Source organism: Limimaricola soesokkakensis (assembly GCF_900172345.1).
GTDB lineage: Bacteria > Pseudomonadota > Alphaproteobacteria > Rhodobacterales > Rhodobacteraceae > Limimaricola > Limimaricola soesokkakensis.
In genome coordinates, this window is sequence record NZ_FWFY01000012.1 from 1 (window position 1) to 57,671 (window position 57,671).

The following is a 57,671-nucleotide window of genomic DNA, read 5'->3' on the forward strand; positions in this document are numbered from 1 at the left end:
ACGCCTTCAAGGCCAACAACACCTTCGACAACCAGCACGTCGTGGTGAAGCTGAACAGCAGCGGCATCGCGGATCTGTCGCACCGGTTCGACTACGACGACAGCCCGGCCAACAACAAGGCCGACGGTACCTTCCCGGGCGACGACGTGTCCCCGATCGGCTTCGTCGCCGCGGTGGTCGATCCGGCCAACGGCAACGCGCCGATCAGCCCGATTACCAAGCCGATCTACCTCACCAACCAGGGGGGGCCGGTGAGCGGTGATCCCAGCTCCGGTCAGGAAGGCTACTTCCAAATCGTGAACTCCGGTGCCAACGGTTACTTCAAGATCCAGATCGAGGACGAGAACGGCACTGGCGGCATCACGCCGGGTGGGAAATGGGCATATCACACCGCGCCGGACGCGGCCGGGCGGCAGGCCAATTTCCAAGGCAATGGCTACTACCTGTTCGGCTCGAACACCTCGACCGCGATCGACAACAACGTCAATGGCGCTGACCGTCTCGAATACACGATCTACGTGCCCGAAACCGACCTCGGCACCTATAAGATCAATTTCGCGGTCTCGCGCGACGGCCTCGCGGCGGGGGATCAGCAGAACGATCTGTGGCTCAACTTCAAGCCGGCCGGTCAGGCGGGGAATGGCGACATTCTCTCCTACATGCCCGCAAACGCCCGCCCGGAGCCGCATCTTGATGGTTTCGTCAAGATCTATGGCGGCTCCAACAACGGCAACTGGTCCCAAGCCTTCAGGATCGATGGGCAGCCGAACTACAACGCCTCGGTGACGATCACCGAGGCCGGGCTCTACACGGTGCAGGTCGAGGGGCGCAGCCAAGGCTACCACGTCGACTACTTCGAGCTCTACAAAGGCAGCGATCCGGCGAGCAGTGCGGTGAACTCGGCCTTCGTCGCAGGGAACCCCGGCAATGGCGGCGGTAACGGTGGTAGCGATGGCGGCGGCAGCACTGGCGGTGACGTTTTCGGGACAATCGTCACGGCGATCGCCGCCTCCTCCGACGACTGGGAGCAGTTCGGCGGCGGCGGCAGCAAGGATCTCGAATTCGGCCTGAACGGCAGCCAGCCGCAGGCCGTGGGCATGCGCTTCGACGGGATCGACATCCCGCAGACGGCGATCATCACCGATGCCTACCTGCAGTTCACCGCATTCGGGACATCCTCGGGCGCCGCAAATTTCACCATCGGCATACAGGGCAGCGAAAGCGCCGCCACCTTCTCCTCCAGCGCGCCACCGCAATCGCGCGTCATCGTCGACGAATTCGCCTGGTCGAATGTCGAGCAGTGGACCGCCGGGGGAACCTACCGGACGCCCGACATCAGCGAGTTGATCGAAACGGTGATCGGCGCCGACGGGGCCTCGAACGCGGCCCTGGCCTTCATCGTCGCGGGCAGCGGCAGCCGGGTGGCGAGCAGCTTCAACAATGGCGACGCGCCCGAGCTGGTCCTCGTGCTCGACGACGGAAGCACGCTCACGATGTGAGCCCGCGCATGCATCCCCGGCCGAGGTATCGGCCGGGGGCGAAGCCCCCGGAAACGCCTTGTCCGTAGATCAGCGACTGTCCACGGAATTGAGACGGAATTGCCGTCGCCGAATTGGTGGCGGCCGTCCTGTTTTCCGCTCTTTTGGACCGAAGAATATGTTTCCAATGCCAGAGTCCTGATTTCCGGTAAAAGACTGGCTGTCCGAGCCTTCATGGCGCTTGATATGCTGATTTCCCCGGCCTCTAATGACAGAGCGGAGCTTGAATAAGGGCACTGAGCATGAAGATTGCGATTATTGGTACCGGTTACGTCGGCCTCGTCACCGGTGTCTGTTTCTCTGATTTCGGCCATGAGATGGTTTGCGTCGACAAGATCCCTTCGAAGATCGAGATGCTCAGGCGGGGCGAGGTGCCGATCTTCGAGCCCGGGCTCGATCGGTTGCTGGAGCGCAACGTCCGCGCCGGACGGTTGAGTTTCACCGAAGATCTCGCCCAAGCCCTCGACGGGGCGGACGCCGTCTTCATCGCGGTCGGGACACCGACGCGGCGTGGCGACGGCCATGCCGATCTCAGCTTCGTCATGGCCGCGGCGGAGGAAATCGCCCGCGCGGCCCGGGGCCCGATCGTCATCGTGACAAAATCAACCGTTCCGGTGGGGACCAACCGGCGGGTGCGGGAGGTCGTCGCCGCGGCCAATCCCGATCTGGATTTCGACGTGGCGTCGAATCCGGAATTTCTGCGCGAAGGCGCCGCGATCGACGATTTCATGAAGCCCGATCGCGTCATCGTCGGTGTCGAAACCGAACGCGCCGCACGGGTGATGCAGGAAATCTATCGGCCTCTCTACCTGCGGGATTTTCCGATCGTGATGACGGATCTGGAATCCGCGGAGATGATAAAATACGCGGCGAACGCATTTCTCGCGGCGAAAATCACGTTCATCAACGAAATCGCCGCCCTGTGTGAAAAGGTCGGGGCGGATGTGAAGCAGGTTTCCAAGGGCATGGGTCTCGATGGCCGTATCGGCAAGACCTTCCTGCATGCCGGACCCGGATATGGCGGCTCCTGCTTTCCCAAGGATACGCAGGCCCTCGCCAGAATCGGACAGGACCATGCGAGCCCGATCCAGCTGGTGGAAACGGTCATCAAGGTCAACGAGGAGGTCAAGCGGCGTATGGTCGACAAGCTGCTCGACCTTTGCGACGGATCGTTCAACCGCAAGACCATCGCGGTGTTAGGTGTCACGTTCAAGCCCAACACCGACGACATGCGCGACGCGCCCTCGCTCACCATCGTACCGGCGATGATCGGCGGTGGCGCGATGGTGCGGATCGTGGATCCGCAAGGGCGCCGGGAAGGGGAAAGCATGCTGCCCGGCGTGGAGTGGATGACCGATCCCTACGCCGCCGCGGACGGCGCTGATCTGGTTGTCGTGTTGACGGAGTGGAACGAGTTCCGGGCGTTGGATCTGCGGGAGCTGGCGGGGCGGATGGCCTGTCCGCGGATGGCGGATCTGCGCAACGTCTACAGCCCGGGCGACGTCCGCGCGGCGGGCTTCGTGGCCTATGAGGGGGTGGGACGCCGCGGCTGAGACGTCGCACCGCCCCCCGCATGGCCCTTGCGCGGCTCCGGGACGGATACGAAAGACCCCGGCCGCGGGGGCGGCCGGGGTTGCGCGCGCCGGGGGACGGCCGGCGCGGCGGGGATGGCCCCCGGGCGGTCGTGCCGCCCGGGGGGTCGTGCGGGCCGGGGCCCGCGAGGCGGGCCCGGCCGATCAGGCGGCCAGCAGGTCGTTGGGCAGGAAGTCGAAGGAGTCGATGCGCAGCGGCTCGCCGCCGTCATCCTCGCCCGACAGGCTCAGCCGGTCGCCCTTCTGCAGCCGGACATCCTCGATCACGTGCCGGGTCAGCGTGTTGTTGTTGGCCAGCCGGTCGCCCAGATCGGCGTCCCAGATCCAGGCGTCGAGCGCCTCGCCGTTGAGCTCCACCGCCAGCCGGCTCGCGCCGTCATTCTCGTCGAAGTAGTTCACGACGATGTCGTAGAGCCCGGCCTCGCCCTCGAAGTCGGTCTCGGCGGAATGCTCGCCCCGGCCGTCGCGGCGGATCGCGGTGCCGCCGGAGGCGTTCTTCAGGCTCTCGGCCACGAAGCCCGAGAGGTCGAAATCCTCGGCCTCGAGATGCAGCGCCGTCGCCGGCGCGGCGGGCGCGGCCTTCTCGGGCGCCGCGGGGGCCGCGGGCGCCTTGGCGGCGGCGTCGCTGCCGCCGGTGCTCTGCGCGAATTCGAGCGTGTCGATGCGCAGCGGCTCCTTGCCGTCGCGGGTGCCCAGCAGCGTCACCGTGTCGCCCTTGGCGAGCTCGAGCCCCTCGATCACCTTGGAGGTCCGGGTGTCGTTGTTGGCCTTGAACGAGCCGAGATCCTGGTCCCAGTCCCATTCGGCGACGGTGCGGCCGTTGACCTGCACCGCGAGCCGGCTGACGCCGTCATTCTCGTCGAAATAGTTGACGGTCAGGTCGTAGCGGCCGCTGGCGCCGTCGAAGTCCATCTCGGCGCGCTGCATCGCGTCCGAACGGGCCCGGACCACGCCGTTGCCGGAGGCCGCGTTCAGCGTGTCGGCGCTGAGACCGCCGCTGAGCTGCAGCGTCTCGGCCTCGACCACGCGGCCCGGCGCCACCTTGGCGGTCGACCCCGTCGCCGGCGCCGCCTCGGCGGCCGGCGCGCTCTGGGCCGGGGCCCGCGCCGCCGGGGCGCCGCCCGTGTCGCCGGCCTTGTCGCCACCGGTGCCCGGCTTCGTGTCGAAGCCGTCGATCAGGCCGTTGATGTAATCCTCGATGTTGGCGTAGCCGTCCTTGTCGGCGTCGGCTTGCGCGTCGGCGCGGTTCGGGTCCGAGCCGATCAGGCTCTCGTAGCTGTCGGGGATGCCGTCATCGTCGCTGTCGCGCGGGCCGCGGCGCAGGCCGCCGTCGAGATAGCCGCCGACCTCGTCGGGGCTGTCGATGATCTTGCCCTTGCCGTTGCGGACGTAGTCGATGATCCGCGCGTCGATCGCGTTCAGCCCCTGGGCCCGCGCGCCGGCGGTCGAGAGCACGTGCTCGAGCAGCTCGTCGGTGCCCATCACCTCGGTGGTGCGCGGCGTGAACACGTAGTCGTTCTTGACCTTCGAGGTCGCCGAGCCGGCGACCTCGGCCTCGTTGCCCGACAGGTAGTAGGCGGTGGAGGCCTGCGGCGATTCCAGACGGATCGCCTCGCGGCCGGCGCTGTCGGGGCCGGCCTGGTAGATGTTCGAGACCACGTTGGCGGTCGACCCCTCGTTCAGCCGCAGCCCGTTCGGCCCGTAATTGTGCACGACGTTGTTGACGAACTCGATCTGCTTGGCGTCGTCCTTGATCGTCGCGTTGCGGTGCTCGTTGCTGGCCAGCAGGTTGCCGACGACGCTGACATTCGAGCTGCCGTCGCCGATCAGCAGCCCCATGCTGTGATCGCCCTTGGGGTGGATCGAGCTCTGCAGCGCCTCGGCCATGATGTTGTTGGAGAAGGTCACGTTCTTCGGCGCGCCCCAGGTCGAGGCCAGCTCGTCCACCGACCAGGAGATCGAGTTGCTGTCGATCACCACGTTCTCGACGGTCGAGCCGCGCTTGCCCACCGCGATGCCGTCGCGGTCGTCGGGCTTGCTGCCGTCGGCGGCATCGCCCGGCCGCACGTTCAGGCCGCGGATGATCACCTCGCTCTCGACGACGCGCAACCGGCCGCCGGTCACGGTGATGCCGCCCGGCGCGGTCTGGCCGGCCACGGTGACGTCGCCGTTGATCTGGATCTGGTCCTTCAGGTCGATCTGGCCGCCGACCTCGAACACGACGATGCGCTTCTGGTCGAGATCCTCGAGCGCCCAGCGGAGCGACCCGACACCGGAATCGTCGAGATTGGTCACCTTCACCACTTCGCCGCCACGGCCGCCCTTAGTCTGGGCTCCAAAGCCCTGAGCTCCTTCGAAAGCCAACATGTGCTACGTTCTTCCCTATTCCCTGGATCGCCCGACCATTCCCCGATCGCCGGATCCGATTTGGCATTTGCGGACCGATCCCCGGCCCCATTCCGACGTGATGCATATCCAGCCCGATCTGCTTGCGCAGTCCCTCAGGGCGTGACGCCACGTCGCTAAGTGGAAATCCGCCATTGATCGGCGGAGCCTTACCGAAACTCGCGAAATCCGCCGCGAATGGCGGGAACGAGGGGCAGGCTAGACCGCGAAACTTTCCCGACCCGTTAACGGGCTGGAGGCCGCCACACGACAAATCGTCGCACCCGCCCCGCTCCCGCCTCGCAGCCCGCGAAACCTTCGTTTCCAGCCGAACCGGCTCCTTCGCGATCGATCACAGCGCAAGGATCGACCGATTCCCCGGCGAAAACCCGGCAATTTCACGCCGGTCCCACCGCCCGACCCCCAATCCGCGCCGCAATCACGTTTTTCCTGTCATCAGCGCAAAGCCTGCGGCATGCTCATTAGGCCGGCGAATGCCTTCGGCCTCTGTGCCGATCCTGATCATCGCGAAAACCGACGCTCTTTCAGAAAGCCGTTCAATTCGAATCAGGATTCGCGGGTTAATTCACGCGGAGATCACATGCGCCTTATCGCCCCCGTTCCGGGCCCGGCATCTATTTCGACTTTGCAGAGTTTTTGCAGGCCCGGTTGCGCCCAAGCGCCCCGTGTTGGAAATGCCGGATCGATAGGGCATTGTTTTCAAGCAATTGCCGCGGACAGAAGTAGCTCCCGACCGGGCAGGCAAAATATGCACGTAATATGTCTTATGTATTAAACGGCAGTTTCAAAGGCACTCTGCACGATCGAGTTTTCCGCCGATAGGGCCACCACACTTCCTCTGCCTCAAGCCTCATCGGCCGACGCACGGCCGATCATCGAGGACCTCCTGGCCCGCTTCATCTACCTCGAAAGGTTCGAAAACCTGTCCTGAGATCGGCCGTGACCCTTTCGGTCCTCCTGAAACCACCCTGCCTCGGCCGCGCGGCGGCCGAAGAGCGCGGCGCCCTCGAGGGTCCAGTGGTCGCGGTCATACATCGTCTTGCGACCCTCGGGCGAGACCAGAGCACAGCTTTCGGCCGCGTCGTCGCAGATCAGTTGCCGCCGCGACAGAAAACCCAGACCAAGCTCCTCGGCCATCCGGTCGAGCGCCCGCTCGGCCGTGCGCCCCTCGGCGGATTCGCGGTCATGGGCGATGCCGTTCAGCCCGGCGAGTTGCGCCCGGGTGCCCACGCTCCTGAGATGCCAGTCGAACAGCGGCAACACGCTGGGCGAATCGAACTCGGCGGTGTCGCCAATGACCACGACCTCCTTGCCGTGGCGCTGGAACAGCGCCGCCAGTCGCGGCAGCGCCGTGCGGAATTCAGGCGTGTAGCGCGGCGCGAGGGCGATCACATGCGCCGCCGCGAAATTCGGCGCGCGCAGCAGCATCTCGATATGCGCCTCCGGCACCTTGGCGCCGATCGCGAAGCGCGCGAACTCGATCCCGTCGAACCGCTCCGCGTTGAGCCACAGCGCGTTGAACATGTCCTTGCTGTGCGAATTGCCGATGATCAGCACCTTGCGGCTTTCGGACTGGCGGAACCACAGCGCCTCGCGCTCGTGGCGCGACGGCGTGGCGGCGTTCCAGCGGTCGATCTTCTCATCGGGGTCGAGCGCGTCGAGGATCGACCAGCTTTGCGCTTGCAGTACCTCGTTGTCGAAGGAGGCGTCGCCATAAAGCCAGGCGAGCCTCGCGCTCTGCCGGCCGAGACCGTCATCCGAGCCAAGTGACACGGCGCCGAACTGCAGCACCATCGCCGTCGCACCGGTGATCGCGGCCGCGAAGGCCCGGGTCGGGAGAGAGAAGCGAAAGGGCCGTTCGACGAGGTGATAGCTCAGCACCGACAGCGCCAGCGTCAGCCCCAGCCAAGCGGCCATGTCGACCGCCGTGGCCCCGTCGATATTCGCGAGCCGGCCGAAGGCGAAGATCGGGAAATGCCACAGGTAGATCGCGTAGGAGAGCTTGCCGAGATAGACCAGAGGCGGCGTCGAGAGTAGCGCCGTCACCGGCTCGCCGGGCCGCGCGAACCAGATCAGCGTGCAGGAGGCGAGGATCACCGGCAGGGTCGGCAGGCCGGGATGGCCCGAACCTTCGAGCTCGAACCCCGCGAAACAGGCCAGTAGCACCAGAAGCGCGGCCAAAGGCGCCAGCCGGGCCAGCGGGCCGCGCCGCAACAGGCCGGCACGGTACCGCGACAGCCAGGCGAGGCCTGATCCCGCCAGAAGCTCCCAGGCCCGGCTAGCGGGCGAGAAGAACGAAAAGGACGGCATTGCCCATGTCGAGAGTTGCGCCACCGCCAGACCCGAGACGAGAAGCACCGCGATGCCGACCCCCACCGCCCGGCCCCCGCCAAGCCGGGCCAGCAGCGTCAGCACCAGCGGGAAGAGCAGGTAGAACTGCTCCTCGATGGCGAGGCTCCAGCCATGCAGGAAGGGCTGCTGATCGGCGGCGGCGGCGCCATAGGCGCCCAGCGTCTCGAACCAGAAAAAGTTGCTGACGAATCCGAGCGTCGCCAGCAGGGACCATGCGAAACGCTGCATCTCGCTCGGCAGCAGGATCGCCCAGGCCGCGGGCAGGCTCGCCATCATGACCAGCAGCATCGGCGGCAGGATCCGCCGCGCCCGCCGCGCATAGAACCGCGCGAGATGGATGCGGCCCCCCTCCGCAAGCTCCTGCAGCAGGATGCCGGTGATCAGGAACCCCGACAGCACGAAGAACAGGTCGACCCCGAGAAACCCGCCGGGAAAGACGATGCCGTCGCCCTGGGCGATGCCGAGGTGATAGACGAGAACGGCCGAAACCGCGATGGCGCGCATCCCGTCGATCTCGGGACGATACGATACCTGACTGGTCAAGATGATGGCTCCGAGGACGCGGCGGTGTCCCCTATCCCGACCCCACCCGTATGCGACCTCGTCGGAATCGCTGACGCATCTCGCTGTGGAATGATCAGGATGTTCACTACCAAAAGGAAATTAACAATATAGTATTTTCAACCATGAGTAGCATTGGCAGTTTCTCGTGGAAACCATGCCACCGTGGCCTCGGCCCGCCCGGGAGACGGGTCGTCGAAGGGAATGACCGAACCCGCCACCACGACTTGGCTTAGCCCGACGGGATTGGTCCGACGCGACCATCGACTGCCCGTAACCGGCGAAGATCTCGGGCTTTTCGCGCTGCATCTGAACATATCCGACACCCCAGCAGGCACCGAATAGCGGGTCGGTCTTGTGACATCGGTGCCAAAGGACATAGGGACGGGACGCAGGCAGGATGCGTGGCGCGTCCTGCGACAAGGTGATTTTGAATGGTTGATCTGGTTCTGAACGGCCGCTTTCTGATGCGGCCGCCCACGGGTGTCGATCGCGTTGCGAGCGAGTTGGTGGCGGCGCTGCTCGAACATGGGCTGCCCTCGCGCTTTGGCGGGTTTTCCGCGATCCGGCCGCGCGGCGACACGGTCCGGCCCGAGGAGCGGCCGAAGGCGATCCTCGACGCGGCGACGCCGAGCGCCTCGAAGCTCGGCGGGCATGGCTGGGAGCAGCTCGCCCTCGCCCGCGCGCGGCCCCGGGACTGGCTCCTGAGCCTGTGCAACACCGGCCCGGTGCTGCGGTCGCGACAGGTGGTGATGATGCATGACGCGCAGGCGTTCCGGCAGCCCGAATCCTACTCCCGGGCCTTCGTGCGCTGGTACGGTACGATGCAGCCGATGCTGGGGCGGCGCGCGGCGATGGTGCTCACCGTCTCCGAGCATGCGCGCGCCGATCTCGAACGCTTCGGCGTGGTGCCGAAGGGCAAGGCGCGGGTGGTGCCGAACGGCGCCGATCACGTGCTGCGCCTCGCGCCGGATACCGAAACGTTGAAGCGGCACGGGCTGGAGCCGGGGCGCTTCCTGCTGGCCTTGGGCAGCCTCGCGCCGCACAAGAACCTCGCGATGCTGGTCCGCGCGGCACGGGCCCGTAGCGACCGCTCGATCCCGCTGGTGATCGCGGGCGGCGGCGATGCCGGGGTCTTCGCCGATGGCGGCATCACCCCCTCCGAGGATGTGCGGATGCTGGGCCGGGTCAGCGATGCCGAACTGCGCGCGCTTTACGACAACGCCACGGCGCTGGCCTTCCCCTCGATCACCGAGGGCTTCGGCCTGCCCCCGGCGGAGGCGATGTTCTGCGGCTGCCCGGTGATCGCCTCGACCGGCGGCGCGGTGCCCGAGGTCTGCGGCGACGCGGCGCTGTCGCTTGACCCGAATGACGCCGATGGCTGGCGCGCGGCGATGGAACGGGTCTGCGCCGCCCCGGAGCTACGGTCCCGCCTCGCGCAGGCGGGCCGCGCCCGGGTGCAGCGCTTCACCTGGAAGGCGGCGGCCGCGACGCTGGCCGGTCACCTCGAGGATCTGCCCGCGGGCTGATCTCAGGCGATTGGCCCGAACCCCGCCGGCGCGGCGTGGTGCCAGCGGTCTCGGCTGCCATGCAGCCGCGCCTCGGCGCCGCTCTGCCTCTTGAGCTGCACATGGGCACGGATCGGCGGGGTCAGCGCCGCGAGGCTGAAGCCGCCCGTCCCCGCCGTCGGGTCCGCCGCCGCATCCTCGTTCCACGCCCCGGCCTCCTGCCGGACCCAGAACAGCCCGGCCTCGGTGTCGACGGCGAGGCAGGCCCTCTGGCTATCGGCCAGCGCGTTGCCGATGGCGGCATTGCCGTCGCTGTGGAACACCAGCCCCCCGGCCTTGCCGTGGCGATCCGCGGTCAGGCTGCCGCTTGCGATGCCGGTCTCCGCATCGGCGATGCCGACGAGATTGACGCCCGAGACCAGCTCGACCTCGAAATACACCCGGCCTGAGAGCGCATCGGCCCCGACCGCGTTGCGCATCCCGTCCATCCCCGGCGCCGCCGAGACGCCGCGCCCCTGATCGGCATAGAGCAATTGCTCGACACCGCCGAAATGCGTCCAGTCCGGACCGCTGTCGTCCCAGCCCGTGACGCTGGCCACCCCGCCCGCCACCACCGGATCGCTCGGGGCGGTCTCGGCCACGGCGCTTTCGCCCGCCGCATTGGCGGCCCAGACCTGACAGGTGACCACCTGCGGGGCCACCCCGGCGGCGATGGTATGGCTTGGCCCGGTCTCCCCCGTCTGGACGTTGCCGGAATGCCGCCATTGGTAGCGGAAGCCGTCCGGCGCGTTGCTCCAGGCCCCGACATCGACGCCGATCGTCTCGCCCTCGGCCGGGCTGGTGTTGCTCAGCGTCGGGGGCGTGGTGTTCGCCGGAACGCCCGCCGCCGTCACCTCGATCGCGAAGGGCGCGAGCGTCGCGGTCGCGCCCAGAGCATCGGTCACCCGGATCGCGATGCCGCCGTGGTGGCCGGCGGAAGTGGCGCTGCCGGAGATCGCCCCCGTGCCGAGGTCGAGCGATAGCCCCGGCGGCAGGCTGCCCGAGGCGAGATCGAAGCCGTAAGGCACACTGCCCCCTGACACCAAGGGCGTGAAGCCATAGGGCTGACCGACCTCGACCGTCACCACCGGATCGCCCGCGATCTCGAGCGCGTTGGCGGCGTTGCGCGCAAGCAGCATCGCCGCCCGCTTTACGGTATAGGTCACGCTGCCCCCCGCGACGCAGGACAGGCCGAGCGAGACCTGCCTGACGCCATGCGCGCCCTCCTGCGCATAGCCGCGCGACCGGGCAATGAGCGGCCAGGGCGGCACCGTCAGGAACGGCGTGATCGAGTTCATGCCGAGCAGGGTCGATCCCGCCACGCCCGACATCAGCCCGCCGAAGCCGGTCGAGGCCGGATCGACCTCCACATCGAAGATCGCGTCAAAGATGTCGCCCACCACGCCGCCGACATCGGCGTTGTAGCGCAGGGTGAGCTGCGCGCGGTCAGGCGCGTCCTGACAGGAGATGACGAGATCGCCCGCGCCGTTGCGGGCAACGCTCCATGACGCGGTGCCGATCCGGGTGACGACCCAGCCATCCGGCTGGATGCCCGACACGCCCGCGACCGCACTCGGCGCATCGCCCGGAAACTCTCCCGCGGCGCCAAGCAGGTTCGGAGCCTCGACCAGCCGCGAGCCGGTGATGAGCGGCAGCACCACCTCGCGCACCCTGCCCGCGAGATAGGCGGCGCCATGCTCGATATTGGGATGGGTCTCGTCGTTCTTCATCGACACCGGGTCGAAGCCGGAGACATCGACCACATGCACGTCCACGTCTTCCGCCGCGACCTCCGCCAGCGTGGCATTGATCGCGTCGTACTTGTCCTGCTTGGCGGTATAGGGATTGGCCGGGTCGCCGTAGCCCGATGGCAGCGCCGGCACGCAGACCACCACCGCGCCCGCGTCGCGGTAGATCCCGATCAGCTCGGCCATCTTGGATTTCGACTGGGCATATGGGGCCGCCGGATCGGTCGGGTCCCAGTTCGCGCCGACCGGGCCGATCACCACGATGGTCTCGTCGCGCTCGATCAGGTCGACAACCGCCTGCGCGCCGTCGAGCATGGTCTGGATCGTGTGGCCACCGGTGGCCTGCTGGTAGGTGTCGGGCAGCCATGTCACGTCGCCCAAGGCCCAGAGCATCGCGTCGCGGAAGCCGGGATTGGCCATGGTGCTGTCGCCGTCGACGATGAGACGCGGCCCCGCCCGGTGAGCAGCGAAAGTCGTGGCACCCGGCGAACCGCCCGCACCGCCCGGGGCCGCGACGAGCGCGATGGCAAGCCCCGTGTCGGCCCAACCGGCGGCATTGCTTGCGCGCAGCAGCAGGTCGTGCTGTCCCGCCATCTCGGTTCGTCCCGTCAGGACACCCGCGCTCGAGAGCGCGAGCCCGGCGGGCAGAGGCTCCGAACCGGGCGCCAGCGAGAACATGAGATCGGTCCCGGTGAAACCGGTCGAGAGATCGACCGAGACCGCCTCGCCCACGCGCAGCTCCAGCGTCACGGCCCCACCCGCGACCGGCGCGGTCGAGGCGGCGGGCGCAAGGCTCGGCTGCGCCACGATCGAGCCGTGTTGCAGCAGCCGGCGCCCCGGGCCCTGTTCGATCCAGACATTGTAGACCCCCGCCCGCCCCTCACCGAGCGGCGCGAGATCCTCGGGCGAGAGCGCGACCCTCTCGTCGCCGCTGCGCTGCACGAGCGGCGGCGCGGCGGTGTCGAAGCCCATCGTCACGGTGACGCGCGCGTCCGCGGGTCGGTCCGGCACCTCGAAGGTGATCGCTTCGCCCGCGAAGAGCCGCAGCCCCAGATAGCCCGCTCCGCCGCCCGCCCGCACCACGACCTTCTGTTCCATCGCCGCTCTCCCCAATCGATGTCGGGGAAGAATGGTTCAGCTGCGCTAAATCGCGGTGTCGGCACCGTACGCGCAACGGCGGCGCGGCTCAGCTGGGGATGTCGAGCGGTCGCGAGGTGACGGTCACGATCAGCGTGTCGCCCGGCAGAAGCGGGGTTTGCGCGTCGATCTCGGTGATCTCGTCCCGGCCCGGGCGCGGACTCAGCAGCCGGTAGCCCAGATCGACCGTCGTGGCATCGAGCAACGCCCCCGCCCCGCCCCCGCTCAAGAGCGCGAGCTGTTCGAGGGCGCGCGCATGGCGCAGCCGCAGCCCGTCGATCTCGATCCGTCCCGACTGCAGATCGGCGAGGTTGGTCCGCTCCCGGTCGGCGAGGAACTGCGCGCGCGCGCGGCGCGCGTCGGAAATGGCGCGGGTCGCGGCGATCTGCGCAGATTCCAGTTCCAGCGCCCGGGCCTGCGCATCCGAGGCGCGCTCCTCGGCGCTGCTGAGGCTCGCGGTGGTCCGAAGGCCCCGCTCCTGCAGCTCGCGCGCGTTGCGCAACGCTTCGGCGGTGTTGGCAACGATCTCTTCCTGCAGAACGATGCGCTCGTCAAAGAGCTGCTTCTGCGCTTCGATCGTGCGGATCTCTTCCTCCCAGGAGGTCATTAGCATTTCGGCCCGCTCGCGCTCGGTTCGCAGCAGCGCGCGCTCGGTCTCCACCAGCGCCTGCAACGGCACCGCACCGGGCGACGGGACCTGCCCGCGCACCGCCTCGGGCGTCAGCGTCTCGAGTGGCGCCTCCTCCAGCGCCGCCTCGAGCCGCGCCAGCCGCGCCGCGGCGCCGGCGATGTCGAGGTTCAGCGTCTCGAGCAGGCTTTTGGCATCGGCCCGCGTCCGGGCGAGGTCGAGCTGGCTCAACCCCAGCGTCTCGCTGCCGCCAGAGGTGGCGAGGGCGACGGCCACGGTCATGCCGGGAAGGTAGTCGTAGCGTCCGGGGGCCGCCACGTCGCCGGTCACCACCACCGGGGCGTAATCCGCGACCACGACGTTGACCCGCGCATCGACGTAGAGCCCGGCCTCGCCCACCCGGGCGGCGATCTCGGCCTCGACCTCGTCGAGGGTGAGGCCGATCACGTCGATGCCGCCGATCTCCGCCAGCCGCACCTGCCCGTCCGTGTCGACGGTAAGCTGGACCGGCGCCTCCATCCCCGCATGCGCGATCTCGATCCGGTCGCCCGCGATCAGCCGGTAAGGGACCGCTTGGAGCGGGGCTCCGGCCAGCGAGACGGCCAGCATGATGGCAGCAAGGCGAGCGGGCCCGGGGAGGGTAAGGCGGATCATGGCAAAACTCGTTCTCTTGCAGGCCCCCGGAACCGGCGGCTGCGATACCTCGTAAACAACAAGGCGCCTCAGGGATGGCACCGGTCGCCGCCGCCAACCCGTCGGGCCGGCGGAACGGCAGAGCGGACGCCACCCGGGCCACGCTCGCTGTGATTGCTACGCTGCAGCATGGCACACGGTCAAGATGTATAGACGGTTTATGTGGGCGCGAGTTCGGGCCCCATCGGCGAGATCGCGGGACCGGCATCGCGCACCCGGATCCGCAGCGTACCGATATCACCGCCGGGATCGCCATTAGGGTCGATCACGATATGCACCGGTGCGCCGGGCCGGGCATCGAACGGGCCGAAGACCAGCCGCTCCGCGCCCTGCTCCACCACCCGGCGCTCATGCGGATGCCCCTCGACCTGCAGCGCCACGCCGACGCCGCTGCGGCTGATACGGTGCATGCCGATCTCGACCTCGACCATCAGCGCACCCGCCTCGGCAGGGTTGTAGCGATGCACCAGCGAGACCGGACCACCGAGGGTGAAGTCCTCGGGCTTCAGCACGAAGCGCGGCAGATCGGCGTTGCACAGATAGGGCCGCCATGGCGTGCCGGGGGCCTGCTGGCCCGGGCAAGTCGACAGGTCGTACATCCGGCCATCGCGGATCACGTAGCGATCGAACCCGGCCGTGTCGCGATCCATGGCCCGCCCCCCTGCGATCGGCCGCTCGAACTCGTGGTAGCTGTCGGCACGCAGATCATGGGGCCCGAGCACGAGATCCGCATAGGGATCGACCGTGCCGCCCGGCGCGCGCAGTACCAGCACCCGTTCCGGGTCCAGCACAGGCCGCCCCGCGACCGGCTCCAGCGCGCCGGTCAGCAGTTCGATGCCGTCATCGAGCATCTGCACCTCGCGGGGCTCGCCCCACAGCACCGCCAATTCGCTACCGAAGCGGCAGCCATAGGTATAGGGGTCGGGCCGGAACGGCTCGACCTCGCGACCCTGCGCCTCTTCATGCGCCAGCATCAGCGCCCTGCCGACCGGGGTCAGGCCGAAATCCTCGCCCAGCATCGCGGCATAGCCGTCGCCGCGGGTTTCGAGGGAATACCAGACGGCCCGGCGCACCCCGGCCATCGCCATCATGCAGTAGTTGCGCCAGAACAGGTCCGGCGCGGCGTCGAGATCGGTCGTGCCGAACTCCGTCGCCTCGATCTCGAGCCCCGCCATCTCCGGGTGGCGCCGCAGGACGGCCAACTCGCCGGGGATATGCTCAGCCGGCGTCGTATAGGGATGCACCGCCACCGCATCCATATGCGTCGCGCCGCCGGCATCGAGCACCTCCCAAACATAGCCTGCCGCGATCGAATGGGTCGAGCCGCCGAGGATCCGCACGCCTTCGAGCTCCGGCTGCGAAGCCAGCGCGGCGAGATGCCTCGCATGCAGGCGCGCCCGTTCCAGCGGCGCCATCTCGCGCGCCGGACCGGTCTGGAACGAGGCAGAATTGAACTCGTTGCCGACCTGGATCGTGTCGATCTGGGGAAAGCGCTCCTTCAACTGAGAGGCGAATCGCGCGAAGGCCGCGATCCCCTCCTCGCCCATCAGCGTGTTGCCGGATTCATAGATCGGGTTGCGGGGATAGACGGTGATCGATCCGACCCGGCCCGCCTCGATCAGCATGGCGATGCCGCCCTGGTTCGGGCGGTCGAAATCGTAGATCCCGGGCTGCGATTCGATCCGCCCCCAGACCACGCCGTCGCGCAGCGAATCGAGGCCGAGCGCATCAAGGCGCCCCTCAACCTGATGGTGTGGACCGGCCTGGAATCCGGAATTGGCCGAAACGATAGGCGCCGTATCCGCGCTCGCAGCCTGCGCCAGCAGACAGGCCAGAACCGGCCATACGGCTTGGCGCGCCTTCTCCGAGATAGATCTCATCTCACTGTCCTTGAACGGTTTTCTAAGGATCGTTCGGCGCCTGCCTTCTGCCGTCGCGCGGTGTCCCCAGACAATAGGCGGCGCCTGAAGTTCAGGAACCCTCCAAGGATAGTCCACGGACACATCCGCGTGATCATCGACCAAGTCGCTGAGATACATAAGGGATTTGTTAGCGAATGAGTCTCTACTTGTGTTCGCGGCGCACGAGATTGTGGCAGAAGTCAGGCAATACTTGATTGTTTTTGGGCGATCACCCTATAATACAACCGCTAGTAATTGTTCTAGTTAGCGGTCTGCACTTTAACGGGTGCTCCCTGAGCACGGTCCTGAACCACCTCGCGGCGGCTTCCGTCAAGAAGAGACATTTTTAGAGTAACGACGAATGGCCATCCAACCCAACATCGTCCAGGGCAACGGCGGCGATATCAATGCATCGGGAATCGGCGTCGCGCCGGCCCGGATCTACGCGACCAACAATTCCGAAACCATCCGCTCGACCGGCAGCGACGACCAGATCTACGCCAAGGGTGGCGACGACATCATCTATAGCGGCCACAACCAGGACGTGATCAATGCCGGCGACGGCAACGACTTCGTCGACGCAGGGGCGAGCCGCGATTTCGTGTTCGGCGGCGCCGGCAACGACACGCTCTATGGCAACGAGGGCAACGACGCCGTGGTCGGCGGTGATGACGACGACATCATCTATGGCGGCGACGGCAATGACGGGCTCTGGGGCGACAACAGCAACGGTTCGCTCGACGGCACGGTCGGCGCCGATACCTTCCGCTTCGACAAGGCCGATGGCAGCGACAACGTGTTCGACTTCGCCGTCGGCATCGACGCGGTGGAGCTCACCCAGGGCGGCACCTACAGCCTGACGCAGACGGCGGCTGGTCACACCAAGCTGATCTACGGCGAGACCACGGTGTTGTTCCACAACGCGCTTCTGACCACGGACGATATCGACTTCATCTGATCCCGTCCCGCATTCGGACCACGGCAAAGCGCCACCGGAAGGTGGCGCTTTCGCCGCGCCATGGGGCGCGATCCGAGACGAGACGATCCCGGCGTGCCGGGATCCGCATCCCCGTATCGCGGCCTGCCCAGGAAACGGACAAATCGTGATGGATCGGCGCCGCGGGGGCGTTTAGGGGCTGGGGCTCACGACCTTATACGTGTACGCCGACAGAGCAAATCATCTTATCGGCGAGCGCATGCTGCACCCGACCACTACGCCCATCGCCCTGCTGATGTTCGCCGCCATCCTCTGGCTCGGCCCGGTGCGCGGGCTATGGGTGTTCTTCGCCTCGATGACCTTCCGCAGCGCCGCCGCCCTGTCGCTCCCGGGTCTCGGCGACCTGTCCCTGACCGATTTTTGCGTCGTCGCGCTCTGGGCCGCCTGCCTCGGCCGCCCGGTGGGCTTCGCGCGGCTGTTCGGCACGATGCGCCCCACCCGCCCCGGCTTTCCGCTGATGCTGCTGATGGTGCTGGCGACGATCGGCGCGGTGTTCTTGCCACGGGTGTTCAGCGGCCAGACCGAGTTCTTCACCCTCGGCCAGATCGAGGGACGGCTGAGCTTCCTGCTGGCGCCGCTGCGCCCGACCGGCAGCAATATCGGCCAACTCGTCCGCTTCGCGCTGTCGGTCTCGTCCTACGTGCTTCTGGCCGCGGCCTTCGCCTATTGGGGCCGCCCCGACCAGGCGCTGCGCGCGATGACCATCTCCACCATGGTGCATGCGGCGGTGTCCTTCGTCGATCTGGGCAGCCATGCCGCCGGGATGCCATGGATGCTCGAGAGCTTTCGCACCATGAACTACGCAATGCTCGACGATCAGCGCCTGATGGATATCCGGCGGCTGATCGGCGGCTTTCCCGAGCCTTCGGCCTATGCCTTCTATACGGTCGGGCTCTACGGCTTCTGGCTGAAGCTTTGGTTCGATGATCGCGGCGGGCGCTGGACGCTCGCGACACTGATCGTCGTGGCGCTGCTGCTGCTGCGCTCGATGTCCACTTCGGGAATCGTCGCCTTCGTGAGCTTCACCGGGCTGTTCCTGCTGTGGCACATCCGCTCGGCGGCACGGGTGCAGGGCGTGGCGAGCCTCTATCTCGGGCTCAGCATGGCGATCCCGCTGGCGATCGGCGGCGTGGTGCTGATCTACAACTTCGTGCCGAGCGTGCCGATCGTGCTCGACACGCTGATCTTCAACAAGATGGACAGCGAGTCCGGCGTCGAGCGGATGAGCTGGAACATGCAGGCGCTGCGCAACTTCGCCGACAGCCACGGGCTTGGCATCGGGATCGGCAGCGTCAGGGCGTCGAGCTGGATCATGACCAATCTCGGCAGCTTCGGCCTTCCCGGCAGCCTGCTGCAGCTTTGGTTCCTGCTGGCGCTGGCGACGTTGGGCCGCGGATTGCGGGGGCTGGACAGCGCCGTCACTCGGACCGGCGCCGCGATGGTCAGCGGCTGCATGGCGATAGTGCTGCAGGCGATGATCGCCCGCCCCTACCCCAATCTCGACACGCCCTTCTACGCGATGGCGGGGGTGGCCGCCGGGCTCTATGCCCACGCGCGGCTGCGCAACCGCCGTGCCGCCCCGATCGCGACGACTGCCCGTCCCGAGCCGGCCGGTGACGCAGGGCCCCTCTTTGCCAAGGAATAGGATTTTCCAAGTGCAGCTGGTTCGACGCCCCCAAGACCGCGCCACACTCAGGGACGGGATCAAGCGCATCGCCGCCCGCACCGCCGCGCATGCCCCGCAGGCGCGCTACGACAGCTGCCTGCTGATGCTGTCGCATATGCGGGCCACGACCACGGCATTGTCGAACGTGCTGTGCAGCCATCCGCGGATCACCGGTTACGGCGAAACCCACGTGCCGCATGGCCGAGCCGAAAGCCTCGGGCAGGTCGTGGTGAACCTCGCGCTGCGTCGGGCCCTCTCGCTCAGGGCCGACCTGCTCTATGACAAGGTGCTGCACGATCACCTCGACGCCGCCGCCGATGCGCCGTTCTTCGGGGCGCGCGCGCTGTTCATGCTGCGCGCCCCGGCCCCGGCGATCCGTTCGATCGAGGCCTTGGCGCGACGCACCGACATGCATCAATACCGCAGCGCCGAGGCCGCCGCTCTTTATTACGCCGAGCGGGTCGAGACCCTGTGCGGCCACTGGGACCGGTTTCCCGCCACGCGCAGGTTCGGCGTGACCTCCGAGGCGCTGCTGCGCGATCCCGATGCGACCGTCGCCCGGCTGGGCGCCTGGCTCCGGCTCGAACCGCCGCTCACCAACAGCTATGTCAGTCACCGCGCGACGCAGAAGGGCGGCGGCGGCGATCCGACCCGAAGCGCCAGCCATACGCAAATCGAGCCAAGCGATCGCCCGGTCGAATCGGGTCCGGTGGCGGGGGTGTCGGCGGAGCTGGCCTCGCGTTGCGAGGCGGCGCATGGCGCGCTCGCCGAACGGTTCATGGCGAATTCGGGGCCGCAGCCGGAACCCGGCCCGCATCCGGATTTAAGCAATCCTCAATCTTAACCCGCCATAAACCGTGGGGACCCGTCCTCGGTCCAGTACCGGCGCCAGTTGTCGGACCGCTAGGCCGGGCCGTGATCCGCAATATGTCCCGGTGCCCCGCCGCATCGGGAGCGGTACGCACCTGATTGTAACGATTGTCGTTACTGCAACCCAAGGGTGATGTTTGCCATGCGGGCGAGCCTCCTCTTCCCGCCATGGGAAATCTTCGTCGCCGAGGGACCAGCGCCTCGCAGCCCCTTCGGCATCCAGCAACCGCGGCACCATGCGGTCCGCGCGGACCGATCAAACGTGACTCGCGTTTCTCAATCCCGCCATCGCGGCTGCGCAGTTCGGTCGCCGGGATGCCTTGTTTGGCGGGTCTTTTGGCGTGGTCGGGCAGAAGCCGGGCAAGTCGCGTCCGAATGAACGAGGCGTGACGACAAGAAGAATGAGTACGAGGGTCAGATGTCTCAGTTCAGTTCGCCGATTTTGCCGCCGCCGCTCGCCCCGAATTCCTCTTTCAGTGATCCGAATACCGGGGCGCAGTACTATTTCGACCGCCCGTACCTGTCGAAGATGTCGATCGACGCCGAATCCGTCTGGGTGGACTACACCGGCGCGGGCATCACCGTCGGCGTGCTGGATTCGGTCATCAACTATGCCCATGGCGATATCGACGACAACTACGACGCCAGCCGCGACATCGATCTCGGCACCGGCGGCACCACTCCGGTCTGGGACCGCAGCGCCTATCCGGACGCGCATGGCACCATGGTCGCGGGCGTCATCGCCGCCGAACGCGGCAACGGCCTCGGCACCGTCGGCGTCGCCCATGGCGCCAAGGTGGCGAGCTTCGCGCTCGACTACAACGCCGACAACGTCGTCGCGCAGGTCGAGGCCGGGGTCACCCATGGCCGGACCGTCGACGTGCTCAACAACAGCTGGAGCTACAGCCGCGCTTTTCAGGACAACCTGCTGCCCGGCACCAATGGCCACGAGGCGCTGGTCACGGCCGTGCGCGATGGTCGCGACGGGCTCGGAACCGTCGTCGTGTTCTCCGCCGGCAACGCGGCCTATTCGCAGTCCTCGAATTACCACGGCTACCAGAACTCGCCCTTCACCATCGCCGTGGGCGCCACCGACAAGGATGGCAACGCCGCCGCCTTCAGCTCGTTCGGCGCCAATCTCCTGATCACCGCCGCCGGCGTCGATATCATGACCAGCGAGCCCTATAGCGGCGGCGTGCGGATGATGTCCGGCACCTCGTTCTCGGCGCCGATCGTCTCGGCAGCCGCGGCCGTGATCCTCGAGGCCAACGACCAACTCGGCTATCGGGACGTGATGGAGATCCTCGCCCTCTCCGCCCGGGCCGAGGATCTCGGCACCTCCTCCTCGGTGAGCTATGGCTGGGTCACCAACGCCGCAACGAATTTCAACGGCGGCGGCATGCATTTCTCCGACAGCTTCGGCTTCGGCTACCTGAACCTCCACGACGCGGTGCGGCTGGCCGAAACCTGGCAAAGCCAGCAGCGCTTCGACAACCTGCTGACCGAAGCGGTCGAGACGCGCTACAGCGACCTCGTGCTGACGGCCGGGCAGAACGACCACATCCGGGCGGTGATCGAGTTCACCGAGGACGTAACGATGGAGAGCGCGCAGCTCGAGCTGAAGCTGCCATGGAGCCACACCAACGATCTCAAGATCTTTCTCACCAGCCCGGACGGCACGATCAGCCAGCTGGTCTATGATTTCGAGGCCAAGGGCGGCGGCGGCAGCCTGTTCAACTTCCCCTTCACCACCAACGCGGTCTTCGGCGAAAGCTCCAAGGGCAGCTGGACCATCGACATCCACAACCGCAACCCCGACCTGCTCCATTACAATGGCAGCGGCCCGATGAGCGGTGCGCTGATCGGCGCCAAGCTGACCGTCAGGGGCAACGCGCCGGAAACCGACGACGTCTATTTCTACAATGACGAGTTCGCCTCGGGCTTCTACGACGCGATCGAGCAACTGACACGGGCCCGGCTCACCGATGAGGATGGCGGCACCGACACGATCAACGCCGCGATGGTCACCCATGCGATCGCGATCGATCTCTCGGGACAGGCCGAGAGCCGGATCGGCGACTCCAAGCTGGACCTGCAGGCGAACGTGATCGAGAACGCGTTTGGCGGCGACGCGAACGACCTGCTGATCGGCTCGGCGGCGGACAACCACCTCGCCGGGGGGCGCGGCGACGACACGCTGCAAGCCAGCGGCGGCCGCGACCGCATCGATGGCGGCGCCGGGACGGACCGTCTGGTTTTCAACCTCGCCTCGACGGCGCTGCTTTCGGCCGAGAGCCGCGAAGGCGGCGTCGATCTCTCATTCAAGCTCGGCGGTGCCACCGCGAGCAGCCTGGTCAGCAATGTCGAGGCTTTCGTCTTCAGCGATGCGAGCTTCGATCTCGATGGCATCCTGAACCGCGGCGCGACCCCGGCCGAGCCGCCCGCGCCCGCCCCGGTCACGCCGCCCCCCGCCGAGGAGGAGGCTTCGCCACCCCCGCCCGTAGTGTCGGAGCCGACCCCGTCCCCGACGCCGGAGCCCCAGCCCGAGCCCGAGCCGGAACCGGCGCCGACACCAGAGCCGGAACCGGCACCTGAGCCGGAGCCGACGCTGCCCGAGGCGCCTGCCGCCCCCGCGCCGCGATACGATTATCAGGCGCTCGGGACCGAGGGAGAGGATCGGCTGGTCGCGCGTGGCCTGCACAACCTGCTGGATGGCAAGGGCGGCAACGACCTGCTGATCTCCAACAAGGGCGATGACGATCTGCACGGCGATCTGGGCGACGACCGGTTGTTTTGCGGCGCGGGCGACGACGAGGCCTATGGCGGCGCCGGTGCCGACATGGTGATCGGCGCCGATGGCAACGATCTGCTCGATGGCGGCGCGGGGCAGGATCTGGTGAATGGCGGCGCCGGCAACGACCGCCTGTTCGGCGGCGACGGCCGGGACAAGCTCTTTGCCGGGGATGGCGACGACATGCTGTTTGGGGGCGCCGGCAACGACGTGCTGTTCGGTCAGGACGGGACGAACAGCATGGATGGCGGCACCGGCAGCGATACGTTCTTCTGCGGCGCCGGGGTCGACACGATCATCTTCGCCGCCCGGTCCGACGATCTCGACCGGGTCTACAATTTCGGCGAGGACGACCGGGTCGTCGTGCAAGGCGGCACCGCCGGGTCGGACAGCCTGCGTTTCGAGGAAAAGGGTGGCGGCGTCTCGCTTTTCGTCGAGAACGGCGGGACCCTGACCGAAATCGCCCATTTCTCCCGGGTCGAGCTCGCGGCGCTCGAAGGGCAGACGACGCTCGAATTCGCCTGACCCGTTCGGCGCAAGGATCGGCGCGGCGCTAGGGCCGTGCCGATCCAGATCAACGCGGACGCGCCGCGAAGTCGAGAATGCGCTCGGGCGCGGCGCGCCCATGCAGCAGGTCGCCAAGCGCCATCCAGTTGCCACTGGCCCTGGCGCGACGATCGACCCAAGGCTCGGGACGCAGCATCTTCAGATGGTTGGCCAGCATGTTGCGCGCGATCAGCCGCAGGCCGAACCCCGCCGGGATCGAGCCCTTGCGCATCAGGTAGGCGACATTCGCGACCTGGCTGTAGCCCAGCAGGTGCCCGTTGGTGTCGCGCCCCGATTTCACGCCGCAATGCACGCCGCGAAGCGCATCCGTGCGGATCATCTCGCCCGGAACGCGGCTGGCGAAATCGACATCCTCCTGCCAGCCATAGAGCGGCAAGCGCTCGTCGAAACGCAGCGCGCCGATCCGGGCAGAGCGGTAGGCCATGTTGCAGCCATAGAGCCCGACGAGGTCGCGCTCCAGCGCGCGCGGCGTCGCGTCCCGGCCGATCCGCTCGGCCTCGTCCGCCTCGATCATCGCGGCGGCCGAGACGAGATCGACACCGGCGCCGTGGATTCCATCGGCCAGCAACGCGCCGGTCAGGCCCGAGATGTCGGGAAACGCCATGAAGGCCCGCTCGATGCCGATCAGCGCATCGCGCGCGGGCAGGTAATCGTCGTCGATGAAGAACACCACGTCGCAGCGATCCAGCACCGCGTCGAGCCCGCGATTGCGCTGCCGCGGTAGGCCCTTTTCCGAGAACAGCACCTGCGCCGCGGGCTGCGCCGCCGCGAGGATCGCTTGGTCCGGCAGGTCACCCGGTTTCGTCACCACGCAGAGGATCTCGCTCGCCCGCTTGGTCTGGCGCGTCAGCCATGGCAGCAGCTGCGCCAGCGCCTCGGGCCGGCCGACCGAGCAGATGACGACCGCGATCCGCAGGCCGTCATTCGCGTCGTCGGTCATGGTATCGGCGAAAAGTGTCATTCAGCAGCCGGTCCGATTGAGCACCGCGCCCACGGTCTGGATCAGGATCTTCAGATCCAGCGGCATCGACAGCCGCTCCAGATACCGCGCGTCGAGTGCCACGCGTTCGTCATAGGCGATGTCGTTGCGGCCCGACACCTGCCACAGCCCGGTCACGCCCGGCCGCAGCGAGAGATAGACCCAGCTCTGATGCCCGTAGCGCGACAGCTCGGCCTCGGTCACCGGGCGCGGCCCGATCAGGCTCATCTCGCCCTTGAGCACGTTCCAGATCTGCGGCAGCTCGTCGAGCGAGGTCTTGCGCAGCAGCGCCCCCAGCCGGGTGACCCTCGGGTCGTCGCGCAGCTTGTGGTCGCGCTCCCATTCCGCGCGCGCCTCGGGATCGGAGGCGAGCAGCGCGGCAAGCCGCGCCTCGGCATCCGGCACCATGGTCCGGATCTTCCAGCATTTGAAGGTCACGCCGTTGCGGCCGACCCGCTCGTGGCCGAAGAAGCCGGGCCCGCCCTCGCGGCGGACCAGAAGATAGAGGGTGCCGATCACCGGCAGCAATGGGACCAGAAGGATCGCCACAAGAACCAGATCCAGCAACCGCTTGGCAAAGCGGTTGTAGCCCATCGGAGCGTCGAAGGCCGCTTCCTGCAGCGCCAGTGCCTCGATCGAGGTGCTCGAAGATTATGTCATCGCGACATCCTTGAAACCGTTTAAAATCGTCATCACTCGAAAATGCGCGCCCGCCGGAGGGGACGCCCGTCGCCACGCGGTGATCGGCGGCGCCGACCCCAAGGAACAACCTCTGGATGAGTCGTCCATGCCTTGGTTCTGCCTTACACCGGTCCTGTTAACAAATCTGCCGAGATACCCAGCAGACCTGTTCAGAGCGCGACTCATGCATATTTATGTTTTGCAACAGTCGGTTGTCTTTCCCTCTGGCATCCATCCGATTTGTCCACTTGCTGGACTATTTTGCAGCGCACCACTACTACGCGTTTTCAGACATTAAAAGCACAATCTAAAGGCGATCTTTCGCCATATTCGCTCTGGTTGTGAGACAGGGTCGCTCCGCCAACGCGAAAACGGCCCGCCCCGGATGGGACGAGCCGTTGCGCTTCGACGACATGCAAAGGGTCAGTGGTAGGCGTAGCTGCTACTATAGCCGTCGAGATCTTGGGCGGTGTCGACCATGGTCAGCACCGTTCCCAGCGGCGCCACGCCGATGTTCTTGAGCATCACCAGCCCCTGCGCCACGACCCGGCGCGGCGTGCGTTTCCAGCGCACCAGATAGACCACGTGATCGACCGCCAGGGCGATGCTCAGGCTGTCGGACATCGCCAGAACCGGCGGCGCGTCGACGATCACCATGTCGTAGCGCTGCTTCAGCGCCTCGATCAGCTCGCCGATGCAACTGGCCTCGATGCCGTCCGAGAGCAATGTGTCGTGCTCGCCGACCCCGGAGATGTCGAATCGCAGGCTGTCCGACCGGGCGATGGCCGCATCGAGCGAGGCCTCGCCCATCAGGTGATCCGACAGGCTGGCCTGCGACACCGCCCCCACCTCGTCATGCAGCACGGGCCGCCGGGTATCGAGGTCGATCAGCACCGTCGAGACGCCGGAGCGGGCATAGGACTGCGCCAGCGCCAGCGCGGTGGTGGTCTTGCCCTCGTCCGGCACCGAGGAGAGCAGCATGACGCTGCGCGGCCCGGCGGTGGCGGCGATACGCGTCGCGATCACGGTGCGCAGCTGCCGCACCCGTTCGCCAAGGAAGGAATACGAGCCCTTGTCGAGATGCGCGAGCACGTGACGCGGCTGGCGGATCCGGTCGGCGGGCAGCATCGACAGCACCTTGAGGCCGGTCGCCCGCTCCAATTCGACAGCGCGGCGGAAGCCCGCGCTCATCAGCTCCATCAGGAGCGCCGAGATCAGGCTGAAGGTCAGGCCCAGCGTGCCGCCGAAAGCGGTCATCAGAACGGGGCGCGGCGCCGAGGGTCCGGTCGGGATCAACGCCGGGTTCAGAAGCTTGGCCTCGGCGCGCTGGATCTCGGCCTGCGCCCGGATCTCGCCCAGACGTGTCAGCAGATCCTCGAACCCGGTGCGCGCCGCCTCGGCCTCGCGTTCGAGCTGACGCAGCTGAAGCGACGAGGTCGACATGTCCGAGAGCCGCTGTTCCAGCGCCTCGACATCGCGGCCGAGCGAGGCCTCGCGCCCCAGCAGCACCTCGATCTCGTTGCGGTAGGATTGGGCGATATTGGCCACCTCGGCCGCGATCGCCGCCTCGATCCGGCCGATATCCGAGGCGATGTCACGCCGGTCGGGATGGTTCTCGCCCAGCGTCGCCGAGAGCCGCGCATCCTCGCGCAGCATCTCGTCGCGCTGCTGGCGCAGCGACACGAGGTAGTCGGAGGACTGGGTTTCGGCAGCGATGGTCGGGCCGCGTTCGGCGATCAGCGTATCTATCTGCTGCAGCCGCGCCTCTTGATTGGCGCGCTCCGAGCGCGCCATGGCCAGCTGCTGGTTCAACTCGGCGAGCTGCTGCTGGACCACCTCGACCGAGGCGCCGGCGGTGTCGAGCAGCTCTCTCTTGTAGGTCTCGGCCGCGGCCTCGGCGGCCACCACCTCGCCGCGCCGGCGCTCGACCTGCTGCGACAGCCATTGCGTGGCGTTCTCGGCCACCCTTTGGCGGTCGAGCAGCTGCTCGGCGATGTAGGTCTCGGCCAGACCGTTAACGACCAGTGCCGAAAGCTCGGGATCGCCGGTCTGCAACGCGATCTGGATCACGTAGGAATCGCCGACCCGGTTGATGAACATGCCCGATTGCAGCGCCGTGACGATCCGGCTGAGGCGCCGCCGTTCTTCCGAGATCAGCGGCGCGTCATCGCCCTGCGCCGCGGGCGTCGCGGGCGCGACCAGCCCCCGCACCGCCTGCTTGGCGCCGCCGATGATCCGCGCCACGGGGCCGGGCTCGGCATTGGCCGGATCGATCCCGGCGAAGCGGGCGACGCCGATCTGCTCCACCACCCGTTCGAGCAGCGCCGACGAGCGCAGGCTGGCCACCTCGCTCTCGAGGATCGCGGTGTTGAGCTGCAGGTCCGAGACCACCTCCTCGCGCGCCGAGACCACCTGCTGTTGGCGCGGGTCGAGCATCACCGTCGCCTGGGCGGTATAGCGCACCGGCTTGGTGATCGTCATCGCGAAGAACAGCGCCGCCGCAGCGAGGGTCCAGAACAGCACGAACCACTTGCGGCGCCACAACGCGCCGATCAGCTCACGCAGATCGACGCTCTCCTCATGGGTGTGTACCGCATCCTCCTGCCGACGCGCGGAGGACAGGAACGTCCCGTGATTGAATGCGCTGTTATCGGTCGCCATGCCTGACCCTCTTCGATCAAATACCGCTTACAAATTAGTCTCATCGCAAAAGCCCGACCTGCCCCCGCCGAACCTCGTTGCACTCGGGCGGGGGAGACGGATAGAGCATGGACACCTCCCCGAACTGGATGTCCACATGTCAGTGAAGTTTATTTCGTATTCGCCGCATGGTTGCGGCACCCGGCCTCGCTCATGAGCCGCGAAAGCCACTCGAACAGGCGCGGTGATGGCGGCGGCGGCGGCGGCGCCGTCATCTCGATGCTGGGGCTGACCTCGCAGCAGATCGCCTCTTTCGTGATCACCCTGCTGGCGGCGGGCTTTCTCAGCGCGGCGGATTACGGGGTCTACACGCTGGCGATCGTCTTCGTCGAGTTCGTGGTGATGCTGACCTATACCGGCTATTTCCACTTCGTCGTGACCTCCGACTCCGAGGAGGAGGCGCTGCTCTCGACTATGTTCTGGATCATGACCGGCATCGGCGCCGTGGGCGGCCTGCTCCTAGTGATCTTCGCGGGTCCGCTCGCGGCGCTGTTCGACGCGCCCGAACTGGCGCCGGTGCTGCGGCTGTTCGGGGTGATGCAGCCCTTCGCCTCGGCGATCGGCTGGGCCTCGGCCGCGCTCACCCGTGCCGGGTCGATGCGGCGCTACTTCCTGATCCTGATCGCCACCAATCTCGGCGGCCTCGCGGGCGGCTGCATGGTGCTGGTGTTGTGGCAGTCGCTCTATGCGCTGGTCGCCTACCGCGCGATTCGCATCGTTCTGGGCGTGGCGATGTTCGGCATGGCGGTGCCAAGGCTACCGCGCTGGCGCTTCGACACGGCGCTGGCGCGCGAGGCCACCAGCTATGCCGGCGGCCTCTATGGCTCGCGGCTTTTGGGCTTCTTCTCGACCTTCGGCGCGGACCTGATCCTCGCCTTCCTGTTTAGCACTGCTGAGGCGGGGCTCTACCGCTTTGCCAACCGCCTCGCCATGGCTTCCGTCGACATCGTCGCGCAGCCGCTGCGCAGCTTCGCGCTCAAGCGGTTCGGCGAGGCGGCGCGTGGCGGCCGGCCCTTGAGCGCGGAAGTGGCAGGGTTTCTGGGCGCGAACGTCTTCCTGATGGGTGGCGTGGCGATCACCATCGCGGTGCTGGGCGAAAGCCTCGTCGGCACGCTGTTCCGCCCCGAATACCTCGCAGCGCTCGCGGCGCTGCAGGCGCTGGCGGTGCGCGCGGCGGGGTTGGCCGGGAACCATCTGATCGAGCCGGTCTTCGCGGCTCGGCACGCGAACCGGATCGGCATGTATTACAACATGGTCTGGACCGCGATCATGCTGGCGGCGATCCTCGCCTTCTCGGGCCAGGGGCTGGTGGCGCTGGCCAGCGCGCAGGCGGCGGTGGCGGTGCTGTCCTCGGTCTCGGCGCTTTGGGTGATCGGCCGGCATGGCAAGGTGGCGCTGCGCCCGGCGCTGCGCAACGCCGCGATCGCGCTGGTACTGCTGGCGGTCTACGCGGTGGCGCTGGAAACCGGCTGGGCGGCGATCTCGATGCTGCTGAACGACGACACGCTGCGGCTGGCCGGTGGCATGGCGCTGGCGCTGGGGCTGGCGGGCGTCGCCTCGCTGGCCGCGACCCGCAGCCGGGTGTTCAGCTTCCGGCTCTTCGCGGGCTGAGGATCAGCCCGCGAACCAGCGGTCGAGATGCGCCAGCATCCGCGCCGCCGCTTCGTCCCAGGTGAAGGCGGCGGCGCGGGCCCGGCCGGCCCGCTCGAGCGTCTCGCGCCGCGCGGGATCGCGGGCCAGCGCCGCCAGCGCCGCGACCCATGCGGCCGGGGCATTCGCCTGCAGGATCAGCCCGGCCTCGCCCACCACCTCCGGCAGGGCACCGCGATCCGACACCACCGCCACGCAGCCGCAGGCCATGCCCTCGAGCGCCGGCAGGCCGAAACCCTCTTCGAACGACGGCATGCAGACCGCCAGCGCCGTCTGGTACAGCGCCGCCAGCTCCGCGTCGCTGACGAAACCCGCGAAAAGGACGTTCGGCCCGGGACGATGCCCGGCGGCGAGGAAATCCTCCCGGGTCGACTTGCCCACCAGCACCAGCCTTGTGCCGGCCAGCGCCGGATGCGCGAAGGCGCGCAGCAGCAGGTCGATGTTCTTGTGCGGCAGCAGGCTCGCCAGCGCCACGCAATAGCCCCGGGGCGCCAGCCCGAGCCGGTCGCGCAGCCCGGGATCGGGGGCGACCCGACCGACCTCGCCGAGACCGCAATGCACCACGCCGATCCGCTCGGGCGCGCCGAGACCGATCCCCAGCAGTTCATTGCGCGAATGCTCCGACACGGTGAGCAGATAATTGCCCCGCGCCCCGGCCCGGCGCGACAGCAGCCGCCGCCACGCGCCGGTGGCGCGCCCATAGGAGCGCGGCGTGGTGAAGACATGCGCGTCGTGCAGCATCGTCACGTAGCCGGTGCCGCGCAGCGGTACGGTGTTGAAGAAACCCGCCACCACCCCCTCGCGCCGCAGCGCCGGAAGATCGCGCTGCTCCCAGCCGATGCCGCTGCCGCGACCGGTGACGCGATGGGGCAGCCCGCGATCGCTTGCCGCCCCGGCCAGTCCCGGCGGCACCGCCACCTTGACCTGCCAGCGCCCCTCGCTGCGGGCCAGCGCGGCGGTCAGCTCGGCGGCAACGGCGTTGACGGCCGTGACCGGCCCCGCGAGGAACCGGCCATTGACGAAGAGGCGGCGCGGCACGGTGTTCATCGCCAGCCCAGATAGGCTGCGACCCGCAGCCGGTCGGCCAGCATGGCCGCCACGAGCGGCGCGATTACCCCGATGACCGTGGCCAGCGCGATGATCAGCGAGGCGTTGGTCAGACCAAGCTCCAGCATCACGATGCGCACCCCGGCGGTGAACAGGATATGGGTGACGAAGATCGGCATGGTGTTGCGCCCCACCAGCGCCAGCGCCGCGCCGAGCGCGGCGCCGTCCCGTGCCGCGCCGATCGCATAGGCCAGTCGCATCGCGACCACCGGCCCCGCCAGCAGCGCCGGGATATAGAGCGGCGCGAAGGCGGCATAGCCCGGGATCGGGTCGGCCGCGTCGACCCAGGCATAGGCGAGCGTCGCGACCATCACCCCGGTCGCGAGCGCGACCCAAGCGGGCGCCAGCAGCCGCTCGAACCCGGCGCGGCCCACCATCGCGGCCACGAGATAGATCGCGATGAAGCGCAGTGAGGTGCGGATCCAGTCCATCTGCGGATCGAGATCCGGCAGCAGGTACCCCGACGCGAAGAGCACCGCCGCAAGCGCGACGGTCGCCGGGCGGGAAAAGGCCGAGGTCAGCTTCAGCAGGATCATCCCGAGCAAGAGCGCATAGAGAAACCACATCACCGACGGCGGCTTCCACAGGATGTCGAGGACGGCATAGCCCTTGAGCGGCGTGTTCACGTAACCGCTCATCGCGAAATGGATCGTCTTGAGCAGTACCGACCACAGCAGGTACGGCCAGATCACCCGCATGAAGGCCATGCTCCAGAACTCGGGCCAGCTGCGCTTGCGGATCGACCCGGCCAGCAGACCGGCCAGTATGAAGAACAGCGCCATATGCGTGGTATAGATCGAGAGCAGCTCGAACCGGTGGATCTGCGTGTCGTGCCCGGCATTCATGACGCCGTAGAGCGCGTGCCCCCAGACCACGAGCACCATGCCGATGCCGCGCGCGATGTCGATGCGCGCGTCGCGCGCCGCCGCCTTGGACAGCCCCGCGCTTGCCGGGATCGAGGTAGCTTCCCTCGCCAGCGCCGTCATTGCGGCGCCCCCCGGCCGTCGCGGATCAGCGCCGCGGGCAGGCCGCCGATCGGAAAGCTTCGATGCGACTGCGGCTCTGGCCGGATGCCGGAGGTGCCGCCTTCAACGCTGCGGGTCACGGTCTGTCTCATTTCTCTACCCTCGAACACTCGTGAAAAAGACTGTTTGCGGCCTGCGGACCTCGACGCATGGGGGCATGGCGCGGCATGGTGCCCGGCCGGGGATCGGTCAGGCGCCGATGGCCGCGAGGCTGCGCCGAATTCCTTGCTGGAAGGCCTCTTCGGTGAAATGCCCGGCCCGCGCGACGCAGGCCTCGGGCCCGGCACCGGCCAGCCCGGAGGCCTCGAAACGCTCGACCGCATCGACCAGCGCCTCGACGCTCTGGTCGCGAAAGAACAGCCCGGTTTCGCCCTCGACCACCGAGTCGAGGATGCCGCCCCGGCCATAGGCGATCACCGGCCGGCCCGAAGCCATGGCCTCGATCGGCACGATGCCGAAATCCTCCTCGCCCGGAAAGATCAGCGCCCGGCAGCGCGCGAGATGGTCCTTCAGCACCTCGAACGGCGCCTTGCCCAGAAAATGCGTGCGCGGCCCGGCCATGGATCTGAGCCGCGTCACCGTGCTGTCGGGCCCGCCGATCACCACCAGCGGCTTGTCGAGCCGCCGAAACGCCTCGATCGCCAGATCGGGCCGCTTGTAGGGGGCCAACTCTCCCGCCCAGAGGTAGAAATCGCCCAGCTCGCCGGGCCGTGCGGGCGCGAAATCCTGCACCGCGACCGGCGGCGGCACCACCTCGGCCTCGCGGCGCCAATACTTGCGGATCCGGTCCGCCACGTGGTTCGAATTGGCCGCGAAGCCATCGACACGCGCGGCGCTGGTGACGTCCCATTGCCGAAGCGACGGCGCCAACAGCGGCATCATCGCCCGCGTCACCCGCCCCGCCCCGTCGCGATAGACGTGGTACTGGTCCCACAAATAGCGCATCGGCGAATGGCAGTAGCACAGATGCGGCGCGTCCGGCGGCGCGATCACGCCCTTGGCCGGGCCGGCCTCGGACGAGATCACCAGATCGTAGCCGGACAGGTCGATCTCCTCGAGCGCCCGTGGCATCAACGGCAGGTATTTCTGGTAGTGCCTGCGCGCCATCGGCAGCCGGGCGATGCGGCTTTCGGTGATGCGGTGCCGCGTCAGCGTGGCGCTGAGCTTCGACGGGTCCGCGACATGGGTGAAGATGTCGGCCCCGGGGAACATCCGGCACAGGGATTCGATCACCCTTTCGCCGCCACGCATCCCCACGAGCCAGTAATGGATGATCGCGACCCGGCGCGTCTCGCTCATGCCGTCCGGCCCGTCGGTCGCCTGTGGATCATGCTCATCATCGTCACCCTTCAAACCGTCATCACTCGAAAACCACAGGCAGACTTGCCCGGCCCGGCCGCGCCCCGCAACCCCGCCGCATCGCAGCAAAGCCGGTTTGTCGCCAGGCTTTTTCGCCTGCCCGTTGCGGCGGCAACCGCCATTCGGGTGCGCAACTAAATGGTGATTTTATGATTATCAAGACAACTCAGAGAATAACACTCCAGGCTGGCCGATGCCGGGCCCCAACCGATGCCCTCCCTCGCTCTTTCTGGGGATGTCCGCTTCCGGTTCGATCTCGGCGGTGCATGCCGCCACGACACGAATCGGCTGCGCCTTCGCAGGGACTTCGAACAAGGGCATCGCGCGGCACGAACCGACCTACCGGGACCTTGCGGCAAGGGCGCGGATGCGGCCTCTCGCCCCCCGCGTGCCGGATTGATCTCCGGGGGCGGAGGTCCGATGATCGCCCCCCGGGGAGGATCGGCAGTTGGACAGGATCTCTGAGGACGACGCGGAGGCGGCACGCCTGACCGCGCGGCTGGCCGGCGCGCGGCTGCTCGTCGTCGACGACGAGCCGGGGATGCGCAATTTCCTTGTGAAGACGCTGGCGCCACACTGCCGCGAGGTGGCCGAGGCCGACAGCGCCGAGACGGCCGAGGCGCTCACCGCGCAGCAGCTCTTCGACGTGGTGATCCTCGACAACCGGATGCCGGGGCGCTCGGGGCTGGAGTGGCTGGCGGAGCAGCGGCGGCGCGGCAGCCAGAGCGACACGATCATCATGACCGCCTTCGCCGATCTCGACACCGCGATCGAAGCGATGCGCGCGGGCGCGGTGGATTTCGTGCTCAAGCCGTTCCGGTCGAACCAGCTTCTGAACGCCGTGCGCCGCTGCGTCGAGCTGGCCGCGATGCGCCGCGAAAACGCGCTCTTGCGCCACGAGCTGGCCACCGGCGATCCGGGCCGGTCGCGCCGCACCCGGCTGATCGGTGCCTCGCAGCAGATCGAGGAGGTGCGGCGGATGCTCGAACGCGTCGCCCGTGTTCCCTCGCCGGTGCTGCTCACCGGCGAGAGCGGCACCGGCAAGGAGGTGGCGGCGCGGCATCTGCACGGGCTGTCGGATCGCGCCGCGGGGCCCTTCGTGCCGGTCAACTGCGCCGCGATCCCAGCCGACATGCTGGAGATCGAGTTGTTCGGACATACCCGCGGCGCCTTTCCCGGCGCCGATGCCCCGCGCGAGGGGCTGCTCGTCTCGGCGCAGGGCGGCACCGTCTTCCTCGACGAGATCGGCGAGCTTTCGGCTTCGGCGCAGACCGCGCTGCGGCGGGTGCTGGAGCACCGCACCGTGCGCCCCGTCGGCAGCGAGCGCGAGCGGCCGCTCGACATCCGCCTCGTCTTCGCCACCTCCAAGACCCTGCCCGACGAGGTCGCCGCGGGCCGTTTCCGCGAGGATCTGTGGTTCCGGGTCAACGTGCTCGAGATCAACATGCCGCCGCTGCGGCGGCGCGGCGCTGACACGGTTGATCTCGCCGCGCTGTTCGTCGATGAGCTGTCGTCCCAGCTCGGCCTGCCCCGGGTCGAGATCGACGCGCCTGTCCGCGCCGCGATCCTGCGCCATGACTGGCCCGGCAATATCCGCGAGCTGCGCAACTTCGTCGAGCGGGCGCTGATCTTCGGCCGCTTCCCGTTCGAGCAGCTCAGCCCACCACCCAGCAGCCCGATCGAGCCGCTCGACGACGTGGAGCGGCGCGAGATCCTCTCGGCGCTGGAGGCCACGGGTGGAAACCGCGCCGAGGCGGCGCGGCGACTCGGCGTCAGCCGCAAGACCATCGATCGCAAATGCGCCGCCTGGGGGCTGTGACGCTGCGCCCCTTCGGACTCTTTGCCCGGTCGGTGCGGGCGCGGCTGCTGGCGATCGCGCTCTTGCCGGTGCTGGTGCTGCTACCGCTTTTCATCGGGGTGATCGTGCTGCGCTGGTCGGACCGGCTCGACGAGCTTCTGATCGTCAAGGTGAACTCCGACCTGACCATCGCCGACCAGTATCTCGGCCGGCTTCTGGAGAACGCGGCCGAGCGGCTCGACGCGCTCGGCGCCTCGACCGAGTTCGCGGCGGCTATCGCGCGCGACCCCTCGGCGCAGGGCTTCCTCGCCGGGCGCCGCGACGCGCTCGGCTTCGACTTCCTGTTCCTCGCCCGGCCCGGCGGTATCTCGCGTTTCGACGCGATCCTGTCGGCCGAGGACTGGCCGGTGATCGCGTCGGCGCTGGAGGGGCGGGCGATGAGCGCGGTCGACCTGTTCGCCCCGGCCACGCTCGCCGCGCTGTCGCCGGATCTGGCCGCGCGCGCGGCGATCCCGCTGGTGCCCACCGCCGCCGCGCGCCCGACCGAGCGCGACCGGGAGGATCGCGGCATGATGATCCACGCGGCAGCGCCGGTGACACTGGCGGGGGGTGGCCGCGCGGCGCTGGTGGGGGGCGTGCTGCTCAACCGTAATCTCGGCTTCATCGACACGATCAACGACCTCGTCTACCGCGACCGCTCTCTGCCCGAGGGCAGCCGCGGCACCGCGACGCTGTTTCTGGGCGATGTGCGGGTCTCGACCAACGTGCGATTGTTCGAGAATGTCCGGGCGCTTGGCACGAGAGTTTCCGAGGCGGTGTCCGAGCGGGTGCTGGAGCGCGGCGAGACATGGCTCGACCGCGCCTTCGTGGTCAATGACTGGTACGTCTCGGCCTACGAGCCGATCCGCGATAGCCACGGCGACGCGGTGGGCATGCTCTATGTCGGCTTTCTCGAAGCGCCCTTCTCCGCGGCGCGGGCCAACTCGCTCCTGTGGGTGGCGCTGTCGCTGCTGGCGGTGCTGGCGATCACGGTGCCGCTGTTCCTGCGATGGGCGGGGCGGATCTTCCTGCCGCTGGAGCGGATGACCCAGACCATGGCCCGGGTCGAGGCTGGGGACCTGCGCGCGCGCATCCATCTGCAGGGACCGGACGAGATCGGCCAGGTCGCGGGCCATCTCGACACGCTGCTCGACCAGGTGCAGGAGCGCGACGCACGGCTGCGCGACTGGGCCGCCGAGTTGGAGCGCGAGGTCGAGGCGCGCACCCGCGACCTGCGCGAGGCCAAGGACCGGCTCGAACAAGCGACGCGGCAGCTGGTGCTGTCGGAAAAGCTCGCCGCCGTGGGCGAAATCACCGCCAGCGTCGCGCATGAGATCAACAACCCTGTGGCGGTGATCCAGGGCAATCTCGACGTTGCGCGCGAGACGCTGCCGCCGGAGGTGGCGCGCGACGTGAAGACCGAGTTCGACCTGATCGACGCGCAGGTGCACCGGATCTCGGCCATGGTGTCGAAGCTCCTGCAATTCGCCCGCCCCGGCGATTACGCGCCCTCCGGCGAGACGCTGGAGGCGGGCGAGGCGGTGCGCGATGCGTTGGCCCTCGCGCGACACCAGTCGGGCGAAGGCAATCTCAAAATCGAGACCGACCTATCGCCGGGCGCCCGCGTCGCCATGGATCGCGGCGAGCTGACCCAGGTGCTGATCAACCTCGTGGTCAATGCCGCGCATGCCATGCCGGATGGCGGTACCTTGCGGATCGCCAGCCGCGAGGCGCGGCACGAGGGGCGCGACTGGGTCGAGATCGAGGTCGCCGATACCGGGCCCGGCATCGCGCCGGAGGTGCTGGCGCGCATCTTCGATCCGTTCTTCACCACCAAGCGCAGCCGCGGCACCGGACTTGGCCTGTCGATCAGCCAGACCCTCGTGACCCAGGCAGGCGGCACCATCCTCGCCGCGAGCGAACCGGGCCAAGGCAGCCGCTTCACGATCCGCCTGCCTGCGGCCGGCCCCGCCACAGGGACCGGCTGACCGCGCAGCGATCAAGGGGCACGAGGTCGGCGGACAAAATGTCCACTTCCTGACCCCCACGGGCGCCAACTCCCGACAGAATGTCCATCTAAGTCATTGTTTCAGATATGTATTTTTCTTGACAGTTCAAGATGTGCGCCGCAAGCATCGCCGCCATGACGGCTCTGCTCGGCGGGCAGGCGCCGCGACTCTGGGAGGAGACATCATGAGCTTGAGTGACGCGAAGGGGCCGTTCGGATTCCTTCACAAGGACAACATCGTGGCCAAGCCCGGTTTCAACCGCTGGCTGGTCCCCCCCGCTTCGATCGCGATCCACCTGTGCATCGGTTCGGTCTATGCTTGGTCGGTCTTCAACCCGCCGCTGACCCGCGAGCTGGGCGTCGTGGCGCCGGCGGGCGATGACTGGTCGCTCTCCTCGGTGGTCTGGATCTTCTCGGTCGCGATCGTGTTCCTCGGCCTCGCCGCCGCCTTCGGCGGCAAGTGGCTCGAGAAGGTCGGGCCGCGCATGGTCGGCGTGCTCTCCGCCTGCCTCTGGGGCGGCGGCTTCGTGATCGGCTCGCTCGGCATCGCCGCGCACCAGCTCTGGCTGGTCTATCTCGGCTATGGCGTGCTCGGCGGCTGCGGCCTGGGCCTCGGCTACGTCTCGCCGGTCTCGACCCTGATCCGCTGGTTCCCGGACCGGCGCGGCATGGCCACCGGCATGGCGATCATGGGCTTCGGCGGCGGCGCGATCATCGCCACCCCGCTCAAATCCTGGCTGCTGGGCCTCTATTCCGAGGCGCCGACTTTCCTCGGCATGACCGGTGAGGTCACCACCAGCACCGAGAACGGCCGGCTTTTCGTCGAGCAGAACGGCCAGCTGATCGAGGCGGTCAGCGCCACCGCCGCGCAGGCGGGCCAGATCGACGGCGTCGTCGCCAACGGCCTCTACGCGGTGGGCACCGGCGATACCGGCGCCGCCGCGACCTTCCTGACCCTCGGGATCGGCTATTTCGTGGTGATGATCATCGCCGCCTTCGGCTTCCGCGTGCCGGCCAAGGACTGGAAGCCCGAGGGCTGGCAGCCGAAGCCGGAATCGGCCTCCGCCGGGATGATCACCCGCTCGAACGTGCATATCGACCAAGCGATGAAGACGCCGCAATTCTGGCAGCTCTGGCTGATGCTGTGCTTCAACGTCACCGCCGGTATCGGCGTGATCGGCGTGGCCAAGACGATGATGAGCGAGATCTACGGCACCTCGATGCCGCTGATCGTGACGGCGGCCTTCGCCTCGACCTACGTGCTGATGATCTCGGTCTTCAACATGGTGGGCCGTTTCTTCTGGGCCTCGACCTCGGACTATATCGGCCGCAAGACCACCTACACGATCTTCTTCGTGCTGGGCGCGGCGCTCTACCTGTCGATCCCGTTCTTCGCCTCCGCCACGGCGTCGGACCCCTCGATCATCTGGCTGATCGGCTTCTACGTCGCGACCATGATCATCTTCACCATGTATGGCGGCGGCTTCGCGACGATCCCGGCCTATCTGGCGGACATGTTCGGCACCATGCATGTGGGCGGCATCCACGGACGGCTGCTGACGGCATGGTCGACGGCGGGCGTGCTCGGCCCGCTGCTGATCACCTCGCTGCGCGACATGTCGGTGAAATCCGCGGTCGCCGATCTCGCGGCTAAGGTCGACCCGGCGGCCTTCGCCGAGAAGTTCGGCGCGGGGCTCGACCAGCTCGACCAGCTGGTCGCGGCCAAGACCGTCACCATCGCACGACTGATGGAGATCGCGCCCGCGGGCACGGTCGATCCGACCTCGAGCCTTTACAACACCACGATGTACGTGATGGCGGCACTGCTGGTCGTGGCCTTCTTCGCCAACCTGATGATGCGCCCGGTACGCGATAAGCATCACTACCGTGAGTCGGATGCGGGCATGAGCGCCGTGCCGGGTGAGTAACCCTACGTAAGCCATTATTGAGACGAAAAGTTTCAGGGCCGCGCCACTGGCGCGGCCCTTTGTTTCAAGTGCGCCCCAGGGTTGTTGGGGTCCAAGATGCATCGGGCATGTTTCCGCCGGTCTTCACGCCGCGCGCTTGCAACGAAACGGCGAAAACCCGATCCAGAACTCCAGCCGGCTCAACGCGCCGGCGGCCAAACATCACCGGCTTCGAGCCTAAAAAGATGATGTCGCGGCAGGGGCAGGGAGAAGAACATGCTAGCTCAATCGGCGATCTGCTATTCGGCGAAGGACTCGGAGAGCGTCCATATCGAGGCCGTCGCCGCCGATCTGCTTTGCGCGCGCCGGTCACAGCCCCGCCCCACGCCCCTCCCCGCCATGCCGAAGGTGGCTCTGGTGACCCCGAAGCCCGGCCGCAGGAAGAGCCTTTCCGTCGCGCGGGCCCGACTTGCGAAACCCGTGCCGCTCCCCCAAGCAGCCCCTGTCGAGGCCGCCAACCGCCCCGAGGAACCGGCGGCACCGGTGGATTGCTTCCTGTTCCGCTAGGCCGGGGCGCTATTGGCGCTATACAGCGCCGCATGATCCGTCTATGAGGCTTGGTCTGACACCGCGCGATCCGGCGCGGATCCCGGCTATTGCCGATCTTGGACCAACGGACATTTCTTACCTATGATGCAGACCCTCAGGGACGCGCTTGATGCGCGCGGCTACGACACGCTCACTCCGGTGCAGGAGGCCGTCACCGCAGCGGAGCTTGCCGAGCGCGACCTGCTGGTCTCGGCGCAGACCGGCTCCGGCAAGACCGTGGGCTTCGGCCTCGCCATCGGCCCGACCATCCTCGACGAGAACGGTCAGCTCGGCCGCGCCGCCGCCCCCGTCGCGCTGGCCATCGCGCCGACCCGCGAACTGGCGAGCCAGGTGATGCGCGAGCTGGACTGGCTCTATCGCGGCGCCGGCGCCCGTCTCGCCACGGCGATCGGCGGCATGGAGATCCGCGACGAGCGCCGTGCGCTCGACCGCGGCGCGCATATCGTCGTCGCCACGCCGGGCCGCCTTGCCGACTACGTGCGCCGCGGCGCGATCGACCTCTCGGACATCCGCGCCGTGGTGCTCGACGAGGCCGACGAGATGCTCGACCTCGGCTTCCGCGACGATCTCGAATTCATTCTCTCGGCCTGCCCCGAGGCGCGCCGGACGCTGCTCTTCTCGGCCACGGTGCCGCCGGCCATCGCCAAGCTGGCGCAGGATTTCCAGAACGACGCCGAGCGCGTCGTCGTCGCCACCAAAGGCGGTCAACACGCCGACATCGCCTACAAGGCGCTGCAGGTAGCGCAGGGCGACGAGGAGGCGGCGATCATCAACACGCTGCGCCATCAGGACGCCACCAACGCCATCGTCTTCGCCAACACCCGCGCCACCGTGGCCCGCCTCACGGCGCGGCTGTCGAACCGTGGCTTTTCGGTCGTCTCGCTCTCGGGCGAGCTGACCCAGAACGAGCGCACCCATGCGCTGCAAGCGATGCGCGACGGACGCGCCCGGATCTGCGTCGCCACCGACGTCGCGGCGCGCGGCATCGACCTGCCCGATCTGGAGTTGGTGATCCACGCCGAGCTGCCCTCGAACTCCGAGACGCTGCTGCACCGTTCGGGCCGGACCGGCCGTGCGGGGCGCAAGGGCGTCAGCGCGCTGATCGTGCCGATGAAGCTGCGCAAGAAGGCCGAGCGCCTGCTCGGCACCGCGAAGCTCTCGGCCGATTGGACCGTGCCGCCCTCGGCCGAGGACATCCTCGCCGCCGACGAGGCGCGGCTGCTCGACGATCCGGTCTGGAACGCCGAGGTGACCGAGGATGCCAAGGTCTTCGCCGCCAAGCTGCTCGACCGGCACGCGCCCGAGACCATCGCGGCGGCCTATCTGGCGCTCTACCGCGCCCGCCGTTCGGCGCCCGAGGAACTGCAGGCCCCCGATGCCAAGCCGCAGAAGCGCCCTGCCGAGAGCTTCGGCCCCGGCAAGTGGTTCTCGCTTTCCGTCGGCCGCAACGAGCGGGCCGAGGCGCGCTGGCTCCTGCCGCTGCTGTGCCGCGCCGGCGACATCTCCAAGGACGCGATCGGCGCGATCCGAATTCAGGAGACCGAGACCTTCGTCGAGATCGCCGAAGCCTCGGTGCCCGGCTTCCTGCGGGCGATCGGCCCCGACATGTCGCCCGAAGAGGGCCTGAAGATGACCGCGCTCGACGCGGCGCCGGACCTGTCGCGCGGCCCCCGGCCCGAGCGCGGGCAGCGGCCCGAACGTGGCCCCCGCCCCGAGCGCGGTGATCGGCCCGAGCGGGCCCCGCGACCCGATCGCGGACCCCGTCCGGAGCATGCGCCGCGCCCCGCCCCCGAGGCCACGGCCCCCGCAGCCCCGGCCCCGGCCGCGCCTGCGCCGCAGCCCGCGGCCGAGGATAGCCGCCCGCCGCGCAAGCCTCGCGCGGACAAGCCCGCGGGCGACAAGCCGCGTGGCGACAAATCCTGGAAGAAGCCCGAGGCCGGTGGCGGCAAGCCCGAGGGCAAGCCATGGAAGAAACGCGACGGCGAGACCGGCGACAAGCCTTGGAAGAAGAAGGACGCCAAGCCGTTCGACCGCAGCCGCGATGGCGCGGTTTCCGAGCGCGGCGGCAAGTCCGGCGGCAAGCCGGGTAGCAAGCCCTTCAAGCCCGGTGCCAAGCCCGGACCTCGTCCCGGCAAGCCCGAAGGCCCGTCCAAGCCGCGCGGCGCCGCCGACACCTCGCGCCGCTTCACCCCGCCGACCGGTGCCAAGAGTGGCACGAAGGCCGGCAAGCCCGCGGCGCGCAAGGGCGGCTTCGACGCTCCCAAGCGCCGCGACTGAACCGGGGCGCAAGACGAACGAAGGGGTTCCCGCTCGGGAACCCCTTCGCGTTTCCGGGGGCCCGTCAGGCTTCGCGGATCTCCTGCGCGCGGTTGTGGCGGATCGAGGACCACAGGGCGACCCCGATCAACGCCGCGCCCAGCAAGCCGGTGATCGCCTCGGGCACATGCACCAGCGTCTGGGCGAACATCAGCACCGACAGCACCAGGATCGAGTAGAACGCCCCGTGTTCGAGGTAGCGGAACTCGGCCAGGGTGCGCTTCTCGACCAGCATGATCGTCATGGAGCGCACATACATCGCGCCGATCCCGAGACCGATGGCGATCAGGAACAGGTTCTTGGTCACCGCGAAGGCGCCGATCACCCCGTCGAAGGAAAAGCTCGCATCGAGCACCTCGAGATAGAGGAATGCGCCCAGTCCGCCGGCGCGAGCCGCCGCCCCCACCTCTTCCTCGGCATCGAGCCAGTTGCCCAGCATGTCGAGCGCCAGAAAGCTCAGGAGCCCCAAAAGCGCCGAGAACAGGAAGGTGCCGGTATCGACCGGGTCGAGCACCACCGCGAAGCTGACCAGTACCACGAGCACCAGCCCGATCTGCAGCCCCTGCACGCCGGCGGCGCGCCGCAGCCGCCGTTCGAGACTGCCGAACCAGTCGACCTCCTTGCTCTCGTCGATGAAGAAGGAGAGCGCGACCATCATCAGGAAGGTGCCGCCGAAGGCGGTGATCGACAGATGCGCCTCTTCCATGATCCGCGCGTATTCGGCAGGCTCGGCGGCAGCGAGGCGCACCGCCTCCCATGGACCGACCCCGGCGGCGACCACCACCACCGCGAGCGGAAAGACGATCCGCATACCGAACACCGCGATCAGGATGCCCCATGTGAGGAAACGTCGGCGCCAGACCTCCGACATGGTGTCGAGTTTGTTGGCGTTGACGATGGCATTGTCGAAGGAGAGCGAGATTTCCAGCACCGCCAGCACAGTGGCGATGATCCCGAAGGACAGTGCGCCTGCCGCGCCGCCCTGCCGCCAGCCCAGCCAGACCGCCAGCACCAGACCCAGTATCGTGACACCGAACGACCAAGCGAAATACCGACCTATCGCCGCGCGCATAAACAACCCTCCCGTGATGCCCCGAAGTGATGCTGCGGTGGTGCGATAATGTCCAGCGCCGCCCGGGATCGGTGCATGATCGGCCCCTGCCCCGGCCCGATTGGCCAGAAGCCGGCCAAGAGGTCTTTTCAGAGAGGACGGATTGACGGTAGGAGTTCGCCCAAGACGCCGATAAGGCGGCGTAGGCCTCTCGGGATTCTACCTGAAGGCGAAATTGTAGTGGACAGTAATTTATCATGGTAATCGATATGAGTGACATCACCCCGGTTCTTCTCTGCGGCGGCTCCGGCACGCGGCTCTGGCCGCTCTCGCGCAAGAGCTATCCCAAGCAGTTCGTGCCGCTGATGGGCGAGGAGACGCTGTTCCAGGCCTCGGCCCGGCGGCTGCACGGGCGCGGGCTGGGGCCGGACGGGGCCCTGGGCTTCGCCGCGCCGCTGGTGCTCACCAATTCCGATTTCCGCTTCATCGTGACCGAGCAGCTCGGCCTTGCCGGTATCGATCCCGGCGCGGTGCTGATCGAGCCCGAGGGGCGCAATACCGCCCCCGCGATCCTCGCCGCGGCGCTGCATCTGGTGGCCGAGAACCCCGAGGCGGTGATGCTGGTCGCGCCCTCCGATCACGTGGTGCCCGACGCGCCCGCCTTTCACGCCGCCGTGGCGCGCGGGCTCGGGCCGGTCTCCGAGGGCCGCCTCGTGACCTTCGGCATCGCGCCGACCCATGCCGAAACCGGCTACGGCTATCTCGAGCTCGAAGGCCCGGTCGGCGACGGCGCGCCGCAGCCCCTGACCCGCTTCGTCGAAAAGCCCGATGCCGGCCGCGCTGAGGACATGCTGGCTTCGGGCAACTTCCTGTGGAACGCCGGCATCTTCATGGCCCGCGCCGCCGACATGGTCGCGGCGTTTCGCGAGCATGCGCCCGAGATCCTCGGGCCGGTCGAGGCGGCGCTGGCGCAGGCGAAAACCGATCTGGGCTTCCTGCGGCTCGACCCGGCCTCCTGGGCTGGCGCGCCCGACATCTCGATCGACTACGCGGTGATGGAAAAGGCGCCGAACCTCTCGGTCGTGCCCTACCAGGCGGCCTGGTCCGACCTCGGCGGCTGGGACGCGGTCTGGCGCGAGAGCGGCCCCGACGCGAACGGCGTCGTCACGTCCCAGGGCGCCACCGCGATCGACTGCCGCGCCACGCTGCTGCGCTCCGAGAACGACCGGCTGGAGATCGTCGGCATCGGGCTCGAGAACGTCATGGCGATCGCGATGAACGACGCGGTGCTGGTGGCCGACATGCGCCGTGCCCAGGATGTGAAGAAGGCGGTCGAGGCGCTGAAGGCCAAAAAGGCCGTGCAGGCCACCGCCTTCCCGAAGGACCACCGCCCCTGGGGCTGGTTCGAGAGCCTCGTGGTCGGCGGCCGGTTCCAGGTGAAGCGGATCCTCGTCCATCCCGGCGCCTCGCTCAGCCTGCAAAGCCACCACCATCGCTCCGAGCACTGGATCGTGGTCGAGGGCACGGCCCGGGTCACCATCGACGACGAGGTGAAGCTCGTGACCGAGAACCAATCGGTCTACATCCCGCTCGGCGCCGTCCACCGCATGGAGAACCCCGGCAAGGTGCCGATGGTGCTGATCGAGGTCCAGACCGGCGCCTATGTCGGCGAGGACGACATCGTCAGATACGAGGACGTCTACGCCCGGGGCTGAACCCGCAAGCGGTTTCCGGAACCCTGATCGGCGCGGGCAGTTGCCCCCCTGACGGGGCCCGGATGGCCTGTGCCCCGAGCTTGAGCGAGGGGCACATGACCGAACGGCTGCAGGACAGGATCGCCATCGTCACCGGCGCTGAATCCGGGATCGGCCGGGCGACCGCCATCGCCTTTGCCCGCGAGGGCGCCGATCTGGTTCTGGCCTATCTCGAGGCCGCCGACGACGCCGAGGACACCGCCAAGGCGGTGCGCGATGCGGGCCGCGCGGCGGTGACGGTGCAATGCGACCACACCAGCCCCGAAGACGTGAAGCGGCTCTTTGCCGCCGCCTCGGACGCCTTCGGCGCGCCCGACATCCTCGTCAACTGTGCCGGGATGGACGCGCCCGGCGACGAGGTGGCCGAGATGTCGGACGAGAGCTGGGAGAAGATGCTCAAGACCGACCTGTTCGGCCCGTTCCTGTGCTGCCGCGCCTTCATCCATGCCCGCCGCGCGGTGGGTGGCGGCGGGCGCATCGTCAACATCTCCTCGGTGCATGAGGAGATCCCGCGTATCGGCTCCGCCGCCTATGACGCCGCCAAGGGCGGCTTGCGCAACCTGACGCGCACGCTGTGCCTTGAACTCGCGCCCGACCGGATCGCGGTCAACAACATCGCGCCAGGGATGATCCTCACGGCGATGAACCAGGAGGCGATGGACGACCCCGAACAGCTCCAGCAGCAGGTGCGTCACATCCCGTGGCGTCGCGCCGGCAAACCCGAGGAGGTCGCGCATCTCGCGGTCTACCTCGCCTCTCCCGAGGCCGACTACGTCACCGGCCAGACCTTCACCATCGACGGAGGATTGTCGCTGCATGTCGGACAGGGAGCCTGAACCCGAGGCCCGCAGGCTGCTGCCACGCGGCCTCGCCCACCCCGCCCTCGGCATGCTGGGGGTGATCACGCTGGTGCTGGTGGGCTGGGCGCTGCACGTCATGCAGCCGGTCTTCCTGCCGATCGTCTTTGCCTTCTTCCTCGCGTTGCTGCTCTCCCCTGTCGACGCCCGCGTCACCTCCTGGGCGGGCGGCCGCGCCTGGATCGGCCATCTCGCGGCGATGACGCTCCTGGCGCTTGTGCTGGCGGCCTTCATGGGCGCGCTGTGGATCTCCGCCCAGCAATTTCTGACCCGGTTTCCGGCCGAACAGGCCAGCGAGGCGGTCGAGCAGCTTTCGGGCGGCGGCGAGAACGTTGGCAGCGCCGAGCAAGGCGACGGCAACGCGCCGGATGAGGATGCCGAGCAGGCCGAGGAGACCGCGACCGGCGAGGCCGCGGCGGGCGCCACCGGCGCCGCGGTCGAAAGCGCGATCCAGGCCACGCCCGGCGCCGGGCTCAACCCCAGCGACGCGCCCGACCCGTCACAGGGCGGCGGCGCCGCCACCGGGCTGGTCGAACAGATCCGCGGCCTTGCAGGGTCGGGGGGCTTCGGCGGCACGCTGATGGAGCGCGCCTCCGGCCTCGCCACCACAGTGATCTCCACCATCTCGGCGATCGCGCTGGCGCTGGTGCTGATCTTCTTCCTGACGCTGCTGATGCTGTCCGAGGCGCCGCGCTGGTATTCCAAGCTCGGCGCGATGCTGCGCCCCGACAAGCGCGCCGAGGTCAGCGGCGCCGTCGACCTCGTTGCCGAGAAGACCCGCAGCTATCTCTGGGTACGCTTTATCCTCGGCATCGTCACCGCGCTGCTCTATGTCGGCTGGCTGTGGATTTTCGGGCTCGACCTGCTGATCGTCTGGGCGCTGCTGACCTTCGTGTTCAACTTCGTACCCTCGATCGGCTCGCTGATCTCCGGCATCCTGCCGGTGGTCTATGCCTTCGCCACCCGCGATCCGTGGACCGCGGTGATGGTCGGCGCGGGGGTGCTGGCGATCGAGCAGGTGATGGGCAACTACATCGACCCGCGCGTGCAGGGCCGGCACCTGTCGATCTCGGCGCTGGTGATCCTCTGCGCGCTGCTGTTCTGGGGCTGGGTCTGGGGCGTGGCGGGCGCGATCCTGGCGGTGCCGATCACCATGGTGGTGATGGTCGCCTGCGCCCATGTCCCGGGGCTGCGCTGGATCGCGCTCGGCCTCTCGGACGAGACCGATTACGACGGCGTCGACGCGCAACTCGGGGTACCGGGCAAGGCCGATACCGCCGACTGAGCGCTACTTGCCGAACACCACGGTGCGGCCGCCATTCACCAGCACCCGCCGGTCGAGATGTAGCGCCACCGCGCGGGCCAGCACACGCCGCTCGATGTCGCGGCCCTTGGCGACGAGGTCGTCGGGCGTGTCGGCATGGGTGACGTGCTCGACGTCCTGGCTGATGATCGGCCCCTCGTCGAGATCCTCGGTCACGTAATGCGCCGTAGCGCCGATCATCTTCACCCCGCGCGCATGCGCCTGATGATAGGGCTTGGCCCCCTTGAAGCCCGGCAGGAAGGAGTGGTGGATGTTGATGCAGCGCCCCGAGAGCCAGGCCGACATCTCGTCCGAGAGGATCTGCATGTAGCGCGCCAGCACCACCAGCTCGGCCCCCGTCTCCTCGACCAGCGCCCGGATCTCGGCCTCCTGCTGCGGCTTGGTTTCCTTGGTGATCGGCAGGTGGTGATAGGGCACCTCCTCGGGCAGCCGCACCGATAGCGCGCTCTGCGGATGGTTGCCCGCCACCGCGACGAGGTCCATCGGCATCTCGCCGATGCGCTGCCGATAGAGCAAATCGGCGAGGCAATGATCGAACTTGGAGACGAGGATCAGCACCTTCTGCCGGTAATCCTGCGGATTCAGCGTCCACTGCATGCCGAAGGCGGTGCCGATGCCGTCCATCTTGGCGCGGAAGGCCCCGTCGCCGCCGACTTCCTGTGGCAGCCGGAACGCCACGCGCATGAAGAAGGTGCCGGTGAGCGTGTCGTCAAACTGCCGCGCTTCGGTGATGTCGCCGCCGGTCTCGGCCAGTGCGGTGGCGACGGCGGCGACGATGCCGGGGCGGTTGCGACAGGTGAGCGTCAGGATATGGGTGGTCATGGCATCTCTCGTCTGGGGCTGGCACCGCTTGTCGCCCGCTCCGCCCCCTTATGCCAGCACGCGCGCGCCGCTCCGGCGCGGTTTGGCGACATCGGAACGGGAAACCGCGGCTCCGCCGCCGCGTTAGGGAACGAAGGTTTCCGATAGGAGCACGAGATGAGCGACGCGAAGACCACCACCGACCATGACGAGATCCGCGAATGGTGCGAGGCCCGGGGCGGCCATCCCGCCCGGGTGTCGGATACCGCCGACAAGCGCGAGGGCGGCATTCTCAGAATCGACTTCGAACCCAGCGCCGAGGGGCTGGAGCGGATCGACTGGGACGACTGGTTCGCCATCTTCGAGGAAAGCAAGCTGGCCTTTCTGCATCAGGATCGTGCCGCCGACGGCGCGGCGAGCCGCTTCAACAAGCTGGTGAGCCGCGACTGAGGCAGGCCTCACGCGCGGGCCGAGCCTGCAAAACCCGTTGCCAAGTCTCGCATGACTCTCCTATAGGTTGCATATAGGGAGCTTGGACGCGAGCAAGGCGATGTGGCGGATGGCATGGTTCTCGGACCTCGCGGAACAGCGGCCTCTGATCGTCGAGCTCCTGATTAGCTCGGCGGTCGCCGCCTTGACCGGTGCGTATCTGGCCGCGATGAGCGATCTCCCTGGATCGGTCGTGCTCTCGCGGATGAGCTTTACGTTCGCTTCGCTGCTAGTCGTCAGGGACCTCTCGCGCGGCGCCATCACTGCCGACAGGGCCGGAGCCCCGAAGCCGCTGACCCGCTGGTGCATGGGGTTCGGGCAATGCGTTCAGTTCGCGCTCGTGCTCATGATCCTGGACGACACCACCCGGATCGGCCCGATCTGGCTGTCGGTCGTTATCCTGGTTGGCGCGCTCCTCGGCGCTTGGAACGCGGCCGATCGCGCCTTCTGGGAGGAACCGGCCACGGAGAGCGAGGTCGCCATCTTGGCTGGCGCGGGCCGCGGGGCAGTGGTGGCCATCACGATCCTCTGGGCGCCGCTCGTGATCGTATTGGCGGCGAATGGCATAGGCATCACACAACTCGTCTTCCTGTCGCTTCTGGCGGTTGCCGCCGCCCACCCCCTGCCCCTGTATCGTCGCGGCGGCTTTCGCGTGGGTCGCAGCCTGCTCCAACTGGCCTTGATCGCTAGCGGCTTGGTTCTGGGCTGAGGGACGGCGCGCGCCGGGCCATGACGCCGGGCCTGTGGCGCACGGAGGCGCGGCGCGCTATCGAATGGGCATGAGCCTGTTGCCAGCCCTGACCGGACGCCGTTTCAAAGGCGGCCCCGTTGCCCCGACGACGACGGTCCACGCGATCGGCGACGTGCATGGCCGCCGCGACCTGCTGGCGCCGCTGCTGCGTCGCATCGCGCGGCGCGACGCCCTCGCGCCGATCGTGATCCTCGGCGACATGATCGATCGCGGTCCCGACAGCGCCGGGGTGCTGCGGCTGCTGCATCACTGGCGCCATGACCGTGTGATCTGCCTGCGCGGCAATCACGAGCAGATGATGCTCGACTTTCTCGATGCACCGCAGCGCAAGGCCGCGCCATGGCTGCACAATGGCGGCACCGCCACGCTGGCGAGCTTCGGCGTGGCGGCCCCCGATCTCGAACTGCCGGGCGAGGCGGCGCGCGCCGCCGCGGAACTCGGCGCGGCGCTGGGGCCGATGCTGGACTGGCTGCGCGCGGCGCCGCTGCTCTGGAGCAGCGGCAACCTCGTGGCGGCCCATGCCGGGCTCGACCCCGATCACCCGCCGGGCCGGCAGGCGGCGCAGACCCTGCTCTGGGGGCATCCCAAATTCGCCACCCTGCCCCGCCGCGACGGGCTTTGGGTGGTGCATGGCCACGTGGTTCAGGCGGCGCCGCTCATGGAGGACGGGCGGATCGCCATCGATACCGGCGCATGGGCGACGGGCCGCCTGACGGCGGCCCGGATCTCGGATGGCACGGTCTCCTTCACGACCGAAGGCTGAGCCCCGGCCGAAGTCGAAGTCAGGCCCTGATGCGGACCGGCACGCCCTTGTAGGCCGGGGTCTTCGACAGCTCGTCATGGTAGTCGAGCGGCACCAGCGGGTTGGTTTCGGGATAGTAGGTCAGCACCGTGTCGTCGGGCAGGTCGTAGGCGATGACCCTGAGCCCGCCGACCTCGCGCGTCTCGCCATCCTCTATGGCGCAGGAGAGCGTCACCTCCTGCCCTTCCCTGAGGCCCGCCTTGGCGATCATCTCGGGATTCATCATCACCACGTGCCGGTCGGTCTTGAGCCCGCGCAGCCGGTCGTCGAAGCCGTAGATCGTGGTGTTGAACTGGTCGTTCGAGCGCACCGTGACGAGGGTGTAGCTGTCCGGTCCCGGCACCTGCCCCAGCGCCGAGAGCGTCTCGGGCGCGGTGAAGATCGCCTTGCCGGTCTCGGTCTTCCAGTGTCGCTCGCGCGCCGGATTGCCCTTGTAGAAGCCGCCCGCCGTGAACAGCCTTTCGTTGAAATCGGTGAACTTGTCGGGATAGGTCTTCTCGATCAGGTCGCGCACGAGGGCGTAGTCGCCGACCCAGTCCTCCCACTTCACCTTGGGGTTCGGCGGCAGTGTCGCCTTGGCGATACCGGCGACGATGAAGGGCTCGGAGCGCAGCATCTTGGAGGCGGGCTCGCGCCTGCCCTGACTGCCATGGATCATCGACAGGCTGTCCTCCATCGACACCGCCTGCGGCCCGGTCGCCTGCATGTCCAGCTCCGAGCGCACGAGGCAGGGCAGCAGCCAGGCCTCCTTGCTGATCAGGGTATGGCTGCGATTGAGCTTGGTCGCGATCTGGACGTTGATCTCCAGATCCTTCCATGCGCGGTCGGTGCGGCCCTGATCCGGGATCGCCCGGGCGAAATTGCCCCCCAGCGACACGAAGCCCTTGATGGACCCGTCGAGGATGCCCTGCACCGCCTCGACCGTGGTGGTGCCTTCGTCGCGCGGGCTCTTGAAGCCGAACAGCTCGTCGATCTTGTCGAGCGGCACGAGTTCGGGCTTTTCCGAGATGCCGACCGTGCGCTGGCCCTGCACGTTCGAATGGCCGCGCACCGGCGAGATCCCCGCCCCTTCGCGACCGATATTGCCACGCATCAGCAGCAGGTTGACATACATCGCGATGTTGAGGCTGCCATGCACGTGCTGGGTCAGCCCCATGCCGTAGATGCCGATCACCTTCTCGGAGTTGCAGTACATCTCGCCGATCTCGGCAATATCCTCGTGGCGCAGCCCCGAAACACGCTCGATATCGGCCCAGTCGATCTCGCGGATCTTCTTCTCGAATTCGGGCCAGCCCGACGTGTGCTGCGCGACGAAGGTCCGGTCGATCACGCCGCCGCCCTGCTCGTCATCGATCTCGAAGACGCGCTTGCACAGACCGGCGAGCACCGCCACGTCGCCACCGGGTTTGAGTTGCAGGTAGCGGTCCGAGATCACCGTCTCCTTGCCCGCCAGCATTTCGACCGGGTTCTGCGGGTCCCGGAAGGTGACGAGACCGGCCTCGCGCACCGGGTTGAAGGTGACGATCTTGCAGCCGCGTTTCTTGGCGGCGCGCAGGGGATGCAGGAAGCGCGGCGAGTTGGTGCCGGTGTTCTGCCCCATGAAGATGATCATGTCGCAGTGGTCAAAATCCGACAGCACGCAGGTGCCGACCGGGCTGCCGGTGACCTTTTTGAGACCGACGCTGGTGGTCTCGTGGCACATGTTGGAACTGTCCGGCAGGTTGTTGTTGCCATAGAGCCGGGCGAACAGCGCCCAGAGATAGGAGGTCTCGAGACTGGCGCGGCCCGAGGCGTAGAAGACCACCGATTTCGGGTCCCTCGCGCGGATCTCGGCCAGCTTCGCGCCGATTCCGGCAAAGGCCTCGTCCCATGTCGTCTCGACATACTTGTCGCTGGCCGGGTCGTAACGCATCGGATGCGTCAGCCGGCCCTGGATCTCGAGATCGTAATCAGACCATGTCCGCAGTTCGGACACGGTGTGGCGCGCGAAGAACTCGGGCGTGCAGCGGTCCCGCGTCAGGTCCCACAGCGTCGCCTTTGCGCCGTTCTCGCAGAACTCGGCGATATGCGGGTTCGGCGGCTTGGTCCATGCGCAGGAGGTGCACATGTGGCCGCCGGGCTTGTTCTGGCGGCGCAGCGTCTCGATCACGCCGGGATCGGGCCGCTCCTGACCCATGTGTTTGGCGACGCTTTGCAGCGAGCCCCAACCGCCCGAGGGGTGCTCGTAATGCGGCAGATCCTCGCGCTGCTGAGTTTCCTTGCGATCGGTCATGTTCGGTCCTTCCCTCGCCATTGGACCTCGCCATCGGCCCTCGCCTCGCCACCGGCGCCCATCAGGCGATATTACAGCTCTCGGCGGACAACCGCTGTCGGATGGCGGGGTTCCGCCCGGCGCCCGAAGGGCGCGGAACCCCGCGCATCGAGCCATGGTTTTTTCATCACCATGCGAGACCGCTCTCTCCCCCGCCTCGTTTCGGTCGACAGCACCTTGTCGTTCCTGAGAGAGGGATATGATTTCGTGTCGCGGCGCTGCGACAGGCTCGGTACCGACGGGTTCCGGACCCGGATCATGCTGCGCCCGGTCACCTGCCTGCGCGGCCCGGCCGCGGCGCGGGCCTTCTATGTGCCGGGGCGACTTTCGCGGCGCGGCGCCATGCCGGGCGGCGTTCTGGCCCTGCTGCAGGACAAGGGCTCTGTCCAGACGCTGGACGGCGTGGCGCATCGTTGTCGCCGCCTGCTGTTCCTGTCGTTGATGGCCGATGAACGGCTGCGCATGGCACGGCAGATGCTGCGCGAGGAATGGCAGGCCGCCTCGTCCGGCTGGCGCGCGCGGGAGATCGTGCTCGCCGATGAGGTCGGCCCGATCCTCACCCGCGTCGCGTTGCGCTGGTGCGGGATCGATCCGGCCGAGAACGCGCCGCAACGGCGCTGCGAGGAACTGACCGCGATGATCTCGTGCGCGGCGCGCATCGGCCCCGGCCATCTGCGTGCCCGCGCCCTGCGACGCCGGGCTGAGGTCTGGGCGCGGGAGCAGATTCGCGCCGCGCGGTCCGGCGCACCGGACCCCGGGACGCCGCTCGACCGCGTGGCCCGGTATCGCGGACCCGATGGCATCGCCCTGCCCCGCGAGGTGGCGTCGGTCGAGTTGTTGAACCTGCTGCGGCCGATCGTGGCGGTGGGGCGCTATATCGTCTTCTCCGCCCATGCGATGGTGAACCATCCCGAGGCCCGCGCCGCTCTCGTGTCGGAGGAGGTCGGGCTGCGCGCTTGGGGCGACGAGGTACGTCGCCTCTACCCGTTCTTCCCGGTGATCGGCGGCCGGGTGATCGAGCCGTTCTCGCATGAGGGCCACCGCTTCGCGCCCGGCGACTGGCTGCTGCTCGATCTTTATGGCAGCAACCGCCACCCGTCGGCCTGGTCCGAAGCCGGGCGGTTCGATCCGCGCCGTCATCTCGGCGCGCCCGCCACCACGGGCGGCTTCGTGCCGCAGGGCGGCGGCTCGATGCGGATCGGGCATCGCTGCCCCGGCGAGGCCCTGACCGCGGCGCTGCTTTCCGAGGCGACGGCGTTGCTGCTCGAGAGCGGGTTCGATGCGCCGCCGCAGGATCTGTCGATCCCGCGCACCGCCATACCGCCATGGCCCGCGAGCGGCCTGCGGCTCAGGCTCTGAGGAACCGTGCTGCCTCGCCTCCTGTTGAGCGGTGACATTTTTAAGGAGCCGCGACATGGCCGAGACACCGCATAGCACCGACCGTCTGCGCCACGACATCGACGAGGGCGAGGCCGGCGACAAGAAGGGCTTTCCCGATCCCGCGGCCTCGCCGCTCGGTACGGATGACGAGGCCTCGGGGTTTCCCAACACCAAGGATCAGGTCAAGCGCGCCCAGGATGCCGAGACCGAGAACCCCGCGCGCGGTCAGGCGCCCAAGGGGGCCAAGGCCCCGCGCCCGGTGAGCGCGACGTCGAAGCTGTCTGCGCGGGAGGCGAACAACCGGACCATTCTGATCGCCGTGACGGTCGGGACGGCGGTGGTGCTAACGGTGATCGCGCTGATCATCTGAGGCTCAGGTCGTGGCGATCACCGCCACCTCGGTGATATCATCGTCCACCGACCGGCAGGCCGCCAGCAGCCGCGTCGCGAGATGCGTCTGCACATAGGCCGCGTGAAACCGTGACGGCGCGACGAGTGTAAGCCGCCCGCCCGATCGCCCGGCGCGCTCCAGCGCCCTGAGCCACGATGCGTAGGGCCCGGGCGCCTCGGCATGGAGCACCGCCTGCGCGAGGGCCCACTCGGTCCCGGCCGACAGGTCGGGCGGCGGAACCTCTCCCCTGATCGGCAGCGGCACCACCTTGCCGTCATCCTCAGACCCTTCGAGCCGATGCGCGAAGTCGGGACCGACACGGTCCCATTCCGGCCGCGTGTCGGCGAGCAGCCGCTCAATGCCGAGCCGGTATTCCGCGACGCGACCGCGCGCGCCAGCGCGGCTCAGCTCGAGCCATCCCCTGCCCCGCAGCTTGGCCATCTCGCGCTTGACCGTGCGCTCGTCCACGGACCAGAGCCGGGCGATCTCGCGCTGGCCGACCGCGAGTTCGTCGCGGCCCCAGTTGTAGCGCGCGGTGATCAGCGTCATCAGCCGCAGCGCAAGCACCTGCTCGGTCCGGCCTCCGGCGAGCGCATGCGCACCGAGGGCGGTGAGGATGTCGTATTTACGAGCCGCCGCCCCCCGGCCCACGGCCTTTGTCATTAACATGGCGCGCCCTGTCCTGCCGCCGGTCGAGGCGGTACCCTGAACGCCCCGGTACGGATCGACCGGCGACGTCTGCTCCCCGGCTCGGACATCGCTTCCCAACGTCTTTCCCCGGCATGGCCTGATTTGCGTCCGGAAACACGATTCTGTCAAGCCGACTCCGGAATGGCCCTCTGCACCAATCCAATTTCCGGTTGGAAATCGGTATGTATTGGTATTGGGGGACATACTGCGTGTCCCCTATTGGGCTGGAAATGTCCCCCTATCGGCCTTCTTATGGGTGAGGTCTGTCCCCTCTTCCCCGGCCATTACCTCCTGACCACTCGCGCCCGGCGGCGAATCGAAAGCGCCTTGTGGCGCAGGCGTTTCGCGATTCCGGCGTATTTCCGGTTTCGATCATAAATGGCTTTTCATGCGCCGCAAATCCGGCGTAGATCGTGACATCGCAAGAATTAGCGTTCCCAAGGGTTCCGGTTTCGGTTCCCCGCGGGGAACCGGAGGGCAGAGACCGCATGTTCACACACACCGACCTGGCCCGGCTGCAGTCGCAGTCGCTCAAGATGCAGGGCTTCATCCGGCAGCAGACCTTCTCGCCAGAGAACGAGAAGAGCCTGCGCCGCTTCTCGAGCTGGGAGGTGGCAGAGCTGATCCTCGGTCTAAACCCCTCGACCTTCCGGGGCCGGCTCGCCGCCGATCCGTCGCTGCCGCAGGGGCTGGTCGAGGAAGACGGGCGCCAGCGCTGGTACTCGCTCGAGGAGATCGGCGAGCTGCGCCGGCGGCTGCGCCACAAGAACAAGCCGATGCTGCCGCCCCGCCCCGCCGGCAAGCGCGCGATCCGCGCCGCCGTCGCCAACTTCAAGGGCGGCGCCGGCAAGTCGACCGTGGCGCTGCACTTCGCCCATGCGGCGGCGCTCGACGGCTACCGGGTGCTCTGCGTCGACTTCGACCCGCAAGCGACGCTGTCGCATTCGATGGGCCTGTCGGACGTGGCCGAGGAATACACGGTCTGGGGCATCATGGCGCGCGACCTGATCCGCGAGACCGAGCGGATGAACGCCGCCGGGCGCGGTGCCGAGTCGGGCGCCGCCCTGCCCGAGCGCAAGTTGCCCGCCTCGGTTACCGGCATGGGGCTCGACGATCTGCGCGTCACCGACTTCATCAAGCCGACCTCCTGGCCCACCATCGACCTCGTCCCCTCCTGCGCCAACGCCGCCTTCGTCGAGTTCGCCTCGGCCCAGTATCGGCACCTGAACCCGGAGTGGTCGTTCTTCGCCGCCGTCGACCGTTATCTCGATCACCTGCCCGATGACGCCTACGACATCATCCTGTTCGATTGCCCGCCGGCGATCGGCTACCAGTCGATGAACGCTGTCTTCGCCGCAGACGTGCTCTATATCCCCTCGGGGCCCGGCTACTGGGAGTACGACTCCACCACCTCCTTCATCGGTCAGCTCGCCGAGGCGCTCGAGGATCTGGGCCGGTTCCGCGGTGCCGTGCCACCGGGCACCGAGCCCGAGAAACACTTCTCGGACATCCGGTTCCTGCTGACCCGGTTCGAGCCCAACAACGACCTGCACCGGGCGATGCAGCAGGCGTTTCACAAGGTGTTCGGCCCGCATGTCGCCGAGCACCCGATCGAGATGACCCGTGCAGTCGAACAGTCGGGCCGGTTCCTGAGCTCGGTCTACGAGATCGACTATCGCAACATGACCCGCGAGACTTGGCGGCGTGCCCGCGCCTCCTTTGATCGCGCCTATGACGAGTTCCGCGCCACTCTGGTGGCGGCGTGGGACAAGCTGGAGGACTGAGATGGCCAAGAAACGCAGCGTCTTCGACATCGACTTCACGCCCGACGCGCCGGAGCCGGACCGGTTCCCCGCGGGGAACCCCGCGCCGCAGCTGGAACCCGAGCCGCCACAAACGGCGCCGCGGCGCGGGCCGATGGCCTCGGCGATTACCGAGACCGCCGAGGCGGCGCGTGGCCGGGCCGAAGCCGAAGCGGCGATCCGGGCTGAGAACGACCAGCTGGCGCATGAGCATGTGCGGCTCAAGAAGCTCGGTTTGATCACCGACCTGATCGCGATCGATGCGGTCAGGACCTCGAAACTTGTGCGCGATCGCGCCAAGACGAAGGATCCCGAGATCGAGGAGTTGAAGCTTTCGATCCAGGATATCGGGCTTTCGAACCCCATCCGGGTCGAACAGGACGGGCAGGGCGGCTACGAGCTGATCCAGGGCTATCGCCGTCTTTCGGCGTTCCGCGAGTTGTTGGAGCAGACCGGCGACCAGCGCTATGCGAAGATCCCGGCCGCGATGGTTCCCCGCGGGGAACCGGTGCGCGATCTCTACCGGAAGATGGTCGATGAGAATCTGGTGCGAAAGGACATCTCGTTCGGCGAGATGGCGCAGCTGGCGCTGAGCTATGCCGAGCAGACCGAGATCACACCGCATGATGCGGTGTCGGAACTCTATGCCTCGGCCCTGAAACAGAAGCGCAGCTACATTCGCAGCTTCACCCGGGTGCTCGAAGGTGCCAAGGGCAACATCCGCCACCCCGAGGCAATTCCGCGCGCGCTTGGCCTCGAGTTGTTCAAGATCGTCGATGCCGACCCGATGCTCGGTGACGAGATGATCGAGATGCTCGCGCGCGCGCCGGAACGTGACGCCGAGGCCGAGATCGCGGTGCTCAAGGACTTCGTGCATCGCGCCCCGAAGATCGTGAAGCCGCGCCCGAAATCGGTGTCGAAGACGATGCTCCGGCTGCCGCGCCCCGAGGGCGAGGCGAAGATCGCGGCCTCCGATGGACGGGTCGAGCTACGGCTCGCACGCGATTTCTCGGCGCTCGACCGGGCAAGGCTGCAACGCGCCTTCGAAGCCTTCTTCGACGCGCTGGACGCCAAATGAAAAAGGCCGGTTCCCCGCGGGGAACCGGCCTGCAATTGCGAATATCCCTTCGGATATAAGGATTTAACCCTCACCTTCCGGTTTAGCGCTCTTCCGGGCGCGTGGCTTTCGCGGTGTTGTCGCCTTGGGCGCGGTCTTGGTCGCCTTGGACGGGCTGGCATCAGCCGCCTTGCTCGTCGCCGGTTTGCGCGGGGCCCGGGTCTTCTTCGGTTTGGCAGAGGCCGCGTCGTCCGCGCCCGCCGCATCGGACTGGCCGGTGCCACCGGTCGTGCCGCTCGCCGACCCTTCGCTGCGCATCTCCGCGTCGATCTCGGCCTCGGCCTCTTGCCAATGCGCGTTGTGCTGTCCCTCGGGAAAGCCGTCGCGCTCCCACATCTCGTAGGCGCGCTTGCGGATCCGCTCTTCGCGATCGTCAGCCATGTCGTTACTCCCTTTCACAGAGCCGCCTGTTCCCACCCGGTCATGCGACCCCCAACGGGGGCCTTATGATCGGACCTTATCTCTCTCGGGGGCCATGGGCCGCCCCGGCGCGCTTCGGTGCCATGACGCCTATGTCATGCCGCAGTCGCAGAATAACCGTCGCGCGATGTTCCGAAGAATGCCAGAGTCGCCTTACGTTAGGTCAGCAATGTGCGCAAGCGTACGAAGGCGATCAGCCGCGACCGCGATAGCCCGGTACGCCCGCATCGGGAATCCAGACGCCCTTCGGCGGCTCCCCGGTCTGGTAGAAGACGTCGATCGGAATGCCGCCGCGCGGATACCAGTAGCCGCCCAGACGCAGCCATTTCGGAGAGAGCGTGTCGACCAGCCGCCGGCCGATCGAGACGGTACAGTCCTCGTGGAAGGCGCCGTGGTTGCGGAAGCTGGTGAGGAAAAGCTTCAGCGACTTGCTCTCCACGAGCCAGTCGCCGGGCACGTAGTCGATCACCAGATGTGCGAAATCGGGCTGGCCGGTCAGCGGGCAGAGCGAGGTGAACTCGGGCGCGGTAAAGCGCACTGCGTAATCGACGTCCGATTG

General features: G+C 67.9%; 41 protein-coding genes (1 of these 41 running past the window's edge). 23 read left to right on the forward strand and 18 right to left on the reverse strand.

Annotated elements, in window-relative coordinates; translation table 11 throughout:
• Together LOS8367_RS19110 and LOS8367_RS15820 are read left to right on the forward strand one after the other, a co-directional pair.
• On the forward strand, positions 1-1,499 hold a 1,499-nt coding region (locus tag LOS8367_RS19110; protein WP_207569280.1), incomplete at its 5' end, for a hypothetical protein.
• 281 nt (positions 1,500-1,780) lie between these two features.
• On the forward strand, positions 1,781-3,091 hold the full coding sequence (locus LOS8367_RS15820; protein ID WP_085897514.1) for a UDP-glucose dehydrogenase family protein: 1,311 nt from the start codon (positions 1,781-1,783) through the stop codon (positions 3,089-3,091).
• A gap of 183 nt (positions 3,092-3,274) precedes the next feature.
• Here LOS8367_RS15820 and LOS8367_RS15825 read toward each other — a convergent pair whose 3' ends face one another.
• The gene (locus LOS8367_RS15825; protein WP_085897515.1) at positions 3,275-5,497 is read right to left on the reverse strand and encodes a right-handed parallel beta-helix repeat-containing protein; all 2,223 of its coding nucleotides are present in this window, start codon (positions 5,495-5,497) and stop codon (positions 3,275-3,277) included.
• A gap of 939 nt (positions 5,498-6,436) precedes the next feature.
• Positions 6,437-8,431 (reverse strand): acyltransferase family protein, encoded by a 1,995-nt coding sequence (locus LOS8367_RS15830; RefSeq protein ID WP_133056348.1) that lies wholly within the window; start codon positions 8,429-8,431, stop codon positions 6,437-6,439.
• A gap of 452 nt (positions 8,432-8,883) precedes the next feature.
• Here LOS8367_RS15830 and LOS8367_RS15835 point away from each other — a divergent pair, with 452 nt between their 5' ends.
• Positions 8,884-9,978, forward strand: a complete 1,095-nt coding sequence (locus LOS8367_RS15835) for a glycosyltransferase family 4 protein (protein ID WP_085897517.1) — start codon at positions 8,884-8,886, stop codon at positions 9,976-9,978.
• Between the two features lie 2 nt (positions 9,979-9,980).
• Here the strand turns inward: LOS8367_RS15835 and LOS8367_RS15840 are convergent, their stop codons facing one another.
• The 3 genes from LOS8367_RS15840 to LOS8367_RS15850 form a co-directional block, all read right to left on the reverse strand.
• Entirely contained in the window at positions 9,981-12,842 is a 2,862-nt protein-coding gene (locus tag LOS8367_RS15840) for an Ig domain-containing protein (RefSeq protein WP_085897518.1), read from the reverse strand.
• Positions 12,843-12,930: 88 nt separating this feature from the next.
• A complete protein-coding gene (locus tag LOS8367_RS15845) occupies positions 12,931-14,163 on the reverse strand; it encodes a polysaccharide biosynthesis/export family protein (RefSeq protein WP_085897519.1) in 1,233 nt (410 codons plus the stop codon).
• Between the two features lie 197 nt (positions 14,164-14,360).
• Positions 14,361-16,082: a hypothetical protein gene (locus LOS8367_RS15850; protein ID WP_085897520.1), complete on the reverse strand. Its 1,722-nt coding sequence runs from the start codon at positions 16,080-16,082 to the stop codon at positions 14,361-14,363.
• Positions 16,083-16,464: 382 nt separating this feature from the next.
• Here LOS8367_RS15850 and LOS8367_RS15855 point away from each other — a divergent pair, with 382 nt between their 5' ends.
• The 4 genes from LOS8367_RS15855 to LOS8367_RS15870 all read left to right on the forward strand — a co-directional run bounded on the left by LOS8367_RS15855 (position 16,465) and on the right by LOS8367_RS15870 (position 22,952).
• A complete protein-coding gene (locus LOS8367_RS15855) occupies positions 16,465-17,061 on the forward strand; it encodes a calcium-binding protein (RefSeq protein WP_085897521.1) in 597 nt (198 codons plus the stop codon).
• Positions 17,062-17,299: 238 nt separating this feature from the next.
• Positions 17,300-18,745: a hypothetical protein gene (locus LOS8367_RS15860; RefSeq protein WP_085897522.1), complete on the forward strand. Its 1,446-nt coding sequence runs from the start codon at positions 17,300-17,302 to the stop codon at positions 18,743-18,745.
• A 10-nt stretch (positions 18,746-18,755) separates the two neighbouring features.
• On the forward strand, positions 18,756-19,610 hold the full coding sequence (locus LOS8367_RS15865) for a sulfotransferase (RefSeq protein WP_085897523.1): 855 nt from the start codon (positions 18,756-18,758) through the stop codon (positions 19,608-19,610).
• Positions 19,611-20,054: 444 nt separating this feature from the next.
• Complete coding sequence (locus LOS8367_RS15870; RefSeq protein ID WP_085897524.1) at positions 20,055-22,952, forward strand: S8 family serine peptidase; 2,898 nt, start codon at positions 20,055-20,057, stop codon at positions 22,950-22,952.
• Positions 22,953-23,001: 49 nt separating this feature from the next.
• Here the strand turns inward: LOS8367_RS15870 and LOS8367_RS15875 are convergent, their stop codons facing one another.
• From LOS8367_RS15875 to LOS8367_RS15885, 3 genes are all read right to left on the reverse strand, one after another.
• On the reverse strand, positions 23,002-23,934 hold the full coding sequence (locus tag LOS8367_RS15875; RefSeq protein ID WP_085897606.1) for a glycosyltransferase family 2 protein: 933 nt from the start codon (positions 23,932-23,934) through the stop codon (positions 23,002-23,004).
• Between the two features lie 21 nt (positions 23,935-23,955).
• Entirely contained in the window at positions 23,956-24,567 is a 612-nt protein-coding gene (locus tag LOS8367_RS15880; RefSeq protein ID WP_085897525.1) for a sugar transferase, read from the reverse strand.
• Between the two features lie 510 nt (positions 24,568-25,077).
• On the reverse strand, positions 25,078-27,315 hold the full coding sequence (locus tag LOS8367_RS15885; protein ID WP_085897526.1) for a GumC family protein: 2,238 nt from the start codon (positions 27,313-27,315) through the stop codon (positions 25,078-25,080).
• Positions 27,316-27,507: 192 nt separating this feature from the next.
• Between LOS8367_RS15885 and LOS8367_RS15890 the strand changes: the two genes are divergently transcribed.
• Positions 27,508-28,965: an oligosaccharide flippase family protein gene (locus tag LOS8367_RS15890; RefSeq protein ID WP_085897527.1), complete on the forward strand. Its 1,458-nt coding sequence runs from the start codon at positions 27,508-27,510 to the stop codon at positions 28,963-28,965.
• Positions 28,966-28,968: 3 nt separating this feature from the next.
• Here the strand turns inward: LOS8367_RS15890 and LOS8367_RS15895 are convergent, their stop codons facing one another.
• From LOS8367_RS15895 to LOS8367_RS15905, 4 genes are all read right to left on the reverse strand, one after another.
• Positions 28,969-30,051, reverse strand: coding sequence for a glycosyltransferase (locus tag LOS8367_RS15895; RefSeq protein ID WP_085897528.1), 1,083 nt, complete (start codon positions 30,049-30,051; stop codon positions 28,969-28,971).
• A complete protein-coding gene (locus LOS8367_RS15900; RefSeq protein WP_085897529.1) occupies positions 30,048-31,097 on the reverse strand; it encodes an acyltransferase family protein in 1,050 nt (349 codons plus the stop codon). Before LOS8367_RS15900 ends, LOS8367_RS15895 begins: the two co-directional genes overlap by 4 nt.
• Positions 31,094-31,228, reverse strand: coding sequence for a hypothetical protein (locus LOS8367_RS19425; RefSeq protein WP_278247978.1), 135 nt, complete (start codon positions 31,226-31,228; stop codon positions 31,094-31,096). Before LOS8367_RS19425 ends, LOS8367_RS15900 begins: the two co-directional genes overlap by 4 nt.
• Before the next feature lie 97 nt (positions 31,229-31,325).
• On the reverse strand, positions 31,326-32,435 hold the full coding sequence (locus tag LOS8367_RS15905) for a glycosyltransferase (protein ID WP_085897607.1): 1,110 nt from the start codon (positions 32,433-32,435) through the stop codon (positions 31,326-31,328).
• A gap of 30 nt (positions 32,436-32,465) precedes the next feature.
• Here LOS8367_RS15905 and LOS8367_RS19115 point away from each other — a divergent pair, with 30 nt between their 5' ends.
• From LOS8367_RS19115 to LOS8367_RS15930, 5 genes are all read left to right on the forward strand, one after another.
• On the forward strand, positions 32,466-32,633 hold the full coding sequence (locus tag LOS8367_RS19115; RefSeq protein ID WP_165761500.1) for a hypothetical protein: 168 nt from the start codon (positions 32,466-32,468) through the stop codon (positions 32,631-32,633).
• Positions 32,634-32,943: 310 nt separating this feature from the next.
• On the forward strand, positions 32,944-34,314 hold the full coding sequence (locus tag LOS8367_RS15910; RefSeq protein ID WP_085897530.1) for a sigma-54-dependent transcriptional regulator: 1,371 nt from the start codon (positions 32,944-32,946) through the stop codon (positions 34,312-34,314).
• Positions 34,293-36,320, forward strand: coding sequence for a cache domain-containing protein (locus LOS8367_RS15915; RefSeq protein ID WP_085897531.1), 2,028 nt, complete (start codon positions 34,293-34,295; stop codon positions 36,318-36,320). Before LOS8367_RS15910 ends, LOS8367_RS15915 begins: the two co-directional genes overlap by 22 nt.
• 205 nt (positions 36,321-36,525) lie before the next feature.
• Positions 36,526-38,268 carry an OFA family MFS transporter gene (locus LOS8367_RS15920; RefSeq protein WP_085897532.1) on the forward strand — a complete coding sequence of 581 codons (1,743 nt, stop codon included), beginning with the start codon at positions 36,526-36,528 and terminating at the stop codon, positions 38,266-38,268.
• 669 nt (positions 38,269-38,937) lie between these two features.
• Positions 38,938-41,133 (forward strand): DEAD/DEAH box helicase, encoded by a 2,196-nt coding sequence (locus LOS8367_RS15930; protein WP_085897534.1) that lies wholly within the window; start codon positions 38,938-38,940, stop codon positions 41,131-41,133.
• A 64-nt stretch (positions 41,134-41,197) separates the two neighbouring features.
• Here LOS8367_RS15930 and LOS8367_RS15935 read toward each other — a convergent pair whose 3' ends face one another.
• Positions 41,198-42,244, reverse strand: coding sequence for a DUF475 domain-containing protein (locus LOS8367_RS15935; RefSeq protein WP_085897535.1), 1,047 nt, complete (start codon positions 42,242-42,244; stop codon positions 41,198-41,200).
• Between the two features lie 248 nt (positions 42,245-42,492).
• Between LOS8367_RS15935 and LOS8367_RS15940 the strand changes: the two genes are divergently transcribed.
• The 3 genes from LOS8367_RS15940 to LOS8367_RS15950 all read left to right on the forward strand — a co-directional run bounded on the left by LOS8367_RS15940 (position 42,493) and on the right by LOS8367_RS15950 (position 46,119).
• The gene (locus LOS8367_RS15940) at positions 42,493-43,938 is read left to right on the forward strand and encodes a mannose-1-phosphate guanylyltransferase/mannose-6-phosphate isomerase (protein ID WP_085897608.1); all 1,446 of its coding nucleotides are present in this window, start codon (positions 42,493-42,495) and stop codon (positions 43,936-43,938) included.
• 95 nt (positions 43,939-44,033) lie between these two features.
• Positions 44,034-44,813 (forward strand): SDR family NAD(P)-dependent oxidoreductase, encoded by a 780-nt coding sequence (locus LOS8367_RS15945; RefSeq protein WP_085897536.1) that lies wholly within the window; start codon positions 44,034-44,036, stop codon positions 44,811-44,813.
• Positions 44,794-46,119 (forward strand): AI-2E family transporter, encoded by a 1,326-nt coding sequence (locus LOS8367_RS15950; RefSeq protein ID WP_085897537.1) that lies wholly within the window; start codon positions 44,794-44,796, stop codon positions 46,117-46,119. The genes LOS8367_RS15945 and LOS8367_RS15950 overlap by 20 nt, the downstream gene beginning before the upstream one ends.
• Positions 46,120-46,122: 3 nt before the next feature.
• Here LOS8367_RS15950 and purU read toward each other — a convergent pair whose 3' ends face one another.
• Positions 46,123-46,980: a formyltetrahydrofolate deformylase gene (gene purU, locus LOS8367_RS15955; RefSeq protein ID WP_085897538.1), complete on the reverse strand. Its 858-nt coding sequence runs from the start codon at positions 46,978-46,980 to the stop codon at positions 46,123-46,125.
• Between the two features lie 156 nt (positions 46,981-47,136).
• On the opposite strand from purU, the gene LOS8367_RS15960 reads away from it, so the two are divergent.
• From LOS8367_RS15960 to LOS8367_RS15970, 3 genes are all read left to right on the forward strand, one after another.
• Entirely contained in the window at positions 47,137-47,409 is a 273-nt protein-coding gene (locus tag LOS8367_RS15960) for a hypothetical protein (RefSeq protein WP_085897539.1), read from the forward strand.
• An 82-nt stretch (positions 47,410-47,491) separates the two neighbouring features.
• Entirely contained in the window at positions 47,492-48,157 is a 666-nt protein-coding gene (locus LOS8367_RS15965; RefSeq protein ID WP_133056349.1) for a hypothetical protein, read from the forward strand.
• A 70-nt stretch (positions 48,158-48,227) separates the two neighbouring features.
• On the forward strand, positions 48,228-48,962 hold the full coding sequence (locus LOS8367_RS15970; protein ID WP_106535103.1) for a metallophosphoesterase: 735 nt from the start codon (positions 48,228-48,230) through the stop codon (positions 48,960-48,962).
• A 19-nt stretch (positions 48,963-48,981) separates the two neighbouring features.
• On the opposite strand, the gene LOS8367_RS15975 is transcribed toward LOS8367_RS15970, so the two are convergent.
• The gene (locus LOS8367_RS15975; RefSeq protein ID WP_085897542.1) at positions 48,982-51,273 is read right to left on the reverse strand and encodes an FdhF/YdeP family oxidoreductase; all 2,292 of its coding nucleotides are present in this window, start codon (positions 51,271-51,273) and stop codon (positions 48,982-48,984) included.
• Between the two features lie 246 nt (positions 51,274-51,519).
• On the opposite strand from LOS8367_RS15975, the gene LOS8367_RS15980 reads away from it, so the two are divergent.
• Entirely contained in the window at positions 51,520-52,671 is a 1,152-nt protein-coding gene (locus LOS8367_RS15980) for a cytochrome P450 family protein (RefSeq protein WP_085897543.1), read from the forward strand.
• Between the two features lie 55 nt (positions 52,672-52,726).
• Positions 52,727-53,062 carry a hypothetical protein gene (locus LOS8367_RS15985; RefSeq protein ID WP_085897544.1) on the forward strand — a complete coding sequence of 112 codons (336 nt, stop codon included), beginning with the start codon at positions 52,727-52,729 and terminating at the stop codon, positions 53,060-53,062.
• Between the two features lie 3 nt (positions 53,063-53,065).
• Here LOS8367_RS15985 and LOS8367_RS15990 read toward each other — a convergent pair whose 3' ends face one another.
• The gene (locus LOS8367_RS15990; protein ID WP_085897545.1) at positions 53,066-53,752 is read right to left on the reverse strand and encodes a hypothetical protein; all 687 of its coding nucleotides are present in this window, start codon (positions 53,750-53,752) and stop codon (positions 53,066-53,068) included.
• 509 nt (positions 53,753-54,261) lie between these two features.
• Between LOS8367_RS15990 and LOS8367_RS15995 the strand changes: the two genes are divergently transcribed.
• Entirely contained in the window at positions 54,262-55,557 is a 1,296-nt protein-coding gene (locus LOS8367_RS15995) for an AAA family ATPase (protein ID WP_085897546.1), read from the forward strand.
• Between the two features lies 1 nt (position 55,558).
• Positions 55,559-56,653, forward strand: a complete 1,095-nt coding sequence (locus LOS8367_RS16000; protein WP_085897547.1) for a ParB/RepB/Spo0J family partition protein — start codon at positions 55,559-55,561, stop codon at positions 56,651-56,653.
• Positions 56,654-56,716: 63 nt separating this feature from the next.
• Here LOS8367_RS16000 and LOS8367_RS16005 read toward each other — a convergent pair whose 3' ends face one another.
• A complete protein-coding gene (locus LOS8367_RS16005; RefSeq protein WP_085897548.1) occupies positions 56,717-57,073 on the reverse strand; it encodes a DUF2934 domain-containing protein in 357 nt (118 codons plus the stop codon).
• Between the two features lie 232 nt (positions 57,074-57,305).
• On the reverse strand, positions 57,306-57,671 hold the 3' portion of the coding sequence (gene queF / locus LOS8367_RS16010) for a preQ(1) synthase (protein ID WP_085897549.1). 102 nt of this gene lie beyond the right edge of the window; the window shows 366 of its 468 coding nt (coding positions 103-468); its start codon lies off the right edge, out of view; the stop codon is at positions 57,306-57,308.

Excerpts from the sequence above, each read along its gene's own strand:
- LOS8367_RS15820 (WP_085897514.1), top strand. The coding sequence starts at position 1,781 with ATGAAGATTGCGATTATTGGTACCGGTTACGTCGGCCTCGTCACCGGT.
- LOS8367_RS15825 (WP_085897515.1), bottom strand. The coding sequence starts at position 5,497 with ATGTTGGCTTTCGAAGGAGCTCAGGGCTTTGGAGCCCAGACTAAGGGC.
- LOS8367_RS15835 (WP_085897517.1), top strand. The coding sequence starts at position 8,884 with ATGGTTGATCTGGTTCTGAACGGCCGCTTTCTGATGCGGCCGCCCACG.
- LOS8367_RS15840 (WP_085897518.1), bottom strand. The coding sequence starts at position 12,842 with ATGGAACAGAAGGTCGTGGTGCGGGCGGGCGGCGGAGCGGGCTATCTG.
- LOS8367_RS15845 (WP_085897519.1), bottom strand. The coding sequence starts at position 14,163 with ATGATCCGCCTTACCCTCCCCGGGCCCGCTCGCCTTGCTGCCATCATG.
- LOS8367_RS15850 (WP_085897520.1), bottom strand. The coding sequence starts at position 16,082 with ATGAGATCTATCTCGGAGAAGGCGCGCCAAGCCGTATGGCCGGTTCTG.
- LOS8367_RS15855 (WP_085897521.1), top strand. The coding sequence starts at position 16,465 with ATGGCCATCCAACCCAACATCGTCCAGGGCAACGGCGGCGATATCAAT.
- LOS8367_RS15860 (WP_085897522.1), top strand. The coding sequence starts at position 17,300 with ATGCTGCACCCGACCACTACGCCCATCGCCCTGCTGATGTTCGCCGCC.
- LOS8367_RS15870 (WP_085897524.1), top strand. The coding sequence starts at position 20,055 with ATGTCTCAGTTCAGTTCGCCGATTTTGCCGCCGCCGCTCGCCCCGAAT.
- LOS8367_RS15875 (WP_085897606.1), bottom strand. The coding sequence starts at position 23,934 with ATGACCGACGACGCGAATGACGGCCTGCGGATCGCGGTCGTCATCTGC.
- LOS8367_RS15880 (WP_085897525.1), bottom strand. The coding sequence starts at position 24,567 with ATGGGCTACAACCGCTTTGCCAAGCGGTTGCTGGATCTGGTTCTTGTG.
- LOS8367_RS15885 (WP_085897526.1), bottom strand. The coding sequence starts at position 27,315 with ATGGCGACCGATAACAGCGCATTCAATCACGGGACGTTCCTGTCCTCC.
- LOS8367_RS15890 (WP_085897527.1), top strand. The coding sequence starts at position 27,508 with ATGAGCCGCGAAAGCCACTCGAACAGGCGCGGTGATGGCGGCGGCGGC.
- LOS8367_RS15895 (WP_085897528.1), bottom strand. The coding sequence starts at position 30,051 with ATGAACACCGTGCCGCGCCGCCTCTTCGTCAATGGCCGGTTCCTCGCG.
- LOS8367_RS15900 (WP_085897529.1), bottom strand. The coding sequence starts at position 31,097 with ATGACGGCGCTGGCGAGGGAAGCTACCTCGATCCCGGCAAGCGCGGGG.
- LOS8367_RS19425 (WP_278247978.1), bottom strand. The coding sequence starts at position 31,228 with ATGAGACAGACCGTGACCCGCAGCGTTGAAGGCGGCACCTCCGGCATC.
- LOS8367_RS15905 (WP_085897607.1), bottom strand. The coding sequence starts at position 32,435 with ATGAGCGAGACGCGCCGGGTCGCGATCATCCATTACTGGCTCGTGGGG.
- LOS8367_RS19115 (WP_165761500.1), top strand. The coding sequence starts at position 32,466 with ATGCTCATCATCGTCACCCTTCAAACCGTCATCACTCGAAAACCACAG.
- LOS8367_RS15915 (WP_085897531.1), top strand. The coding sequence starts at position 34,293 with ATGCGCCGCCTGGGGGCTGTGACGCTGCGCCCCTTCGGACTCTTTGCC.
- LOS8367_RS15920 (WP_085897532.1), top strand. The coding sequence starts at position 36,526 with ATGAGCTTGAGTGACGCGAAGGGGCCGTTCGGATTCCTTCACAAGGAC.
- LOS8367_RS15930 (WP_085897534.1), top strand. The coding sequence starts at position 38,938 with ATGATGCAGACCCTCAGGGACGCGCTTGATGCGCGCGGCTACGACACG.
- LOS8367_RS15935 (WP_085897535.1), bottom strand. The coding sequence starts at position 42,244 with ATGCGCGCGGCGATAGGTCGGTATTTCGCTTGGTCGTTCGGTGTCACG.
- LOS8367_RS15940 (WP_085897608.1), top strand. The coding sequence starts at position 42,493 with ATGAGTGACATCACCCCGGTTCTTCTCTGCGGCGGCTCCGGCACGCGG.
- LOS8367_RS15945 (WP_085897536.1), top strand. The coding sequence starts at position 44,034 with ATGACCGAACGGCTGCAGGACAGGATCGCCATCGTCACCGGCGCTGAA.
- LOS8367_RS15950 (WP_085897537.1), top strand. The coding sequence starts at position 44,794 with ATGTCGGACAGGGAGCCTGAACCCGAGGCCCGCAGGCTGCTGCCACGC.
- purU (WP_085897538.1), bottom strand. The coding sequence starts at position 46,980 with ATGACCACCCATATCCTGACGCTCACCTGTCGCAACCGCCCCGGCATC.
- LOS8367_RS15960 (WP_085897539.1), top strand. The coding sequence starts at position 47,137 with ATGAGCGACGCGAAGACCACCACCGACCATGACGAGATCCGCGAATGG.
- LOS8367_RS15970 (WP_106535103.1), top strand. The coding sequence starts at position 48,228 with ATGAGCCTGTTGCCAGCCCTGACCGGACGCCGTTTCAAAGGCGGCCCC.
- LOS8367_RS15975 (WP_085897542.1), bottom strand. The coding sequence starts at position 51,273 with ATGACCGATCGCAAGGAAACTCAGCAGCGCGAGGATCTGCCGCATTAC.
- LOS8367_RS15985 (WP_085897544.1), top strand. The coding sequence starts at position 52,727 with ATGGCCGAGACACCGCATAGCACCGACCGTCTGCGCCACGACATCGAC.
- LOS8367_RS15990 (WP_085897545.1), bottom strand. The coding sequence starts at position 53,752 with ATGTTAATGACAAAGGCCGTGGGCCGGGGGGCGGCGGCTCGTAAATAC.
- LOS8367_RS15995 (WP_085897546.1), top strand. The coding sequence starts at position 54,262 with ATGTTCACACACACCGACCTGGCCCGGCTGCAGTCGCAGTCGCTCAAG.
- LOS8367_RS16000 (WP_085897547.1), top strand. The coding sequence starts at position 55,559 with ATGGCCAAGAAACGCAGCGTCTTCGACATCGACTTCACGCCCGACGCG.
- LOS8367_RS16005 (WP_085897548.1), bottom strand. The coding sequence starts at position 57,073 with ATGGCTGACGATCGCGAAGAGCGGATCCGCAAGCGCGCCTACGAGATG.